Origin of the sequence: Pseudactinotalea sp. Z1732, from assembly GCF_049724975.1 — a bacterium.
Lineage (GTDB): Bacteria > Actinomycetota > Actinomycetes > Actinomycetales > Beutenbergiaceae > CALKWS01.
Genome location: NZ_JBMPQC010000002.1, coordinates 168,152 through 225,822, shown reverse-complemented (window position 1 = coordinate 225,822; position 57,671 = coordinate 168,152). Strand labels below are relative to the sequence as shown.

47 protein-coding genes (2 of these 47 running past the window's edge) are annotated in these 57,671 nt (G+C 69.4%); 19 read left to right on the top strand and 28 right to left on the bottom strand.

The features are described from left to right. The 3 genes from ACPL7H_RS04875 to xylA all read right to left on the bottom strand — a co-directional run. A protein-coding gene (locus tag ACPL7H_RS04875) for a circularly permuted type 2 ATP-grasp protein (protein ID WP_424795965.1) crosses the window boundary here: on the bottom strand, positions 1–1,283 show its 5' portion. Its footprint begins 337 nt before the window's first position; 1,283 of the gene's 1,620 nt are visible here — the first part of the coding sequence; it begins with the start codon at positions 1,281–1,283; the stop codon falls past the left edge of the window. A gap of 139 nt (positions 1,284–1,422) precedes the next feature. After that, entirely contained in the window at positions 1,423–2,847 is a 1,425-nt protein-coding gene (locus ACPL7H_RS04870) for a xylulokinase (protein ID WP_424795964.1), read from the bottom strand. 7 nt (positions 2,848–2,854) lie between these two features. Continuing rightward, positions 2,855–4,048: a xylose isomerase gene (xylA, locus tag ACPL7H_RS04865; protein WP_424795963.1), complete on the bottom strand. Its 1,194-nt coding sequence runs from the start codon at positions 4,046–4,048 to the stop codon at positions 2,855–2,857. 134 nt (positions 4,049–4,182) lie between these two features. Between xylA and ACPL7H_RS04860 the strand changes: the two genes are divergently transcribed. The 3 genes from ACPL7H_RS04860 (at position 4,183) to rpsT (ending at position 6,826) form a co-directional block, all read left to right on the top strand. Beyond that, complete coding sequence (locus ACPL7H_RS04860; protein ID WP_424795962.1) at positions 4,183–5,568, top strand: ROK family protein; 1,386 nt, start codon at positions 4,183–4,185, stop codon at positions 5,566–5,568. Positions 5,569–5,673: 105 nt separating this feature from the next. Further along, on the top strand, positions 5,674–6,300 hold the full coding sequence (locus ACPL7H_RS04855) for a PepSY domain-containing protein (protein ID WP_424795961.1): 627 nt from the start codon (positions 5,674–5,676) through the stop codon (positions 6,298–6,300). Between the two features lie 265 nt (positions 6,301–6,565). Further along, positions 6,566–6,826, top strand: coding sequence for a 30S ribosomal protein S20 (gene rpsT / locus ACPL7H_RS04850; protein WP_424786216.1), 261 nt, complete (start codon positions 6,566–6,568; stop codon positions 6,824–6,826). 71 nt (positions 6,827–6,897) lie between these two features. Here rpsT and ACPL7H_RS04845 read toward each other — a convergent pair whose 3' ends face one another. Further along, positions 6,898–7,299: a DUF952 domain-containing protein gene (locus ACPL7H_RS04845; protein ID WP_424795960.1), complete on the bottom strand. Its 402-nt coding sequence runs from the start codon at positions 7,297–7,299 to the stop codon at positions 6,898–6,900. 83 nt (positions 7,300–7,382) lie between these two features. On the opposite strand from ACPL7H_RS04845, the gene holA reads away from it, so the two are divergent. After that, complete coding sequence (gene holA, locus ACPL7H_RS04840) at positions 7,383–8,402, top strand: DNA polymerase III subunit delta (RefSeq protein WP_424786218.1); 1,020 nt, start codon at positions 7,383–7,385, stop codon at positions 8,400–8,402. Between the two features lie 55 nt (positions 8,403–8,457). Here holA and ACPL7H_RS04835 read toward each other — a convergent pair whose 3' ends face one another. Beyond that, the gene (locus tag ACPL7H_RS04835; protein WP_424795959.1) at positions 8,458–9,951 is read right to left on the bottom strand and encodes a ComEC/Rec2 family competence protein; all 1,494 of its coding nucleotides are present in this window, start codon (positions 9,949–9,951) and stop codon (positions 8,458–8,460) included. 7 nt (positions 9,952–9,958) lie between these two features. Next, the gene (locus ACPL7H_RS04830) at positions 9,959–10,918 is read right to left on the bottom strand and encodes a helix-hairpin-helix domain-containing protein (protein WP_424795958.1); all 960 of its coding nucleotides are present in this window, start codon (positions 10,916–10,918) and stop codon (positions 9,959–9,961) included. 218 nt (positions 10,919–11,136) lie between these two features. Here ACPL7H_RS04830 and ACPL7H_RS04825 point away from each other — a divergent pair, with 218 nt between their 5' ends. Both ACPL7H_RS04825 and ACPL7H_RS04820 read left to right on the top strand, forming a co-directional pair. Beyond that, on the top strand, positions 11,137–11,289 hold the full coding sequence (locus tag ACPL7H_RS04825) for a CopG family transcriptional regulator (RefSeq protein ID WP_424786221.1): 153 nt from the start codon (positions 11,137–11,139) through the stop codon (positions 11,287–11,289). Next, positions 11,286–11,621 carry a hypothetical protein gene (locus ACPL7H_RS04820; RefSeq protein ID WP_424795957.1) on the top strand — a complete coding sequence of 112 codons (336 nt, stop codon included), beginning with the start codon at positions 11,286–11,288 and terminating at the stop codon, positions 11,619–11,621. The genes ACPL7H_RS04825 and ACPL7H_RS04820 overlap by 4 nt, the downstream gene beginning before the upstream one ends. On the opposite strand, the gene leuS is transcribed toward ACPL7H_RS04820, so the two are convergent. Then, a complete protein-coding gene (leuS, locus tag ACPL7H_RS04815; protein WP_424795956.1) occupies positions 11,602–14,496 on the bottom strand; it encodes a leucine--tRNA ligase in 2,895 nt (964 codons plus the stop codon). The genes ACPL7H_RS04820 and leuS overlap by 20 nt on opposite strands. 223 nt (positions 14,497–14,719) lie before the next feature. After that, entirely contained in the window at positions 14,720–15,178 is a 459-nt protein-coding gene (locus tag ACPL7H_RS04810) for a MarR family winged helix-turn-helix transcriptional regulator (RefSeq protein WP_424795955.1), read from the bottom strand. A gap of 212 nt (positions 15,179–15,390) precedes the next feature. On the opposite strand from ACPL7H_RS04810, the gene ACPL7H_RS04805 reads away from it, so the two are divergent. Further along, complete coding sequence (locus ACPL7H_RS04805) at positions 15,391–16,428, top strand: ketopantoate reductase family protein (RefSeq protein ID WP_424795954.1); 1,038 nt, start codon at positions 15,391–15,393, stop codon at positions 16,426–16,428. A 28-nt stretch (positions 16,429–16,456) separates the two neighbouring features. Here the strand turns inward: ACPL7H_RS04805 and ACPL7H_RS04800 are convergent, their stop codons facing one another. Both ACPL7H_RS04800 and uxaC read right to left on the bottom strand, forming a co-directional pair. Continuing rightward, complete coding sequence (locus ACPL7H_RS04800; RefSeq protein WP_424795953.1) at positions 16,457–17,842, bottom strand: mannitol dehydrogenase family protein; 1,386 nt, start codon at positions 17,840–17,842, stop codon at positions 16,457–16,459. Then, a complete protein-coding gene (uxaC, locus tag ACPL7H_RS04795; protein ID WP_424795952.1) occupies positions 17,839–19,254 on the bottom strand; it encodes a glucuronate isomerase in 1,416 nt (471 codons plus the stop codon). The genes ACPL7H_RS04800 and uxaC overlap by 4 nt, the downstream gene beginning before the upstream one ends. A 309-nt stretch (positions 19,255–19,563) precedes the next feature. Between uxaC and ACPL7H_RS04790 the strand changes: the two genes are divergently transcribed. Continuing rightward, complete coding sequence (locus ACPL7H_RS04790; RefSeq protein ID WP_424795951.1) at positions 19,564–23,328, top strand: FIMAH domain-containing protein; 3,765 nt, start codon at positions 19,564–19,566, stop codon at positions 23,326–23,328. Positions 23,329–23,472: 144 nt separating this feature from the next. Here ACPL7H_RS04790 and ACPL7H_RS04785 read toward each other — a convergent pair whose 3' ends face one another. The 3 genes from ACPL7H_RS04785 to ACPL7H_RS04775 form a co-directional block, all read right to left on the bottom strand. Next, the gene (locus tag ACPL7H_RS04785; protein WP_424795950.1) at positions 23,473–24,093 is read right to left on the bottom strand and encodes a PKD domain-containing protein; all 621 of its coding nucleotides are present in this window, start codon (positions 24,091–24,093) and stop codon (positions 23,473–23,475) included. A 248-nt stretch (positions 24,094–24,341) separates the two neighbouring features. Beyond that, a complete protein-coding gene (locus ACPL7H_RS04780; RefSeq protein WP_424795949.1) occupies positions 24,342–24,947 on the bottom strand; it encodes a DUF6318 family protein in 606 nt (201 codons plus the stop codon). Between the two features lie 237 nt (positions 24,948–25,184). Further along, positions 25,185–26,237: a LacI family DNA-binding transcriptional regulator gene (locus tag ACPL7H_RS04775; protein ID WP_424795948.1), complete on the bottom strand. Its 1,053-nt coding sequence runs from the start codon at positions 26,235–26,237 to the stop codon at positions 25,185–25,187. A 100-nt stretch (positions 26,238–26,337) separates the two neighbouring features. Between ACPL7H_RS04775 and ACPL7H_RS04770 the strand changes: the two genes are divergently transcribed. From ACPL7H_RS04770 to ACPL7H_RS04755, 4 genes are all read left to right on the top strand, one after another. Beyond that, the gene (locus ACPL7H_RS04770; protein WP_424795947.1) at positions 26,338–27,165 is read left to right on the top strand and encodes a sugar phosphate isomerase/epimerase family protein; all 828 of its coding nucleotides are present in this window, start codon (positions 26,338–26,340) and stop codon (positions 27,163–27,165) included. A 36-nt stretch (positions 27,166–27,201) separates the two neighbouring features. Further along, positions 27,202–28,644, top strand: a complete 1,443-nt coding sequence (gndA, locus tag ACPL7H_RS04765; RefSeq protein ID WP_424795946.1) for an NADP-dependent phosphogluconate dehydrogenase — start codon at positions 27,202–27,204, stop codon at positions 28,642–28,644. Positions 28,645–29,099: 455 nt separating this feature from the next. Next, positions 29,100–30,509, top strand: coding sequence for a hemolysin family protein (locus ACPL7H_RS04760; RefSeq protein ID WP_424795945.1), 1,410 nt, complete (start codon positions 29,100–29,102; stop codon positions 30,507–30,509). Beyond that, positions 30,506–31,567, top strand: a complete 1,062-nt coding sequence (locus ACPL7H_RS04755; RefSeq protein ID WP_424795944.1) for a hemolysin family protein — start codon at positions 30,506–30,508, stop codon at positions 31,565–31,567. Before ACPL7H_RS04760 ends, ACPL7H_RS04755 begins: the two co-directional genes overlap by 4 nt. A gap of 3 nt (positions 31,568–31,570) precedes the next feature. Here the strand turns inward: ACPL7H_RS04755 and ACPL7H_RS04750 are convergent, their stop codons facing one another. The 7 genes from ACPL7H_RS04750 to ACPL7H_RS04720 form a co-directional block, all read right to left on the bottom strand. Further along, positions 31,571–32,224 carry a vitamin K epoxide reductase family protein gene (locus tag ACPL7H_RS04750; protein ID WP_424795943.1) on the bottom strand — a complete coding sequence of 218 codons (654 nt, stop codon included), beginning with the start codon at positions 32,222–32,224 and terminating at the stop codon, positions 31,571–31,573. Between the two features lie 59 nt (positions 32,225–32,283). Further along, positions 32,284–34,413, bottom strand: a complete 2,130-nt coding sequence (locus ACPL7H_RS04745) for a metallophosphoesterase (RefSeq protein WP_424795942.1) — start codon at positions 34,411–34,413, stop codon at positions 32,284–32,286. Positions 34,414–34,416: 3 nt separating this feature from the next. Next, entirely contained in the window at positions 34,417–36,501 is a 2,085-nt protein-coding gene (locus ACPL7H_RS04740) for a hypothetical protein (RefSeq protein WP_424795941.1), read from the bottom strand. Positions 36,502–36,639: 138 nt separating this feature from the next. Next, entirely contained in the window at positions 36,640–37,299 is a 660-nt protein-coding gene (locus ACPL7H_RS04735) for a hypothetical protein (protein ID WP_424795940.1), read from the bottom strand. Between the two features lie 35 nt (positions 37,300–37,334). Beyond that, positions 37,335–39,197 (bottom strand): ABC transporter ATP-binding protein, encoded by a 1,863-nt coding sequence (locus ACPL7H_RS04730; protein WP_424795939.1) that lies wholly within the window; start codon positions 39,195–39,197, stop codon positions 37,335–37,337. Continuing rightward, a complete protein-coding gene (locus ACPL7H_RS04725) occupies positions 39,194–41,203 on the bottom strand; it encodes an ABC transporter ATP-binding protein (RefSeq protein ID WP_424795938.1) in 2,010 nt (669 codons plus the stop codon). Before ACPL7H_RS04725 ends, ACPL7H_RS04730 begins: the two co-directional genes overlap by 4 nt. Before the next feature lie 93 nt (positions 41,204–41,296). Further along, positions 41,297–42,103, bottom strand: coding sequence for a Ku protein (locus ACPL7H_RS04720; protein WP_424786241.1), 807 nt, complete (start codon positions 42,101–42,103; stop codon positions 41,297–41,299). 252 nt (positions 42,104–42,355) lie between these two features. Between ACPL7H_RS04720 and ACPL7H_RS04715 the strand changes: the two genes are divergently transcribed. Beyond that, positions 42,356–45,028, top strand: a complete 2,673-nt coding sequence (locus ACPL7H_RS04715) for an ATP-dependent DNA ligase (protein ID WP_424795937.1) — start codon at positions 42,356–42,358, stop codon at positions 45,026–45,028. Positions 45,029–45,032: 4 nt separating this feature from the next. On the opposite strand, the gene ACPL7H_RS04710 is transcribed toward ACPL7H_RS04715, so the two are convergent. The 8 genes from ACPL7H_RS04710 to ACPL7H_RS04675 form a co-directional block, all read right to left on the bottom strand. Next, positions 45,033–46,634, bottom strand: a complete 1,602-nt coding sequence (locus ACPL7H_RS04710) for a DUF222 domain-containing protein (RefSeq protein ID WP_424795936.1) — start codon at positions 46,632–46,634, stop codon at positions 45,033–45,035. A gap of 207 nt (positions 46,635–46,841) precedes the next feature. Then, positions 46,842–47,735: a DUF4282 domain-containing protein gene (locus tag ACPL7H_RS04705; RefSeq protein WP_424795935.1), complete on the bottom strand. Its 894-nt coding sequence runs from the start codon at positions 47,733–47,735 to the stop codon at positions 46,842–46,844. Between the two features lie 131 nt (positions 47,736–47,866). Beyond that, positions 47,867–48,277 carry a ubiquinol-cytochrome c reductase iron-sulfur subunit gene (locus ACPL7H_RS04700; RefSeq protein ID WP_424795934.1) on the bottom strand — a complete coding sequence of 137 codons (411 nt, stop codon included), beginning with the start codon at positions 48,275–48,277 and terminating at the stop codon, positions 47,867–47,869. Between the two features lie 32 nt (positions 48,278–48,309). Next, positions 48,310–49,566, bottom strand: a complete 1,257-nt coding sequence (locus ACPL7H_RS04695; RefSeq protein ID WP_424795933.1) for a Gfo/Idh/MocA family protein — start codon at positions 49,564–49,566, stop codon at positions 48,310–48,312. Between the two features lie 25 nt (positions 49,567–49,591). Next, entirely contained in the window at positions 49,592–50,104 is a 513-nt protein-coding gene (locus ACPL7H_RS04690) for a hypothetical protein (protein WP_424795932.1), read from the bottom strand. Positions 50,105–50,194: 90 nt separating this feature from the next. After that, positions 50,195–51,004: a metal ABC transporter permease gene (locus tag ACPL7H_RS04685; RefSeq protein ID WP_424796330.1), complete on the bottom strand. Its 810-nt coding sequence runs from the start codon at positions 51,002–51,004 to the stop codon at positions 50,195–50,197. Positions 51,005–51,051: 47 nt separating this feature from the next. Further along, complete coding sequence (locus tag ACPL7H_RS04680; RefSeq protein ID WP_424795931.1) at positions 51,052–51,810, bottom strand: metal ABC transporter ATP-binding protein; 759 nt, start codon at positions 51,808–51,810, stop codon at positions 51,052–51,054. A gap of 10 nt (positions 51,811–51,820) precedes the next feature. Then, positions 51,821–52,789 (bottom strand): metal ABC transporter substrate-binding protein, encoded by a 969-nt coding sequence (locus ACPL7H_RS04675; RefSeq protein ID WP_424795930.1) that lies wholly within the window; start codon positions 52,787–52,789, stop codon positions 51,821–51,823. A gap of 166 nt (positions 52,790–52,955) precedes the next feature. Between ACPL7H_RS04675 and ACPL7H_RS04670 the strand changes: the two genes are divergently transcribed. The 6 genes from ACPL7H_RS04670 to trxA all read left to right on the top strand — a co-directional run. After that, entirely contained in the window at positions 52,956–53,963 is a 1,008-nt protein-coding gene (locus ACPL7H_RS04670; RefSeq protein WP_424795929.1) for a lysostaphin resistance A-like protein, read from the top strand. 85 nt (positions 53,964–54,048) lie between these two features. Beyond that, on the top strand, positions 54,049–54,756 hold the full coding sequence (locus ACPL7H_RS04665) for a TetR family transcriptional regulator (RefSeq protein ID WP_424795928.1): 708 nt from the start codon (positions 54,049–54,051) through the stop codon (positions 54,754–54,756). A gap of 20 nt (positions 54,757–54,776) precedes the next feature. Further along, positions 54,777–55,568 (top strand): GNAT family N-acetyltransferase, encoded by a 792-nt coding sequence (locus tag ACPL7H_RS04660; protein ID WP_424795927.1) that lies wholly within the window; start codon positions 54,777–54,779, stop codon positions 55,566–55,568. 100 nt (positions 55,569–55,668) lie between these two features. Next, positions 55,669–56,454: a DUF5701 family protein gene (locus ACPL7H_RS04655; RefSeq protein WP_424795926.1), complete on the top strand. Its 786-nt coding sequence runs from the start codon at positions 55,669–55,671 to the stop codon at positions 56,452–56,454. Positions 56,455–56,513: 59 nt separating this feature from the next. After that, on the top strand, positions 56,514–57,560 hold the full coding sequence (locus ACPL7H_RS04650; RefSeq protein ID WP_424795925.1) for an Rv2578c family radical SAM protein: 1,047 nt from the start codon (positions 56,514–56,516) through the stop codon (positions 57,558–57,560). 96 nt (positions 57,561–57,656) lie between these two features. Next, a protein-coding gene (trxA, locus tag ACPL7H_RS04645; protein WP_424795924.1) for a thioredoxin crosses the window boundary here: on the top strand, positions 57,657–57,671 show its 5' portion. It continues 360 nt past the right edge of the window; the window shows 15 of its 375 coding nt (coding positions 1–15); it begins with the start codon at positions 57,657–57,659; the stop codon falls past the right edge of the window.

Sequence of the window (57,671 nt, the reverse complement as noted above, 5' to 3'; positions counted from 1 at the left end):
ACGTGGCGCGGGCGCAGGGCGTCACTTGCCAGGGTGGGCACCGTGGACAACTGCACCACCGGCTGGGCGATCCAGCCGCGCGGGTCGGCCTGCAGTTGCCTGCGGGCGGCGTCCAGTTCCGCCGCGTCGGCGTCGGGTCCGATCAGGATGCCCTTGCCGCCGGAGCCGTCGACCGGTTTGACCACCAGCTCGTCCAGGCGGTCCAGCACCTCGGCCAGTGCCTCGGGTTCCTCCAGCCGCCAGGTGTCCACGTTGGGCAGCAGCACCTCTTCGCCGAGGTAGTACCGGATCAGGTCGGGAATGTAGGTGTAGACGAGTTTGTCGTCGGCCACCCCGGTGCCTACCGCGTTGGCGATGGTGACGCTGCCGGCGCGGGCCGCGCCCATCAACCCCGGCACACCCAGCATGGAGTCGGGCCGGAAGGTCACCGGATCCACGAAGTCGTCGTCGATGCGGCGGTAGATCACATCCACCCGCCGGCGGCCCCCGGTGGTGCGCATGTACACCTTGTCCCCGGCGCAGTACAGGTCCCGGCCCTCCACCAGCTCCACACCCATCAGGCGGGCCAGCAGGGAGTGCTCGAAGTAGGCGCTGTTGTACACCCCCGGGGTCAGCACCACCACCACCGGGTCCTCCGCCCCGGCCGGGGCGGCGGCGGACAGCGCGGCCAGTAGCCGGCGGGGGTAATCGGCGACCTGGTTGATCCGCATCCGCGCGAACAACTCGGGGAAGGTCTGTGCCATCGCGCGCCGGTTGGAGAGCACGTAACTGACCCCGGAGGGCACCCGGGCGTTGTCCTCCAGCACCCGCCACCCGGTCGCCGCATCACGCACCACGTCGATGCCGGCGACGTGCACACGCACTCCGTTGGCAGGCTGGATCCCGCGGGCGGCGCGGTGGAAGTGCGCCGAGGAGACGATCAGCCGGCGCGGGATGACTCCGTCGGTGACGGCACGCTGATCGTTGTAGATGTCATCCAGCAGCGCCTCCAGGGCGCGGACCCGCTGGGCGATCCCGGGAGCCAGGTGGTCCCACTCGGCGGCATCGATCACCCGGGGCACCGCGTCCAGGGGGAAGGGCCGTTCCACACCGCCGACGTCGAAGGTGACGCCCTGGTTCAGGTAGGAGCGGGCCAGGGTGTCGGCGCGCCGGCGCAACTCCTCGGCGTCCAGCGCACCCACGGTGTCGTGCACGTGCCGGTAGGGCTTGCGCACCTGCAAGCCGTCCTCGAACATCTCATCCCAGGCCGTGCCGTCGGGGTAGCCGTCGAACAGATCTGCCATGGTTTCGACGGTAGCGCGCTCGCGCCGTTCGCGCGGCCCGGTCGGCCCCACCACCGGATCGCCGCCGGTCAGGCCGGCACCCCAATCCACGCCGGCGCACTCATCCGGGTCCGCACGCGCCCGCGCCCGGAACCCACCCTCATCGAGGTTGGACCGGGGTGGCCGCGTACTGGCGACGGATCAGCGGTTCGGCCGCTACACCACTGACGTGCTCCTCCTGCACCTGCCAGGTCTGGCGGTCGCCGGTCAGGGACCAGGCCGCCTGGACAGCGGCACCGGTGGCCACGTACTCCCCAGGTTCGGGCACCGATACCGGCAGCCCGAGTACCTGGGCGGCTACGACCTGCACCGCCGGGTTCTGGGCCGCGCCCCCGATGAGTTTCACCCGCCGGGCGTCCACGCCCTGGCCGCGTACGGCGTCGATCCCGTCGGCCAACCCGCACAGCAGGCCCTCCACCGCTGCCCTGGCCATGCACTGGCGGGTGGTGGAGGCCGGCGTCATCCCGTACAGGGTGGCCGTGGCATCGGGCAGGTTCGGGGTGCGCTCACCCTCGAAGTAGGGGCGCAGCACCAAGCCGTGGGAGCCGGGCGGGGCCGCCAGGGCCAGTCGCCCGAGCCCTTCATAGCCGACGTCGAGCAAACTGGCGATCACGTCCAGCACCCGGGCGGCGTTCATCGTGGCGATCAGCGGCAGGTAGGCGCCGGCGGCGTCGGCGAACCCGGCCACGGTGCCGGTGGCATCGTCTGCGACGGTGTCCGAGACCGCGCAGACCACCCCGGAGGTGCCGATCGAGACGATCACATCACCGGTACGAGCCCCCAGCCCCAGCGCCGAGCCGGCATTGTCTCCGCACCCGGGTCCCACGGTGAGCCCCTCGGGGATCGGTTCGTGACCGGCGGTGACGCCCACCGCCTCCCCGGCCGCCGCGATCCGGGGCAGTACCACCTCGGAGGCGTCCCGGCGCAGCGCCCGGGAGAGCAGGTCGAGGTCGTAGTCCCCGGCCGGGGTGACGTACCCGGTGCCGGAGGCGTCGGAGTGGTCGGTGGTCAGCGCGCCAAGGTCCGGGTTGTCCGGCCCGAATCCGCGCAGCCGCCAGGTGAGCCAGTCGTGGGGCAGCGCCACCGCCGCCACCCGGGCGGCGTTCTCGGGCTCGGCATCGGCCAGCCAGCGCAGTTTGGTGATGGTGAAGGAGGCCACCGGCACCAATCCCGTGCGGCGCGCGAACTCGGCCGCGCCGACCTCCTCGGTCAGGTCGGCCGCGGCCCCGGCGCTGCGGGTGTCGTTCCACAGCAGCGCGTCCCGGATCACCCGGCCGCCCGCATCCAGGGCGACCATGCCGTGCTGCTGGGCACCCACCGAGATCGCGGCCACGTCGGCCAGCCCACCGGCGTCGGCCACCGCGGCCAGCAGCGCCTGCCACCAGGCCTCGGGGTCCACCTCGGTGCCGTCGGGATGGGTGGCGCGGCCCTGCCGGACCAGGGTCCCGTCGTCGGCGTCTCGGATCACCACCTTGCAGGACTGGGTGGAGGAGTCCACCCCGGCCACGAGTCGGCGCCGGCTCATCACGACCTCAGCGCGCGCCGAGCAGGTGCTCGGTGACGAGCTGCTGCAGCCGCACGAACCCGGCGCCACGGCCACCGAAGTAGGCGTCGGCGTCGAAGTTCTCCCAGGCACTGGCATCGGTCAGGAGGTCCTGGACGGACTCCCCCTGCCCCAGCGTCGGTGTGGCCAGCTCGTTGACCTTGGCCTGCGCCAGCGCCTCGGCGACCTCCGGGTCGGCGCGGAAGGCGGTGGCGCGCTCCTTCAGGATCAGGTAGTTGACCATGTTCGCCCGCACCGAGTCCCACACGCCGGTGTAGTCCTCGGTCCTGGACGGCTTGTAGTCGAAGTGGCGCGGCCCGGTGTAGGCCTGGCCCCCGTCCGGCGAACCGTTCTCCAGCAGGTCCACCAGGGAGAAGGCGTTGTACAGGTCGCCGTGGGCGAAGACCAGGTCCTGGTCGTACTTGATGCTGCGCTGGCCGTTGAGGTCGATGTGGAAGAGTTTGCCGTGGTCCAGGGCCTGAGCGACACCGGCGGTGAAGTTCAGACCGGCCATCTGCTCGTGACCCACCTCGGGGTTGATCCCGACCAGGTCGGGGTGTTCCAGGGTGGCGATGAAGGCCATCGCGTGCCCCAGGGTGGGCAGCAGGATGTCACCGCGAGGCTCGTTCGGCTTGGGCTCCAACGCGAAGCGGATGTCATAGCCCTGCTCCTGCACGTAGGAGGTCAGCAGGTTCATCCCCTCCCGGTAACGCGCCATCGCCGACTGCACGTCCTTGGCGGCGTCGTACTCGGCGCCCTCGCGCCCGCCCCACAGCACATAGGTCTGCGCGCCGAGCTCGGCGGCCAGGTCGATGTTGCGCAGCACCTTGCGCAGGGCGTAACGACGCACCTCACGGTCGTTGTTGGTGAGGCCGCCATCCTTGAACACCGGGGCGCTGAACAGGTTCGTGGTGACCATCGGGATCACCAGCCCCGTGGCAGCCAGCGCCTCCTTCAGGCGGTCGATCTGCTTCTGCCGCTCGGCGTCGGTGGAGCCGAAGGCGAACAGGTCATCGTCATGGAAGGTCATCCCGTACGCGCCGTAGGAGGCGAGTTTCTCCACCGCCTCCACCACGTCCAGGTCCGGACGGGTCGGACCACCGAAGGGGTCAGTGCCGGTCCATCCGATCGTCCACAGTCCGAAGGAGAACTTGTCTTCTTTGGTGGGGGTGGGCAGCGCCATTGCGGTTCCTTCCTGAGGCTTTTGTTGTTGACCACAACCTATCAGGTGTGCGGCGGTGCGGGTAGCCTGAGCGACAGATCTGGCCGGCCGGTTCCGAACCGGTAGGTCCTGACCGACTAGACGCGGAGGTGCGCGTGGCCCTCGAGGATCCCACGCCCCCGGGTGCCCAGGCGTCGGGAGCATCCGGCAACGGAACCGACGGGCCGCGGGGCACGGATCCGGACGAGCCGGTCTCGTCCGCGAACGGTCCGGCCCCCACCGCTACCACCGCGCGGCGTCCCGGCGCCACCGGCAGCCTGCCCGTGCGCCGGATCAACCTTTCTACCCTGATGCGCCTGGTGCACACCCGCGGGCCCCTGTCCCGGGCAGACCTGACCCGGGCGACGGGCCTGAACCGCTCCACCGTCGGGGTGCTGCTGGCCGAGTTGTCCGACCACGGCCGGGTGGTGGCCGGCAAACCCGCCCCGGGCAGAGCGGTCGGGCGGCCCAGCCCCCTCATCCACGCCGCGCCGGGCATCGCGGCGATCACGGTGTACCCCGACGCCGACGCACTCGATGTGGCCGTGGTGAGCCTGACCGGCAAGGTGACCCAGCGCATCCGGCGCGCGGTCGCGGCGCCGCCCACCCCGGAACAGACGGTGGCCCTGACCGCGCAGATCATCGATGAGTTCGCGCTGGACCCGGGCCGGGTGAGCCCGCTCGGCATCGGAATGGCGGTTCCCGGGCTGGTGCGCGCCCGGGACGGGTTCGTGCACATGGCCCCGCACCTGCCGTGGCGGGACGTGCCGATCGCGGAACTGATGCGCGCGGGCACCGGCCTGCCCACCTGGGCCGGCAACGACGCGACCCTGGGCACCGACGCCGAGGCGATATTCGGCGCCGGGCGCGGCGCTGGCACACTGGTGTACCTGCACGGCGGCTCCGGCGGCATCGGTTCGGGAGTCCGGCTGGGCAGGGCCGGTGCGCGGGGCGGTGCTGACCTCCCGGGCGAGCCGGGCGCACCCGTGGAACTGGGCGCCCCGGAATCCGCCCGGGCCGACAGCGGCGCCTACTTACCCGAACTCGGCCACCTGATGGTCAACTCCGAGGGGGTCCGGTGCCATTGCGGAGCCGTCGGGTGCCTCGAGACGGAGGTGAACCTGGCCCGCCTTCGCGGCGCTCTGCCCGACCAGGACCTCCCGGAGGGTTCGCGGGCCTCCGAGTTGGCAGAGGTGCTCAACGCGGCCGGCGGGATCGAGCTGCCCGAGGTGGCGCGGCAGATCGGCTTCCTGGCCACCGGCATCCGCAACAGTGTGAACGCCTTCGCCCCGGATCTGGTGCTCCTGGGCGGCTTCCTGGCCACCCTGTTCGACGTGGCGCCGCGCCAGTTGACCTCGATGGTGCGCGATCAACTCATGCCGCCACTGGCTGCGGTGCAGATACGCCGCGGCACCCTCGGCTCCGAGCGGATTCACATCGGTGCCGCCGAAGCCGTCTTCGAACCGTTGCTGCGCGACCCCTTGGGTGATCATCGCGGGTGAAGGCGGGGCCAGTGGCGTTTCTGGTCGATGAGACCACGATGAGACGCAGGTGAGGGACTTCTCCTTCAACGGGCAAATCGTGCGTGACTGTCGCATCCTGGCGTCATGACTCCACGACGACCGATCACCCGCGGCCTCGCCCTCGGCACGGCGGCACTCCTGCTCCTGGCCGGTTGCGGCGACGCCGAGGACGAGTCCCTGGAGCCGGTGGACACCACTGAGGCTCCACCGGCCGACGACGAGCCGACCGACGAGCCCACCGACGACGCCGAAGGCACCGACGAGGAGTCCACGGAGACCGCGACCGAGGAGCCCACCGGAGGCGCCGGCGGTGACCACGCCGGGGTGCTGGCCGCGATCGACCTGGCCGAGTCCGAGACGGGCGGCACCGCCTTCGAAGTCGACGACGCCGACGGTGGCAACTGGGAGATCTACGTCGCCTCGGAGTCGGATGAGATCGAGGTCCTGGTCAGCCCCGACGGCACCGAGGTGCTGGAGAGCGAGCGCGAGGGCAGCCTGGACGACAAGGACCGCGCAGGTCTGGACGCGGCGACCATCACGATCTCCGAGGCCATCGAGATCGCAGCCGAGCACGGCACCGGATCGATCGACGACGTGAAACTCGATGATGAGGACGGCGGCATCTTCGCGTGGGAGGTGACCTTCACCGACGACGTGGAGGTGTACATCAACGTCGCTGATGGCGAGATCCTGCGCGTGGAGGACGACTGAGCGAGGACCTGACCGGCACCGGCCCGAGCGGTGAGGCACCGCACAGGCGGGCGGATCGTGCGATCGGCTCCCGATGCGGTAACCTGGTTCCTTGAGTTCGGCGCGGTCGATCGCTGAGGTTCAGCGGTGGCGTGGTCACACCTCGCAGCGCAGCGCCACTCCAGGCAGGTACGGCACGGCATCCCTACGCCGACGTGCCGGCACATGAAAAGCCCTCACAGACCAGATTGAGATCGCGCGAGCGAACGCACAAGAGAGTCAACACGTGGCAAACATCAAGTCCCAGATCAAGCGCAACCGCACCAACGAGAAGGCGCGGCTGCGCAACAAGGCCGTCAAGTCCGAACTGAAGACGCACGTGCGTCGGGTTCGTCAGGCCATCAGCGACGGCGACAAGAACGCTGCCGGTGACGCGCTGAAGTCCGCGAGCCGGAAGTTGGACAAGGCCGCCAGCAAGGGCGTCATTCACGCCAACCAGGCCGCGAACCGCAAGTCGGCGCTGGCCAAGCAGGTCGCCGCGCTCTGACGCGGCGCCACCAAGCACCAACGAACCACGGCGCCGCCCGGCTCTTCGCCGGCGGCGCCGTTGGCATGCCCTCACCCGGCAACGGGCCCGGCTGACTCCCCCGACCCGGCCGGGGCCAGGTGCAGCCGGCCGCGATCGATGCGCGCCGGAATCATGCGGACCACCGCCGTGACCGGGATCGGGCCGTAGACGTGCGGAAACAACTCCGACGCCGGATCGTCGGGGTCCCCGGGCTCATAGCGCACCGGTGAACCGGCCCGGTCCAGCCCTGCCCGGTCCACTTCCAGCACCAGGAAGTCCCCGCTGACGTCGGCGTACCCGGCCTCGACCACGCGGGCGAGTTGGTCCGGCGACGAGCAGTGCACGAAGCCGACCTGGTCCAGCGTGGCGCCGCGGGTCGATCGGTCGTACCAGCCCGACTCCTGCGCGGCTTGCCAGTACTCGGGCTCGGCCAGGTGCCAGATCGTCGTCATCGTCCGACCGTATCGGTCGCGTCGGTCTCGGGTCGGTGACCGCCCGGTTCGGCGGTGTCAGCGCTTCATGGCAGGCTTGTGCCGTGGCCCCTCCCCGTCGTCGATCCGCATCCGAAGCACTCACCTGGAAGCAGGCGCCGTTGGCCCCGGTGGTGCTGGTGCGTGGCGCGGAGTCGGTTCTGGCCGACCGGGCCCTGGAGCGCATCGCCGGTCTGGTCCGTGAGCACGCCGCCGCCGGTGGCAGCCCGCAGGTGGAGCAGACTGTGCTGGAGGCGGACACCTACGAGTCCGGGCAACTGGACATGGTGGCCTCACCCTCCTTGTTCGCCGAACCGCGCCACATCGTCGTCACCGCTGTGGAATCGGCCAGCGACGCCTTCATCACCGATGGGCTGGCCTATCTGGACCGAGCCGGTGACCAGGTCGAAGACGTCACCCTGGTGCTGCGGCACGCCAAGGGGAACCGTGGCAAGAAACTGCTGGACGCCGTCGCCGCGCGCTACCCGGTGGTGCAGTGTGATCCGATCAAGCGCGATGCGGACAAGGCCGCCTTCGTGGCCGAGGAGTTCCGTGATGCTGGCCGCCGGGCGACCTCTGCGGCCGTACAGACGTTGGTGGAGGCGGTCGGGTCCGATCTTCGGGAGCTTGCTGCGGCGGCACGTCAACTGATCGCGGACACCGCCGGTTCGATCACGCCGGATGTCGTGGACCGTTACTACGGGGGGCGGGTGGAGGCGACCGGCTTCCGGGTGGCCGATACCGCGATCGCCGGCGATGGCACCGCTGCGGTGACCCTGTTGCGCCACGCCCTGTCCACGGGGGTGGACCCGGTGCTGCTGGTGGCCGCGTTGGCGATGAAGGTCCGCACGCTGGCCAAGGTGGCCGCCGGCCGGAGCCGGGGCGCCACCGCGGCGGAACTGGGGCTGGCGCCCTGGCAACTGGACCGGGCCCGCCGGGAGTTGCGCGGCTGGACCCCGGAGGGCCTGGCGACGGCGATCGCGGCTGTCGCCGACGCCGACGCGCAGGTCAAGGGGGCCGGCCGGGATCCCGAGTTCGCCGTCGAGCGGGCCGTCCTGACCGTGGCGCAGGCGCGCCACGGCTGAGCACCGGTCCGGCTCAGCCACGACTTGTCGCAGGCTCACGGTGCGCGACTGCTGACTACCGGCCCCGGGTACGCCACCACAGCGTCGCGGCCAGGAGTCCGGCGCTCACCAGCACCGCACCGCCGGTGCCCTCCGGCCAGGGCAGGGTGGCCAACGGAAGACCCGCCGTGGTGGTCGCCACGGTCGCGATCCATGCGGTGAACCACGCCGCCGCCTGGGCCAGGGATTGCGCCCCGGCGGGCCAGAACGGCTGACAGAGCGTAGCCAGCACCCCCAGCAAGGTGGCCGGTGGCACCGCCGGGGTGGCCAGCACGTTCGCCAGCACCCCGTGGGTGGGCAGTCCGGGTGCGAGGAACAGGATCACCGGGGCGCACACCAATTGCGCAGCGGCCGGCACCGCGGCGGCCATGGCGACCTGGGGCGGGCACACCCCGCCCAGCCTGCGGGCGATCGGGGCTGCCAGGGCGAGCAGCCCGGAGGTGGCCACCACGGACAGGGTGAATCCGAAGTCCCGGGACAGCCAGGGATCCAGGCCGAGGAGCACGATCACGGTGGCCAGCAGTGCCGGGATGCTCGCACGTGGTCGTCCGGTGGCGAGTCCGAGCAGCAGCACCGCTCCCATCGTGCCGGCGCGCAGCACACTGCCGGAGGGGTAGACCAGGGCGACGAAGCCGAGCAGGACGACCCCGCCCACGCCCACGCGCACCCAGACCGGCGCCCACCACAGGCACAACAGCACCGACCCGAGCACGATCGCCACGTGCATGCCGGAGACCGCGGTGATGTGGGTGAGGGACACCGTGCGCAGGTCCTCCCCCAGCACCGGCGGCATCGCCCTGGTATCCCCCAGAGCGATCCCCGGCACCAGGCCGCGGGCCTGCGGGGCCAGGCCGGCGCTGACCGAGACCAGACCGCTGCGCAGCCGGTTCACGGCACGGTGATGCCAGGCCGCGGGACCGTGCTGATGGGCGCCGGAGGTCACGACGAGCAGTGCCGCAGCCGAGTCGCCCGCGCCGGTCGGAACCACCCTCGCCCGTACCCACCAGGTGGTGCCCACCGGGACGTCGCGCCACCCGGCGTCGGTGAGCAGCAGCACCGGCAGGTCACGTGCACGTTCGGCATCGTGGAGCACGCCGAACAGGCGTGCGGGCACCCGGTACCGCTCGGACCGCTCCGAGGCCATGCGTTGTGGCTCGGCGGTCGGTTGCACGATCGCCGTGACCTCCGCGGGATGGCCGGTGATGACGGCGCTGCGCTCGGTGGCCCGGACCGTCGCCACCCCCAGCACCGACCCGGCCACGACGCCGGTGAGCAGGACCGTGGCGGTCACCCGGTCACGTCGTTCCCGGCGGTGTCGACCCGGTCGCGACCGCGACAGCCGCACGCCGCACAGCAGGGACATGAGCAGCAGGAGGCCGGACAGGACGGCACCAGCAAGGGGCTGTTGGCCGAGCACCCACCAGCAGCCGACCCAGGTCACCAGGGCACCGGGCAGCAGCCGCAGGTCGACCGGCGCCCGGTCCATCCACGCCGAGGACGCACTGCTCATCGCTCGCTCACACGATGACCAGGTCCCGCAGGCGCTCCATGGTGGCCGGGCCGATCCCGGACACCGCCCGCAACTCCTCCACGCTGCCGAACGGGCCGTGCTCGTCACGGTGGGCCAGGATGCGTTCGGCCATCGCCGGCCCGATGCCCGGGAGCGTCTGCAACTCGGCCGAGCCGGCCGAGTTCAGGTTCACCACCGCAGCCGCCTCGCCACCACCGTGCTCACCGCTTCCGGCTGGAGCAGGTGGCGCATCACGACCCCCGGCACCCGCCCTGACCTCCTCCCCGACCACCGGCACGTACACCTGTTGGCCATCCACCACGGCCGCGGCCAGGTTCAACGCAGCCAGGTCCGCCTCCGCTGTGGAACCACCGGCCGCGGTGAGCGCATCGTGGACACGGGCCGTGTCGGGCAGCTCGACGATGCCGGGCTCGCGCACGGCGCCGGCCACGTGCACGATGACCACAGCCAACCCCGGGTCTCCGGCATCCGGGCTCGTCGCGTCGGTCCCGCTCGGCTCGGGTTCCCCGGGAGCCGGGCCGGCGGAGTCTGCCCCGTCGGACGCGGGCCCTCCGGCGCCGACGTCATCGCCCGGCGCCCCTGCTCCCGTCCAGTCCGCCGGCGGCTCCGGCCGGGCCCACTCCGGTTGATGCGCGGGCGCGCTCGGCCGGGTGAGGACGATAGTGACGGTGGCGGCCACGGCGAGCAGCAGAACCACCACTCCGATCCGCACCGACAACAACACCGGGGTACCCCATCTGTTCCCGCGGGCGCCATCGGTGCGGGTGGACCAGGCCGTGCGGCCTGGTTGCTCGTCCGGCATTTCAGCGCCGATCTGGCCGGCACCCGCGCCGGCCGGCGCCGCCTCCGGAGGGGCCACCGCCCCGGGCTCGTGCGGCGCCATGGCACCACCGGTGGCGTGCGCGGCCTCCGTCACCAGACGCAGCCGCCGGCTGGCATCGGTCATGGACCGAGGCTAGGACGACCGGCCGGCGCACCATCCACGAGCCCAGCGACCCTGTGGACATCACCGATCAGGCCGCGTTCCTGTGGACCTGCCCATTGCTCTGGTCCTGACACCGAACTCCGCGGCCAACAGCGCTCGGCCACCCACCGACACATCACCATCCCGTGAACAGCCACCGCTTGACCGTCTTCCGCAGGCGTTGCTAGCATCCTATTGATATGACCAAGACTCAGTTCAACGTCTACCTGCCGCCGGACCTGGTCCGGGCGGTCAAGCACCGGGCTATCGACGAGGGGTTGAGCCTGTCCGCCCTGGTGGAGCAGGTACTGACCGCCTACGTGCGCACCGAGCAGAGGGAGGAGGACGGATGATCGTCACCCGACCGGTGCGATTCACCGGTTCGATGGCTGCCCACCGACGCCTGTTCGAGGCGCTCGGGGCACAGTGCCTGTCCGATCACGGAGACCGGGCGGTCTACGGTTTCGACCACGGCCGCATCGCCCTCCATACCGCCGATGAGACCTACCCCGCCGGGCTGACCGCTCCCCCGATGGCATCACGTTCACCATCGATCCGCTCACACCGCAGCCAGTCCGCGTTGACCCACCGGTGGTGGCCTCGCAACCGGGGTGAAGCCGCCATGCAACGTCAGCAGGACCGGGAGCCCTCCCAGCCGGAGCCGGTCAGCCCGGGACGACGTTGACCAGTTTGGGCGCGCGCACGATCACCTTGCGGACCCCGCGCCCGTCCAAGTGCTGCTGCACCGCCTCGGAGGCCAGCGCTGCAGCCTTCAGGTCCTCCTCGCTGATCTCGGGTGAGACCTGCAACCGATCACGCACCTTACCGGCCACCTGCACCACACAGGTCACCTGCTCCTCCACCAGCAGCGCCTCATCGGCCACCGGGAAGGGGTGGTGGGCCACCGATCCGGTGTGCCCCATGCGCCGCCACAGCTCCTCGGCCAGGTGCGGTGCCACCGGGGCCACCATCAGCACCAACGGTTCCACCGCGGCACGCGGCACCGGGTCCAGGGCGGTCAGGTGGTTGTTCAGCACGATCATCCGCGCGATCGCGGTGTTGGGGCGCATCGCGTCCATCTCGGTGCGGACATCGGCGATGGTGCGGGCCACCAGTCGGCGCGTGGCCTCATCGGGCTCGGCATCGGAGACGGTGACCTCCCCGGTGCGCTCATCCACGATGTTGCGCCACAGCCGCTGCAGGAACCGCTGGGCGCCCACCACGGCGCGGGTCTCCCAGGGGCGGGAGAGGTCCAGCGGCCCCATCGACATCTCATACACCCGGAAGGTGTCCGCGCCGTACTCGGCGTACATCTCATCGGGACTGACCATGTTCTTCAGGGACTTGCCCATCTTGCCGTACTCGCGCCGCACCGTCTCGCCCTGGTAGGTCCAGTACGTCTCCCCCTGGGCGTCGACGTGTTCGGTGACGTCCTCGGCCGGGACGTACACCCCGCGTGCATCGGTGTAGGCGTAGGCCTGGATGTAGCCCTGGTTGAACAGTTTGTGGAACGGCTCGGCCGAGGACACATGGCCCAGGTCGTACAGCACCTTGTGCCAGAACCGGGCGTACAGCAGGTGCAGGACGGCGTGCTCCACGCCCCCGACGTACAGGTCGGCCCCTCCGGTGGTGCGGCCGCCGTCGGCGCCGGTGCGCGGGCCCATCCAGTAGGCCTCGTTGGCCGGGTCCGCGAAGGCCTCGGTGTTGTCCGGATCCAGGTAGCGCAACTCGTACCAGCACGAACCCGCCCAGTTCGGCATCGTGTTCGTATCGCGCCGGTAGGTGCGCGGCCCATCGCCCAGGTCCAACTCCACCTCGACCCAGTCGGTGGCCCGGCTCAGCGGGGCCTCCGGCTCGGAGTCGGCGTCGTCGTCGGCATAGGTGCGCGGGGAGAAGTCCGGCACCTCCGGCAACTCCACCGGCAGGGCCGATTCGGGCAGATCGATCACCCGCCCGTCGGCGTCGTAGACCACCGGGAACGGCTCGCCCCAGTAGCGCTGCCGGGAGAACAGCCAGTCCCGCAGCCGGTAGGTCGTGGCCGCCGCGCCCATCCCCTGGTTCTGCAGCCAGGCGATAATGGTCTCCTTGGCGGTGGCCACGTCCATGCCGTTCAGGTCGATGCCCTCGGCAGCGGAGTTGATCACTGTCCCCTCCCCCGACCAGGCACCGCCCTCGAAGCCCTCCGGCGCGGTCACCGTGGGAATCACGGGCAGGTCGTAAGCCTCGGCGAACTCGTAGTCGCGCTGGTCCCCCCCGGGGACCGCCATGATCGCCCCGGTGCCGTACCCCATCAGCACGTAGTCGGCGATGAAGACCGGGATCTGGGCACCGTTCACCGGGTTCGTGGCGTACACACCGGTGAACACCCCGGTCTTGACCCGGCCCTCGTCCTGTCGTTCGGCGTCGGTCTTGGCCGCGGCAGCGGCGCGGTACTGCTCGACGGCGGCTGCCGGGGTGGGCGCCCGGCCCGTCCAGGAGTTCCGGGTTCCCTCCGGCCACTGCGCCGGGATCAGGTCCGTCAGCGCCGGGTGCTCCGGGGCCAGCACCATGAAGGTCGCCCCGAACAGGGTGTCGGGCCGGGTGGTGAAGACCTCCACGTGCCCCGACGGCAGCGCGAACCGCACGTTCGCCCCGGTGGAGCGCCCGATCCAGTTGCGTTGCATCGCCTTGATCTTCTCGGGCCAGTCCAGCCGGTCCAGATCATCGATCAACCGGTCGGAGTAGGCGCTGATCCGCATCATCCACTGGCGCAGGTTGCGAGTGAAGACCGGGAAGTTGCCGCGCTCGGAGCGACCCTCGGCGGTGACCTCCTCGTTCGCCAGCACGGTGCCCAGCCCCGGGCACCAGTTCACCGGAACATCATCGACGTAAGCCAGACGGAAGCCGGCCAGCACCTGCTCCTGCTCGGCCGGGCTCATCCGGTTCCAGTCCCCACCCTCCGGGGTGGCCCGGGTCCCGTCGGCGAACTGCGCGCGCAACTCCTCGATCGGGCGCGCCGCACCCTCGGTGCCGTCGGGGTTGGTGGCCTCGGCGTCGAACCAGGAGTTGAAGATCTGCAGGAAGATCCACTGGGTCCAACGCACGTAGCCCGGGTCGGTGGTGGCGAAGGTGCGGCGTGGGTCGTGCCCCAGGCCCAGGCGCCGCAACTGGCGGCGCATGGTGGCGATGTTCTCCTCGGTGGTGATCCGGGGATGCTGGCCGGTCTGGACCGCGAACTGCTCCGCAGGCAGGCCGAAGGCGTCGTAGGCCAGGGCGTGCAAGACGTTGTCACCGTTCATCCGCCGGTAGCGCGCCAGTACATCGGTGGCGATATACCCCAACGGATGACCCACGTGCAGGCCCTTGCCCGAGGGGTAGGGGAACATGTCCAGCACGTAGAACTTCTGGGCCGGGACCGGCTCGCCGGTGGCCAGGTTGCCCGTGGGATTGGCCGCCTGGAAGGTGCCCTCTCGATCCCAGTAGTCCTGCCAGCGGTTCTCGATGGCATCGGCCAGCGCGGCGGTGTACCGGTGCGGGGGCACCTCGGCGCCGGGTGCGGGTTGGGCTTGCGTCTGCGACATCGGTGATTCCTTGTCGGGGGCCGCCGTGGGCGGCATCGGGGGGCTGACATGAAACGACCTCCCGAGCAGGGGAGGTCGGCCGCGCTGATGCGGCGCCAGCAGGCGCCCGCTGAAGTCAGCGCGGCTGGGTAAGCAACTCCGTACCGAACATGGCGCTCAGTCTAGCGCAGCGCGCACCCGCACCGATATGCCGGTCAGTGCGCCGCGGCGGGCGCGTGTGCCACTACTCCTCGGCCTCCAAGTAGGAGCCGCTGGCAGCGGCCTCCTGGATCGCGCCGGCGAGACGGGCGAGTTCGGCCTGGTCCGCCTCGGTCAGGACCGAGTCGATGATCTCGGCGATATGGCGCACGTGCCGCCGGCCGATGTCGGCCTGCACCGCGGCACCGGCCTCGGTGAGCACGACGAGCACCTCACGGCCGTCCGACGGCGACTCCTCGCGCCGCACGTACCCGGCGGACTGCAGCCGGCCCACCATCCGGGACAGACTGGGTTGGGAGATCAACAGGTTCGCGTTGAGTTCCCACTGCCGGGCCCGCCCACCCAGTTTGGCCAGGTTGAACAGCACGTCGTACTCCCGGGAGCGCAGTGGCTGGAAGTCCTTGGACTCCTCGAATCGCAGCATCATGCTCACCTGGGCGCGAAAGAGCGCCTCCCACGCCGCCGCAGCAGTGCGGATGCTCATCGCCACCACCTCCCCTCAGGATGCGGCCGTCACTGCCACACCGCCCGGATGTAGGCCCGGCCCCCGCCGAACGTGAGTGCCGCGCGCTGGACAAAGTATATGCGTATGTATTGATGTACCCAACGCACGCTCGGCCCGATCGAACGTCATGCTCATCGCGCCGTCCCCTTCCGCGCGCACCCCGGCGCGGCGCCCCGGTAGGCTCGGCGGCTATGACGCGTTACGTCGTGATCGGCGCCGGAGCCGTTGGTGGGACGATCGCAGGACGGCTGGCACATCGCGGGCACCAGGTGGTGCTGGTGGCCCGGGGTGAGCATCTGGCGGCCCTGCGCCGGGACGGGTTGCGCCTGCGCACCCCGGACCTGGATACCCGCCTACCGGTCACCGCGATCGGTGGGCCCGATGACATCGAGTTGCGTCCCGATGACGTGCTGGTGCTGTCCACCAAGACGCACCAGGCGGTGGCCGCACTGTCCCAATGGGCCGATGCCCCGGTCCCTGACGGCGGGCACACCGCCCCGGCGGGTGCACGACTGCCGATCCTGACCGCCCTGAACGGGGTGAGCAGCGAGCGGATGGCGCTGCGGTACTTCGACCGGGTCTTCGGCGTGTGCGTCTGGCTGCCCGCGGTGCACCTGCATCCGGGCGAGGTCATCGCCCGCGGCACCCCGCAGTCGGGGATCCTGCACATCTCCCGATACCCGGCAAGCAGGTCCGAGCCCGCCGACCGCGTCCTGCTGGAGCAGGTCCGCACGCACTGGAGCGAATCGGGCCTGGGGGTGGAACTGCCCACGGACGTGATGCCGTGGAAGTACCACAAACTCCTGTCCAACATCGGCAACGCCTTCCAGGCCGTGCTGGGCCCGGCGGCCGATGCTGGCGACCTCATCGACGCGGCCCGGGCCGAGGCCCGGGCCGTCCTCGCGGGCGCGGGCATCGAGGTGGCGTCCGACGACGACGAGGCGGCCGTGCGGCAGGCCTCCTTCGGCGTGGGTGAGGTGCCCGGCACCGACCCCGATCAACTGGGCGGGTCCTCCTGGCAGTCACTGGCCCGTGGCACCGGCTCGATCGAGACCGACTACCTCAACGGTCAGATCGCGCTGATCGCCCGTGAGCACGGCCTCGCCGCGCCCGTGAACACCACCATCGCGGCGCTGGCTCGCCAGGCAGCACGGACGGGCACCCGGCCGGGAGCGATCAGCGCCTCCGACCTGGCAGCCGAACTGGGACTGGACCCGCTGGCGAGTTGAGCCACGCAGGCATGGGGCCACCGAGGCGCTAGGCCACCAGCCCCTGCAGATACTGCACCCGCTCGGCCACCACGTTCACCAGTTCGGCGTCCTGGCCGAGACCGGCCCGCAGGGTGTTCAGCACCCCGGTCGCGGCCTCGGTCAGGTCCTCGGCCCCGGCGGCCTCCTGGGCCGGGCCGGCGCCGGCGTCCTGCACCGGTGCGCCTTGACCTCGCAGGTGCAGCACCCACCCGGCCAACGTCGTCGCCGCTCCGGCGGGCAGCCGTCCCGCTTCACGCTCGGCCAGCGCGGTGGGCAGGGTACGCACGGGCAGTTTCTGTGAGCCGTCGTAGGCGATCTGGGCCAGGTGGTGACGCACGCCGGTGTTGCCGTAGCGATCCAGCAGATCCTGGCGGTATTGGCCCACCAGGTCATCGGAGAGCCCGAGGTTGCGCTGCGCCTCGTCCCAGAACGTGTTCACCCACTCCAGGCAACGTGCGTCGGCGATCGCCTCATCGATGGTGCGATGCCCCAGCAGCGGGGCGGTGTAGGCCAGCAGTGAGTGCGAGCCGTTCAGCAACCACAGTTTGCGGCGCTCGTGCGGTGCCACGTCCGAGGCCAACTGCACTCCGGCGGCCTCCCAGGTGGGACGCCCGGCCGGGAACGTCCCGGAGACCACCCACTCACTGAACGGCTCGGTCGGAACCGGGCTGACGTCGTCGTACCCTTGTTCCCGCGCGACCAGCGCGATGTCCTCATCGGTGGTGGCCGGGGTGATCCGGTCCACCATCGAGGTGGCGAAGTCCACGTTCCGCTCGATCCAGTCCAGCGCTTCGGGCGCGGCGATGCGGGCCAGGTCGGTGACGATGCGGCGGGTCACGTCACCGTTGTCGGGCAGGTTGTCACAGGACAGCAGCGCGATCGGGCCGGCTTCGGCCGAGCGGCGGGCCAGCAGGCCGGCGAGCAACCGCCCGGGCAGGGTCTGCACGGGCCGGCCGTTCTCAAGGGCCTCCACGTCGGCGGTGACCTCCGCGCGGCCGGTGTCCAGGCCACCGTCCCCGTTGCGCAGGTAGGCGTGCTCGGTGAGCGTCATGGTCACGATCGCCACCTCGGCCCGGCGCAGGTAGCCCAGGAACGCCTCGTGCTCATCGGAGGCGTGGACCGCCACGATGGAGCGGACCACGTCGAAGGTGTCGCCACCGGAGTCCCGGGTGATCAGGGTGTACAGCCCGTCCTGGGGGGCCAGGGCACGCGCCATGTCGGGGCGCCGGCCGGTGAAGGCCGCGATTCCCCAGTCATGCGCGTCGGGCGCCTTGTGGGTGTGCCAGGCCTGGTGGGCGCGGTGGAAGTTGCCCAGCCCCAGGTGCACAATCCGGACCGGCGCACTGGGTGCGTCCAGCAGGGCGCGGGTGAGCCGCGGGGTTGCCTCGTTCACAGTTTGAAGATCCTCGTCGGGTTGTCGACGACCATCTCGGTGATCGTCTCGTGGGCCTCGTCCAATGCCAGGCGGTGTTGGGCTACCAGTCCGGCCAGGTACCCCGCGTCCAGGCGGCGGGACATGTCGTGCCGGGCCGGGATGGAGCAGAATGCGCGCGTGTCGTCGATGAAGCCGGATACCCGGGAGAACCCGGCGGTCTCGGTGACGGCGCTGCGGAAACGCTGGATCGCCTCCGGGGCGTCGATGAACCACCAGGGCACGCCCACGTAGACCGAGGGGTAGAACCCGGCCAGCGGGGCAAGTTCGCGCGAAAAGACGGTCTCATCGATGGTGAACAGCACCAGGTTCAGGTTCGGATGGGTGCCGTAGGCGTCCAGCAGCGGACGCAGAGAGTCGGTGAACTCCATCGCGATGGGGATGTCACAGCCGACGTCGGGCCCGTAGGTCTCGAAGGTCGGGGTGTGATGGTTGCGGCGGACACCGGGGTGCAGCGTCATCACCAGGCCGTCGTCGCAGGCCATCCGCGCCATCTCCGACGTCATGTGCCACCGGAAGGCGCGCGCGTCCTCATTGCTGACCTGCCCGGAGCGGGCGCCGGCGTAGATCCGGTTCACCTCGGAATCGGGCAGGATCGCGGTGCCGGCGTCCAGGTGCCCGTGGTCGGAGGAGACCGCTCCGTGGTCCTTGAAGTGGGCTCGGCGGTTCTCCAGAGCCTCGATGTAGCCCGCATAGTCGCCGGTATCGATCCCGCTTGCCCGGGCCAGCGCGTCGATGCTCTCGTTCCAGGTCGCCAGCGAGGGGTCCAGATACTTGTCCGGGCGGAAGGTGGGGATCACCCGGCCGCTGAACCCGGGATCGTCGGCGAGCGCGCGGTGCGCACCGAGGTCATCGCAAGGATCGTCGGTAGTGGCCAGTATCGAGATGTTGAACGCATCGAAGAGTGCACGGGGACGGAAGGCGTCGGTGGCGAGTTTGGCCGCGATCTGGTCATAGATCGCATCGGCGGTCTCGGCGCTGGGGCGCTGGGTGATGCCGAAGATCCCGATCAGTTCCTCTTCGAGCCAGTACCGCACCGGGGTGCCGCGGTAGGCCGGCCAGTGTGAGCAGAAGGCGCGGAAAGCCGCCCGGGCATCCTGCTCCGACAACGGCCCGCGGCCCACACCGAGATCGGCCAGCGACACACCACGGGCGTGCAGCAGCCGGTTGATGTAGTGGTCCGGGGTGATCAGCAGCGAGGTGGGGTCGGAGAAGGGGATGTCCTCACTCAACCACTGCGGAGGCACATGACCGTGGGGGGAGATGATCGGTGCCTCCGCGACCGACTCGTACAGTTCCCGGGCGATCTGGCGGACTCCGGCGTCAGCGGGAAGGAGCCGATCTGGATGCAGTTCCATGGCAGGGGCACTCATGCGTGCCATGCTGCTGAGCCGAGCGATGGATGGCAACCCGTTGCCACCTATTGCCACCACCTGGTTCCGCCGTCGGCGATCACGCCACTGCAATGCCCGAAGCCGGCCGGAAAACGACGCATTGACAGCCCAACGTGGTGCTGGTTACTGTGTGAGCATCGTGATGTAAACGTTTCCGCACCGATGCGGACGGCTGGAACCCGCTCGGCTCGCGTCGCGTCGCAGCCACGTACCACCACGCCTTCGAGCGGACGGCGCCGTCGTCGTCCGCCCCGCCCGGCGGCCCCACCGAACTCAATGAGGAGACCGATGAAAACCCCGATCCGCTCGGCCATCGCCGCGGTGGCTGCCACCGCACTGGCGGTGACCGGCCTGACCCTCAGCGCATCGGCCACCGACGCCGACACCGGCCCTACACCCAGCCAATCCGATGACTTCGTGCTGAACGCCTCCGACATGGAACCCGGCTCCTTCGAGGAGAACCTCACCGTCGGTAACTTCACCGTGACCGCCGGCCCGGGATCCAACGTGCAGGTCACCGCGCACGCGCGCACCGGAGCCGGCGGGCACGAGTTCACCCAGCGGCTCGAACTGCGCGGCGGGGGTAGCGCACAGACCCGCTCGGTGCACTTCGAGGTGGCGGAGGAGTCCACCTTGATCGTGCACGCCCTATCCGGTTCCTCCAGCGCCGACCGCACCTTGGCCCTGCACCGCTCCGACGGCGCGGGGGACGCAGTGGTTGCCCACGTGACCGCCTACGGAGACCCGGGGGCGCAGATCCCGGCGGCCGCCGTCGTCGTCCCGGACGCGGGCTCCTACTACCTGGCCTCCACCGGATCGGGCATCAATATCTACCGGATGCAGGTGCTCGAGGGCGAACTGCCCGAACGCCTCCCCTGGGCCGAGGTGGCCGACCCGGTGATCACCGACGTCGGCCCGGATACCGACGACCCGACGCACTTGGTGATCTCCTTCGACGGCGAGGTGGGCATGGACGGCGCTGACGTTGCCACTGCGAGGCTGAGCGAGGCCGGCGGAACGGTGGTGGCGCAGGAGATGAGCGCCACCGAGGGGGCGAGCGGGCAGATCGCGCTGACCCCGCCGGCGTCGGGCACCTTCACCGCAGAGGTGGTGCTGTCCCGGGACGGAGAGGAGGACAAGGTTTCGGAGCCGGTCACGGCACCGGAGTTCGTGCTGCCGCTGGGTACCGCGCAGGTCCACTCGGCGCTGACTACCGACATCACCGATGGCCTTGCCACGGTGACCGTGGAGTGGGCTCCGGTGGCGGAGGCCGAGCATTACGACGTGGCCTACCGGGCCAGTGGTGAGACCGACTTCACCGAGACGTCCGCCGGCCTCACCGAACCGGAGGCCGAGATCCCCGGCCTGACACCCGGGGCAGCCTACGAGGTGCAGGTGAGGACCGTCCGCGGCGATGACTCCACCGTCTCCGACCCCTACGAGGTGACGGTGGCTGACGTCGTCGAGCGCTGGTTGACCGCGCACGCCGGGGTCGGCTCCGGTGGTGAGGCGATCGTGGCCGAGGACGGCTCGGTGTTCTTCGACGCCATCGGCAACAACGGCAAGATCGCCGACTCCGAGGACGGGTTCTGGTACCACTACACCGAGGTCGACCCGGCGACGGAGAACTTCACCCTGAGCGCCACCTTCACCGTCGAGGCCGCCGAGGGCAAGGACAACCAGTCCGGATTCGGCATCATCGCCATCGACGACTTCGTCCCGAACAACCCCTCGGCCCGGTATTTCAACTCCGCCGGGACCATGGCGGCGAAGTACAACGACATCGTCGGCGGCTCGGTGCAGTCCCGCTACGGCCTCTCCGGCGGGAAGTTCGTGACCGGCTACACCGACGGTCCCTCCGTGGCCTCGGCGGACCGGGACATGACCGCCTCGGAGCCCTTCGACTGGGACTTCCGGGAGGCCATGACCGAGGGCAGCAACGTCAATCCGCCGAAGTTCATCACCGGGGACACCTTCGAGTACACCCTGCGCTACTCCAACACCGGCTTCCATGCCAGCGCCACGTTCGTGGGCAACCCCGAGACCGACGAACCCGCGCAGGAGTACGAGGAGATCATCTACTACGACCGTGACCTGGTCCTGACCCAGTCCGAGGACTCCTTCTACGTGGGGGTGTTCGGCACCCGTGGGATCCAGGTGAGGGCCAGCGACATCGAACTCACCACGATCCACCCCGACGACGATGAGGACCCGCTGGAGCGGCCGATCGAGTACATCACGCCGTCGCTGAACGTCGATGGCACCCGCACCACTCCGCACCACCAGGTGGCGGTGCCCGTGACGGCGAACGTGGCTGGCGAGGTGGTCATCACCGATGCCGCGGGCGCGCCGGTGACCGAGGTGACCGAGGTGGCACCGGGGCAGCGCGAGATACTGGAACTGGACCTGGCCGCCGGTGTGAACGACTTCGTCGCACACCTCACCCCGGCCGCCGAGCAGCCACAGTTGGCCGAGTACGAGGAGTTGAGTTCCTACGACCGTCTCGATGTGGACCTGCGGTTCACCGTGGCCTCCTACGGCGAGCCCGGTCAGGCGATCCACGTGGCCCCGAACGGTTCCGCACAGGGCACCGGGAGCCCCGCTGACCCGCTGGACATCCACACCGCGGTCGGCTTCGCCCAGCCCGGTCAGCAGATCGTGCTGGCCGAGGGCACCTACACCCCGGACCGTGCAATCGTGATCGACCGGGGAAACAACGGCACGGCCGGCGCTCCGATCACCCTGATGTCCCAGCCCGGGGCCCGGGCGGTGCTGGACCTGTCCGAGTCACCCTCGGGAGGGATCAACCTGCGCGGGGACCATTGGCACCTGTACAACCTGGAGATCACCGGTTCGCAGGGGTACCAGAAGCCGCTGCTGATCTCGGGTCACCACAACGTCATCGAGCGGATCGAGTCACATCACAACGGAGATACCGGGGTCCAGATCTCGGGGAGTTCGGTGGAGTCGCCGCAACTGTGGCCCTCGCACAACCTGGTGCTCTCGAGCGTCTCGCACAACAACGTCGACCCGCTGGCCAACGATGCCGACGGGTTCGCCGCGAAACTGACCGTGGGTGAGGGCAACGTGTTCCGGTACAACATCGCCTATCACAACATCGATGACGGCTGGGATCTGTATGCCCGTTCCACCACTGGCTCGATCGGGGTGGTGACCATCGAGGACTCGGTCACTTTCAACAACGGGTGGCTGGAGAACGACGACGAGATCGCCCTGGTGGGCGAAGGGAACGGGTTCAAACTGGGCGGAGAGTCCATGCCCGGCGCGCACGTGCTGCGCAACTCGATCTCCTACAACAACCTGGCCAAGGGCATCACGTCCAACTCCGGGCCGGATCCACGGGTGGCCGATGTGACGAGTTACTACAACGGGCACGTGGTGGACTCCCTGGGCCGGATGAATGTCCAACTCACCACCAACACGGCATCGCAGACCGACTTCGAGGCCACCGGGGTGCTGTCCTACCGGGGTCAGCAGGTCGATGACATCGTGCTGGTGAACCAGGAGGACACACTGCGGCCGGATCCGAGCAACTACTTCGACGGTCGCAACGTCGACGGTACGGCGGTGGACGAAAGTTGGTTCGTGAGCCTTGACTTCGATGCTGTCCGCCCGCAGATCGCCGCGGATGGCAGTATCGACATGGGCGGGCTGCTGGAGTTGACCGACGCCGCACCGGCCGACACCGGCGCGCGTCTGGGCCCGAACCTGGACCCGACGGTGATCGAACTGCTGCCCCCGGTGGGTGAGGACGACGGCGGGATCCCGGTGGAGCAGGTGCGCGAGTTGCGGTCGCGCACCCAGTCCTACGTGGATGAGGGCCAGATCGCCGGGCCGATCGCTCACCAGTTGACGAATGCGCTCGACCAGGCGCTGCGCCACCTGGAGGCGGACCGGACCAACCCGGCCACCTCCGCCCTGGACCGGTTCGTGCGGCATCTGGAGAACCCCAAGCGGCCTGACACCCTGACCGAGCAGGCGCAGTCTGATCTGCTGGAACGGGTCGGCGCGGTGCTGGCGGAACTCGAGTAGCGAGCAGGTCGCCCCGGCCGGGTCGGTCTGGCCGGGCTCGGTCTGGCCGGGCTGGTCCGACCGGGCTGGTCCATCCGGCTTCGCCGACCCGATCATGCAGGCAACTCCGGCCGGGTTGGACCGATCCGAGGTCAACCCGCGGGGTCAGCCGACCAGGCGGGTGGTGCGGGTCTGCAGATCCAATACCGGGGAGGTCGAGGCCGTGACGCCAAGACCGTCGATGTCGATCCAGGCCCCATCACCCACCCGGAATGAGCCGGACCAGTATGTGATCAACGTGATCTGGTACTCTCCCGCGGCCTCATAGGCATGCTCGATAGTCTGATCCGGGTACCCCGCCCCGGGATCAGTCGTGTTCAACACCGCCGAGCCGTCCCCGAAGTCCCACGAATACGACACCGGCTCCGCCCGGATCTGCACCGGTAGCCCCAGCAGCACCACCGAGAACTCCTGCACCACCGGCTCGGTACGGGCAATCACCGGCAGATTCACCAGGTGCCAGTCCTGATCGGGTTCCAGGATCAACGGCGCCGGGGCGATTCGCACCCGCGCATACTCCCGCACCGCCGTGACCAACTGCGTCGCGGTCACCACGAAGTCCGGTTCACCCTCACCGTCCTCAGCCCCGTCAGCCTCGTCGACCCCGTCGACCACGGGCCACACGATCGTGACCTCCCCCGTGCTGGGGTCGTAACACGTGCGCACCTCCGTCACCCCACAATCGGGCACATCACCGAACTCCGGCCACGCCACCTGCTCCACCATCGGCCCCGAGCCGACCGGAACATCCCAACGAGAAACACCACCAGATGGGGACGTTCCAGGGAGATAGTTCTGACCGTTTCCGGCCGACCTAGGCTGAGTCGGCCGTTCGGGAATCCAGCCCCCCACGAATAATTCGTCGGACTGATCGCCGGCATAGCCGCCCCACCGCGAAGCGTCCGCGTCCCCACCGAGAGAACCGCTCGGCGTACCAGCCAGTGGCGCAAGCAGCAGGGCCGCCAAAACTCTCCTCATACCAAGTCCTCGGCGTCCGCCCCAACAACGAACCAACGCGCGCCGTCATACTTGACCACCGTGAGTACCCGCACCGTCTCCGCTGGAAAAGCATCCATCGAATCGCCACGCGCATCGTAAGTCTCGGATGCCGCTACCTCGATCACTGAATCCACAAGGTAGTCGCCGGGCGTTGACTCCCACACCCTAGAGTTGACCTCGCGAATAACTGGTGGGTTTGTGATCTCATATCCACCCGATGCATAGAGTTCAGCGACGGATAAGCGGACACCATCACAGAAATTGCAGTCCTCCGTGGTGAGTTCATCCCAGGCTTCGAAGTCACCGGTGGCGTGGATATAGGAGAACAACTCCACGAAATACACCGCCGCGGCTTCCGCACCGGCCTGACCCTCATCGTCGATGTCCGGACCGGGCTCGGGGTGGGGATAATCCTGGGGTCCCGGCTCGTCATCACCGGGCTCGGAGTCGGTCTCCTCCGGATCCGGCGTCGCCAGCTCCTCGGGTTGCGTGGTCGTCGGCTCCCGGTCCGGCTCTGGCTCGGCGTTCGCACCGTCACACCCGACCAATCCCGCGCCGGCAAGAACCGCACCTGCCACCACCGCTACGGCGCGCCACCACCGTCGTCGGCCCCTTTGCGGGCCCGACCCGCGGCCCCATCCGCGACCCCACCCGTGGCTTCGCCCATCGCCGGGCAGCCCTGATTCCACCCCGCTACTGTGCGTGTGCCCCCTGGCCATACCGGACACAGTTCCACAACCACGCCTGCTCGACCAGCCCTCGAGCGCAATCTGTGGACAACCAGCACAACCACGGTTGCGACGCCCGAAGAGCCAGTCTCACCGCCCCGGCGCCGCGCAGGAGTCGCGTTGCACCAGCCTGGTCGGTACCACCACCGGCTCGGACCGCGTCGAGGTCGCCCCCCGCGCCAGTGCGATCACATTGGTGGCCGCGGTCACGCCCACCTCATGCATCGGTGCCGCCACGGTGGTGAGTTCGGGCGTGATGAGTTCGGCGGAGGAGGTGTTGTCGAACCCCACCACGCTGACGTCGTCGGGAATCCTCCCACCGGATTTGCTCACCGCTCGGATGAACCCGATCGCCAGCAGATCGTTGTAGGCCACCACCGCGGTGCCTGCCGATCCCGCCCGCGACGCCTCCCACCAACTCATCCCCGCGCGCACTCCCCCGGCCACGGTGGGCCGGTAGGGCCCGGACCGGCGGATCCGCATCCCCAACTGCACGCCGGCCTCGCGCAGCGCGTGCCAGCGCATCCCATCCGGCCAGGACGCCTCCGGACCGGACAGATAGGTCACCTCCGTATGACCCAGGCGGTGCAGGTACTCGGCCGAGGCGTGTGCCCCGCGGGCCAGGTCCACCACCACACTCGGCACCCCGGTCACGTCACGGTTCACCATCACGATCGGGGTGACCTTCGCGATCTGGCGGATCCCGGCGTCGGACATCCGCGCCCCGGCCAGTACGATCCCGTCCGCGCTCGCGGCCATCGCCTCGAGGATCTCGCGTTCACGCTCGGGCGATTCCTGGGACTCGGCGAGCATCATCGTGTAACCCGCCTCCCGCGCCGCCGAGCCGGCCCCGCGCACCAGGTCGAAGAACCCTGGGTTGGTCACGTCCGCCAGCACCACCGCGAGCATCATCGTGCGGGTGGTGGACAGCGCCCGTGCCTGCGGGTTCGCCCGGTACCCCAACTCGGCGGCGATCGTGCGGATGCGCTCCGCGGTCTCGGCATTGACCCGGCCCGGTCGGGAGAACGCCCGCGACACCGTCGACGGCGCCACGCCCGCGGCCTCGGCCACGTCGTAGATCGTCGTCGACCGTCGTCCGCCGGTCCTGTGCACGATCACCGAGCCTACGATCCCGACGACCATGATGGCAACCGTTTGCCACGTGCACCCGTTGGCAGCCGGTAGGCTGCCAACGGCACGATAGGAATACTTGACCAACCCCATCGCGGGAGCCCATCGCCTTATGTGGACCTTGTCTGGATTCGCCGACGAGATCGATGCCGACTTCACCCGGCAATGCACGGTCGCCCGGGAACTCGGCTTGAACTTCATCGAGATCCGCAGTGCCTGGGACACCGGCGTCCTGGACCTGACCGACGATCAACTGCGCCAGGCCCGCGACATCCTCACCGACCACAGCCTCGGGGTCTCCGCGATCGGCTCGCCCATCGGCAAGATCTTCATCGACGACGACTTCCCGGCGCACCTGGACCGGATGCACCGGGCGATCGAGGTGGCCCACCACTTCCGGGCCCCCTACATCCGCATCTTCTCCTTCTTCCAGCGCCCCGAGATCGACCCAGACGAAGCCCGCGACGAGGTCATCCGCCGCCTGCGCGCCCTGGTCGAACTCGCCGAGCCCGCCGGCGTGACCCTGCTGCACGAGAACGAGATGGAGATCTACGGCGACGTCCCCGAGCGTTGCCTGGACCTGGTTACCGCCGTTGATTCCCATCGCTTCAAGCTCGCCTGGGACCCCGCCAACTTCGTCCAGGCGGGCATCCGTCCGCACACCGACGCCTACGAACAACTCCGCCCGCATCTGGAGTACGTGCAGATCAAGGACGCCAGAGCCTCCGACGGCGTCGTGGTCCCCGCCGGCGAGGGCGACGGTGAGGTCCTGGAGACCATCCGATCCCTGCGGGCCGATGACTTCGAGGGATTCTTCTCCCTCGAGCCCCACCTGGAGTCACACACCACCTCGGGGGACGTCTCCGGTGCGGATCTGTTCCGGACCGCGTGGAAGGCGTTCACCGACATCCTCGACCAAGAGTCCATCCCCTACGCCTGACCTTCGGGCCCCAGGCCACAACCAGGAGAGAGCACTATGACCAGCACTGAGGCCTCCGCCCGCATCGGCGTCATCGGGATGGCTGTGATGGGCAGCAACCTCGCGCGCAACATCGCCCGCCGCGGCCACGTCGTCGCGGTGTTCAACCGCAGCCCCGGCCGCACCCACGACCTGATCGAGAACCACGGCCACGAGGGCACCTTCGTGCCCGCCACGGAACTGGCTGACTTCGTCGCCAGCCTGGAGCGCCCGCGCCGGATCATCCTCATGGTGATGGCCGGCGGCCCGACCGATGCCACCATCGACTCCCTCATCCCGCTGCTCGAAGAGGGCGACATCGTGGTCGACGGCGGCAACGCCCACTACGAGGACACCCGGCGCCGGGAAGCGGCACTGCGCGAGCACAAGTTGCACTTCGTCGGGGCCGGGATCTCCGGCGGTGAGGAGGGAGCCCTGGAGGGCCCCTCGATCATGCCCGGCGGATCCCCGGAGGCCTACGAGGCCCTGGGTCCGATCCTGGAGGACATCGCCGCGGTCTACGAGGGCGAACCGTGCTGCACCTACATCGGCCCGGACGGGGCGGGGCACTTCGTCAAGATGGTGCACAACGGCATCGAGTACGCGGACATGCAGTTCATCTCCGAGGCCTATGACATCCTGCGCGTCGCCGGCATGAGCAACACCGAGATCGCCGACGTGTTCCGCACCTGGAACTCCGGCGACCTGGACTCCTACCTGGTGGAGATCACCGCCGAGGTGCTCGACCAGATGGATGCCCGCACCGGACAGGGCCTGGTGGACGTGATCGCCGACTCCGCCGGCCAAAAGGGAACCGGACGCTGGACGGTCCAGATCGCCCTCGAACTCGGTGTACCGGTGAATACGATCGCGGAGTCGGTCTTCGCCCGCTCCGTCTCCGGGCACTCCGACCTGCGTGCCGCCGCCGGGGAGTCCCTGGCCGGGCCCACCGGGGGGATCGAGGTGAGCGACCGCGCCGCGTTCGTGGAGTCGGTGCGGCAGGCGCTGTGGTCGGCCAAGGTGATCGCCTACGCCCAGGGCCTGGACCTGATCCGTTCGGCGTCATTGCAGTACGACTGGAACGTGGACGTGGCCGGGGTGGCCAAGATCTGGCGCGCCGGGTGCATCATCCGGGCCCGGCTGCTGGAGCGGATCCGGTCGGAGTACGCCGGCCAGAACCTGCCCACGCTGCTGTCCGCACCGAGCATCAACGCCGGTCTGGCCGAGGCCCAGGACGGCTGGCGCTCCGTGGTGGCCAAGGCCGGGAGCGCGGGGGTGCCGATCCCCGGGTTCGCCTCGGCGCTGGCCTACTACGACTCCGCCCGCGCCTCCCGCCTGCCCGCATCGCTGGTACAGGGGTTGCGCGACTACTTCGGCGCCCACACCTACGAGCGCATCGACGATGAGGGCACCTTCCACACCGACTGGTCCGGGGACCGCGCCGAGCAGCGGATGTCCTGAGCACCCCCCGGGGCCCGCGGGCCCCGCAGACAGCCGACGACGACGCAGCACGCCCGGGTTCTGGTGCGCTGCGTCGTGTAGACGCCAGGTGGGGCGACGAGGTCCGCACCGGATCCCGACCGCCCGCCCCGGCCCGCCGTCCGGGCCCGGTCCCGGCACGGGCACGGGCACGGGCACGGGCACGGGCACGGGCACGGGCACGGGCACGGGCAAATGAGTGTGCGTGCACACAATCTCCACCATGCGTGCGGTTCGCGCGGACGTTTGTGTAGCATGCTGCTCAGTCGGGCCGCACCGGTCCGCCGCCGTTTCGAGGAATGGAGATCATGGGCGCCACCGGCGACTCTGACAGTACCGACGTCACATCTGCACCGAGCGAGACCGCAGATTCCGACGCGGACCCTGACAGTACCGAGGGGCATAGCCCCTCCCTGACCTCCCCGGACGTGCCATAGATGGACGTCCTCCTCATTCTCCTGACGCTGGTCCTGATCGCCTGCGGCGCCGGGTTCGTGGCCGCGGAGTTCGCGCTCATCACCGTCCCCCGCTCGGCCGTGGAGAAGCAAGCAGCTACCGGCGATCGCCGCGCCAAGGGTGTGCTCGCTACCCTGCGGACCCTGTCCACCCAACTCTCCGGCGCTCAACTGGGCATCACCGTGACCAACCTGCTGATCGGTTGGGTTTCCGAACCGGCGATCGGCCGGTTGCTCCAGCCGGTACTGGAGAACGTGGGCATCGACCCCTCCCGCGCCCGCCCCCTCTCCCTGACCCTGGCGCTCATCATGGCCACCGGGACCACGATGATCTTCGGTGAACTGGTACCGAAGAACCTGGCCATCGCCCGCCCGCTGCAGACCGCCCGGTTCATCGCGGGCTTCCAGCGGGTGTGGACCACGATCAACGCCTGGCCGATCCGGTTCTTCAACGGCACCGCGAACAGGATCGTGCGCCTGTTGGGCATCCAGCCCCAGGAGGAACTCGCCTCCGCACGCAGCGCCGAGGAACTTTCCGCGCTGGTACGCCACTCCGCCCGCTCGGGCACGCTGGCCGAGGACACCGCGGAACTGGTGGCACGATCCCTGGAGTTCGGCGACCTTCGCGCAAGTGAGGCGATGAAGCCCCGGTCCCAGATCGTCAGCCTCAGCCCCGACGACACCCTGGCGGACCTCGTCAACGCCGCCAAGACCAGTGGCTACTCCCGCTTCCCGGTGCTGCAGACCATCCAGGACAACGGCCACACCCAGACCCGGGTGGACGGGCTGGTCCACGTACGCGGCACCCTGAAGGTGCCGTTCGAGGAGCGCGCCACCACCCCGGTCAGCGCCATCCTCACCGAGGCAACCCTGGTGCCGGAATCCCTCGAACTCGATCAACTGATGGACGATCTGCGCTCCGGTGGTCTGCAGATGGCCCTGGTGATTGATGAGTTCGGCGACCTGGATGGGCTCGTGACCCTGGAGGACCTGGTCGAGGAGATCATCGGTGAGGTCCGCGACGAGCACGACGCCGAGTCCGACCCGGTGCACAGCCCGGACGGTTCGTGGGACCTGTCCGGGTTGCTGCGGGTGGACGAGGCCAGCGAGGTGATCGGCATCGAACTACCCGAGGACGAGGCCTACGACACCCTCGGCGGCCTGATCGCCGACCTGCTCGACCGGCTCGCCGAGGCCGGGGACGAGGTCACCTTCGCCAGTGCCGAGACACCCGGTGAGCCGCGTGTGCTGATCGCGATGACCGTGCTGGAGATGGACGGCCACCGGGTGGACCGGCTGCGCCTGCGCACCCTGGGCCCCTACGAGCCGCCCGAGCCCGAAGGCGACGGGGAGCCGAGCCACGCAGACGAGGACGAGGGGGCACGGTCATGAGTGGAGGCTGGGCCATCGCCATCACGGGGTTCCTGTTGTTGTTCAACGCGTTCTTCGTCGGCGCCGAGTTTGCGCTGGTGGCCGCCCGGCGCACCAAGGTCGAACCCATGGTGGAGGCCGGTAACCGGCGCGCCAAGATCACCCTGCGGGCGATGGAGCGGGTCTCGCTGATGATGGCCGGCGCGCAGATGGGCATCACGGTGTGCTCACTGCTGCTGCTGGTGATCTCCGAGCCGGCCATCGAGCGTGCGATCGCCGGACCACTGGAGCAGATCGGGGTACCAGCCGGGCTGACGCACCCGATCGCCTTCGTGATCGCCCTGGTCCTCATCACGTTCCTGCACGTGGTGCTCGGGGAGATGGTGCCCAAGAACATCGCGCTGGCCGGCCCGGAGAAGTCAGCGCTGATCCTGGCGCCGATCCTGGCCGGGATCGTCTGGCTCGCCTACCCGGTGCTGTGGACCCTGAACGAACTGGCCAACCTGGTGCTGCGCGCGCTCCGGGTCCAGCCGAAGGAGGAGGTCACCTCCGCCTTCACCCGGAACGAGGTCTCGGAACTGGTGGCCGAATCACGCAGCGGCGGGATGATCGAACTCAGCGACGAACGCCTGCTCCAGGGCGCGCTGCGGTTCGGGGAACGCTCCACCCGCTCGGTGCTGCTACCCATCGACACGGTCCGCACGCTCCCACCGGACGTCACCCCGGCCCAGGCGGAGGAGGTCAGCGCCGAGAGTTTCTCCCGCTTCCCGATCCGGATGCCCGATGGCACCATGCGCGGATACGTACACCTGAAGGACCTGCTGCAGAACGATGCCGAGAAGCGCAAGCAGCCGATCGACCCGGCCATCGTGCGGGAGCTGCCCTCAGTCACCGTCACCGACTCCCTGCAGCACGTGCTGGGGGTGATGCAGGCCTCCTCCGCACACCTGGCGCTGGTGCACGACAGCGAGGGGCCTGCCCACCGCGCCCCGGTGCTCGGCCTGGTCACCCTGGAGGACGTGATCGAGGAACTGGTCGGGGTGATCCGGGACGATTCCCGTCGTCAGCACCACGGCTGATCGTCAGAAGATCAGTAGCAGCCGGTCCCCCAGTCCGAACATGGCCCCGGCGACGACGAGCAGGTACCACAGGCCCGTCAGGGCCCAGCGGTAGCGCACCAGGAACATCGCTGTCGCGGTACTGGCCGGGATGGCACCGTTCTGGGCGGCCCTGGCCACCGTGTGCACGAACAGTGGGATCATCACCACCCAGACCACCATGCAGTACGGGCACAGGGCCCCGATCACGTTGAACGACACATACTGCAGCCAACTGACGAAGGCCACGCCGAAGGCAGTGCCCACCACCATGGCGCGCCAGAACCAGCGCGGTGCCCGTCCACCGGCGAGCAGCATCACCCCGATCGTGACCACCACCGGGAAGGTAAGCATCCCGATCACCACGTTGGGGAACCCGAACGCAGAGGCCTGCGGGCTGCCGAGGAAGTCCCCGCAACCCACCAGCGGATTGAGGTCACAGGTGGGGACGTAGGTGGGGTCGCGCAGCACGTTGATGTAATCGAGGGTCAGCGCGACGGCGGCGAGGGCACCGACGACCCCGGTGATCACCAGGAGCAGGCCGAAGCCTGGGGTCGCCCCGCCGGCACGCTGGTGCGCCGTGGCGACGTGCGCCCCGGCAACGTCCACCTGCTCTTCGTCGATTCCGCTCGCGCTCACCTGGGATCCTCTCGGTGCGACCTGCAGCCAAGTATGAATGATCAGCGCGGCTGTTGACCTCAGCTCTCCTCGCGGATCGCCTCATCGTCCTCGGGCAGGTTCTGGTCGGGTGCGCTGGGGTCGCCCTCCTCAACATCCTCCGGCTCCTCGACGCCGTCGGGAATCTCCGGCTCCGGTTCCGGCTCCGGGGCGGTGGGGTCGACGTGCTCGGTCGGCAGGGCCGGGAAGTTCAACCAGGGGCCCAGGCTCACCGAAGCATCGGGCTCGGCGTGGATCAGTCGGTAGTGGTCGGGGATCCCCTCGGTGAGGTTCCAGCGGATCATGGTCATCGCCGCGGTGCCCTGCAGTGGCCCGACAGTGGGCCGGCCCAGTGTGGCGCCCGCGGTGGACCCGGAGACGTACTGCACGCCCCAGCCCAACTGCAGTGGCCCGCGCTGGGTGTGCATGTGGCCCGACAGGTTCATCGGCACACAGCCGGCGTCGAGGGCTTGCCGGCCCGCGTGCGGGGAGTGCACCAGGAGGATGTCCGCACCGGACTCCTCCTCCTGCAACTCACACGCCTGCGCGCGCAACCGCTCGCCCATCTCCACCACTGTCTCGTCGCGCTCCGGTCGGGTGCCCGTGCCGATCTCGGTCAGGGTGGGGTCGGTGTCACCCAGGATTCGCACCGCGGCCACCTCGACCACGTCGCCGTCCAGGACCGTCCATCCCCGAGCGCGCTCCTGCTCGGCGGTGAGCACCGAGTCATGGTTGCCGTCCGCGACGATCACCGGAAGTCCGGACGGGATCTCGTCGGCGAAGGCATTCACGCAGAACGACTCCACCGACGTGCCGCTCATCACCGTGTCGCCGGCGTTCAGGATGGCATCGACCTCGCCGAGGGTGGCGGCGGTGCCGATCACCGGGGCCATCCCGACGTTGCAGTGCAGGTCCGCGACCATCAGGAAGGTGGCGTACTCGGCGTCGGGGTCGGTGAAGGCCAGGGACTGGGCGCGATCGGGCTGGGCCGACTCCGCATCGCCATCTCCGGGAGCCCCTACCTCGTCCTCGTCCAGCCTGACGGCATCGCCCAGGTCGCCCGGATCGGTGGTGTCAGCGCCCCCGGTCCCCCCGTCGTCGGTCCCGTCCGCGCCCTGGATGCCCTCAGCCTCCGGGGCGTCGCCATCGTCAGTGGCCCCACCGTCCGTGGCTTCGCCATCGTCAGTGGCCTCCCCACCGTCGGTGCCTTCGGCGCCGTTCGTGTCTCCAGCACCACCGGCATCCTGACCACTGTCGGTGTCTTCGACATCGCCATCCTCATCCTCCACCAGCGGGGCCGGCCGGACCGGTGGAGCCAGCGCCGCGGGGTTGGCCTCGTAGGCCGCGATGAGGTTTGACTCCACATCGGCGTAGAAGCTCGTGTTGTCCTCCACCGCACGTACCACCATGCCGCCGTAGTAGTCGACGATCGTGGCCAACCGTCCGGTGATCCGGGCGTCCTCCAGCGCTGTCCCGGCCAGCACCGGGGAACTGCGCCCCTCCAGACCGAAACTGCGGGTCAGGTCGGTCAGCGGCAGGATCACCAGGACCACCGCCAGGGTCGGCGCCACGAACGGCACTCCTGGTTGGCGCCACGCACTCTTGAGTGCCTCCCGTAGCACGCCGTGGGCCACGAGTCTGCTCAGGGCGATCGCCATCAGGAGCACCGACAGCGTGACCACGGCCCGGCCCACGACGTCACCGATGAGGCCACGAGCCGCGTCGTCGATCGTTGCCTGGGGATTGGCCAGGAACTGGTTGTAGGAGTTCAGGTCCGCCATCAACCCGGCGATCGGGTCGGCGTCGTCACTGGTGAGTTGGTCGGGGATCTCCCGCACCAGCACGTTCACGCCCAGGTTGGCCGGCAGGGGCGAGGCGATCACCAGCGATCCGAGCGGGCCCATGTCTACGCGGATCTCCCCGTTCAGGCGGGTGCTGTACTCGGCGACGTGCGGTCCGAGCGACCCCGTGTAGGAGGCGGTGGAGACCGCGAATCCGATCGAGACGAGCAGCGCCATCAGGACCGCTGTGCCCACCCGGATCGCGCGTCGGGTCAGTGGCCGCAGCCCGTGCCACCACGCGAACCGGCGCTCCCCCGCCTGCGCCTCGGTGCCGGGGCGATCCGCAGTGCGATCGCCGTCGTGTCGCGGCTCGTTGGTCTGATCGGTCATCGGCTACTGGTAACTCACGAACTCCGGGACGGGCTCGACGTCGTAGGTCTCCTCCGGGGTCATCATCGGAGAGTCCTCATCGATGAAATTCTTCCATCCCCAGGCGATTCCTTCCGGCGCGTCCCGGTGCAGCGCGTTCCACGTATCGAACTTACTGGGCACCGGGCCCTGACCATCGGCGTGGATGAGCACCGCCACCTGGGGGCGCGAAGTGTCCACCTGGTCCCGGTCCCGGATCATCTGGATCTGGAACTGGTGCAGGATGAGCATCTTCGGCGGTAGGTCGTGTTCGATGACGAACTCGGCGAGGTAGTCGACCACCTCGTTGACCTCCTCGGCCTCTACGTGCCCGATCTGCGATAGATGCACCTGGTCCGGGAGCAGGCGCCACTCCGGGTCCAGCGCCACGCCCACGTGCGGGTAGGCCAGCAGGTCCTCATACCTCTCGATCTGGTCCACGAAGTGGTTGCGCCCGGGCTGGAAGTCCAGCACCACGTACTGGTCGGCTTCCTCAGCAGCCTCGATCAAGGGGATGAACGTCTCCGATGGCCAGGCGTTGGAGTACATGCCGTCCTCACCGGCGCCCGTGCTGGCCACGGTCACGATGATCTCCAGCGCCGGGATCACCTGATCCTCGGTCAGTCCGGTGTAGCGCTCGGCGTACTCGGCGGCCAGGTCGATCGTCTCCTCGGTGCCCTGCTCCCCCAGGATGCCCAGGAGCGGCGTCACGGGGTGGCCGTACAACGCGATGTACCGCTTGCCGCCGAAGACCTCCTGACCTCCGCCAGGCAGTTCGGTCCCGGTGGCGGCCGTCAGGACCCGCCAGTTGAACTCGGCATCGTCCCCGAAACTGGTGCCCAGGCCCAGGATGGAGTCAGCGCCGGAGATCTGCCCCATCACCTCGGGCTCGGAGTTGATCTGCTCGGTGAGGATGACCGTGGCACCGGCGGCGCGGGCGATCCCGATCGCGGCAGCCTGTCCGGGTTCACCATCGGCCAGCACCATCGGCCCGTCCAGGCGCTCGGTCGGTTCGGTGGGGCTGAGTTCGCCGACCGGCTCCGGCGTGGTGTCATCGGCCAGTTCGACGTCGAGCACCTCACCCACATCCATGTTGGTCAGCGCCTCGACGTAACTGTCCGCACCGGCGGCACCACCGTTCGCATCGGCACCCTCCGCACCGTCGCCGTCCTGACCGTCCTCGCCGTCGGCGTCCTCGTCCTCGCCGTCCTGCCCCTCACGTGCTTCGTCCCCGGAGGTCTGATCCCCGGACGCCTCGTCAGCACCGGTGGCCGAATCCTCGTCCGTGGCCGAGGAGTCGCCCGTGCCGGAACCTTCGCCACCGGCGTCGCTGTCGTCGTCGGCAGTGCCGTCGGTGCCGTCGGTGCCGTCGGTGCCGTCGGTGCCGTCGGTGCCGTCGGTGCCGTCGGTGCCGTCGGTGCCGTCGGTGCTGGCAGAGCCCGCGGCGTCGTCTCCGGATACGGAGCCCTCTGTTTCCGCCCCGTCCTCGCCCGCGCCGTCGCCGTCGGTGTCCTCCGGGTCCTGAGCAGGCCCCTCCGGCGCCTCGGCGCGCTCGGGCCCCAGGTGCGACCCGTCCACGGCGGTCAGGTCCAGGCCGAGGATTTCACCCAGGTCACCGGCATCGGCCGGCGCGGGCACGATGTCCAGGGCAGTCACATCGATATCCGCCACGTCCACAGCCCCGACGGTGATGACTGAGTGGGTGCTCAACCGAACCAGTTCGGACTCCACCGCCAAGCCGTTACCAGGGCCTCCGGTGAGCAGCAACGGAGTTCCCGCCGCCATCGAGATCGACGCGGCCCGCGCGATTGCGGCCTCGTCGTCCGCAGGGGCCATCACCACCACGTGCGCGGAGGCGAAGTAGCGCTCGCTCACGGCCAGGGCCATCTCCTCGGGTTCGTGCGAGGCGAGCAACGCCGGAACCTCGTCCGGAGCGTGAGTCGCGGCGATCGGGGGTGGCGGCGGTACCGGACCGGTGGGCTCGGGTTCGAGTTCCCGCCCACCGGTACAGCCGGCCAGCACCAGGGCGGCGGCCATCGCTACCGAGAGACTCCGGACAGCCCTATGCACGCACCTACTCCTTGGATCGCCGATCTGCTCACCGAGTCGTACCGGGGTCCACTGTACGCACCCTCGGGCAGCGGCACCGTCGGCACGGACGGGATTGTCCTCACCTGCACGGGATCGGCGCAGGATGCGTACGCGAGGTCAGTTCTGGCCGGCCTGCCCGCGCAGGTCGCGCAACTCCCGCCGGGAGGCTCCCATGCGGTAGATCAGCAGTGCCGCCCCACCGCCCAGCAGCAGCGTCGTCAGCACCCCGATCAGTGTGGCGACACCGAAGTTGGGGGCCTGTACGGTCAGCACGGTCCGTGCCTCCCGGGTGCTCTCGGAGAGTGCGAGCGCAACGGCCAGGGTGAGCAGGTTCGGCAGCAGGAGCAGCAGCGCGCCCGCACCCACCCCGAGGCGAACCTTCCAGTGCCAGTGCACCCGGATCGCCACCAGGATCAGCACCATCGGCACCAAGGTGAACACCACGCCGTAGAACAGGCCCCACAGGATGCCGGCTGCGGAGACACCATCGACCTGGCGACCTACCGTCGAGGCCCACCAGGACGGCAGGGTGGCAGCAGCCACCAGCACCAGCAGGATGATGAGCACGGCACTGCCGGTCACCAGCGCCGACGTGCGCAACCAGGCCGGCGGAACATCGGAACGGTCCTTGCGCGCGGCAGGGTCTCTGTGGCGTTCGGAACCCGCTCGACCGGCACCCCCCGGGCCCCGATCGTGCGCTCCCGGGGCCTGCGCGTCCGGGCTTGCCGGCCCGCCAGCGTCCCGGTCGCCGTTGTCAGGGCCGGTGTGCGATGTCATGTGCCCATCCTGGCAGCACCCGCCTCGCGCGTCACTCACACCAGCGAATCACGCCACGCCGTGTGCAGCGCCGCGAACTGCCCGGTCCCGGACGTCAGGTCCGCCGGGGACCCGTCCTCGATCACGCGCCCGCCCTCCATGACCAGGACCCGGTCGGCGATCTCCACGGTGGAGAGACGGTGGGCGATGATCAGCGAGGTGCGGTCGGCCAGCAGCGTCTGCAGTCCGCGCTGCACCTGCCGCTCCCCCGGGATATCGAGGGAACTGGTGGCCTCATCGAGGATGAGCACCGCCGGGTCGGCCAGGAAGGCCCGGGCGAAGGAGATCAGTTGGCGCTGCCCGGCGCTGACCCGCCCACCGCGCTTGTTCACGTCGGTGTCGTAGCCGTCGGGCATCGCGGTGATGAACTCGTGTGCCCCCACAGCCCGGGCCGCGGCCTCCACCTCCTCGTCGGTGGCGTCCGGGCGGGCCAGGGCGATGTTGTCACGGACCGACCCGGAGAAGAGGTAGGCCTCCTGCGTCACCATCACCACCGCGCGGCGCAGGTCCCGGGTGGAGATCTCGCGGAGGTCGACGCCGTCAAGGGTGAGCGAACCGGAGGTCACGTCGTAGAAGCGAGCGATGAGTTTGGCCACGGTGGACTTGCCCGCACCGGTGGCCCCGACCAGGGCCACCGTCTGCCCCGGTGGGAAGTGCAGATCGAACTCCGGCAACACCATCGGTCCGTCGCCGTAGCCGAAGGTGACCTTGTTGAACCGCAGTTCACCACGGGCTCGCGGAAGCGGCACGGGGTGTGCCGCCTGACGCACGGTGGGGACCTCCTCCAACAGCCCGGAGATCTTCTCCAGGGCCGCTGCCGCGGACTGGAAGGAGTTGTAGAACATCGCCATCCGGGTGATCGGCTGGAAGAAGCGGTTGGTGTACAGCAGCGTGGCCACCAGCACTCCCACCTCCATCGAGCCGTCCAGCACGCGGAAGCCACCGACGGCCAGGGCGGTGGCGACGGTGAGGTTCCCGATGAGTTTCAGCGCCGGGTCGTAGATCCCGTTCAAGCCCATCGTGCGGGCGGTGTTGTCCCGGTAGACCTCGGTCAGGTCGCCGTAGGCGTCGTTGTTCGTGCGTTCCCGGCGAAAGGCCTGGACCGCCCGGATACCGGTCATGTTCTCCACGAAGCTGATGATGAGGCGCGCCGAGGCCACCCGTTGATGGCGGTAGAGCACCTGGGAGCGCAACTGGAACCAACGGGTCACCGCCCACACCGGCAGGATCGCCACAGCCAGCACCAGCCCCGAGCGCCAGTCCAGCAGGAACAGCGACAGGGCGGTGAAGGTCATGAACAGGATGGACTGGGCCAGGGAGACGATCCCGGAGTCCAGCAGTTGTTTCAACGCATCCAGGTCCGAGGTCTGCCGGGCGATGATCCGGCCGGAGGTGTAGTTCTCGTGGAACTCCAGGCTGAGCCGCTGTGTGTGGCGGAAGACCCGCTGACGCAGGTCCAGCAGCACCGCCTGGGAGACCTTCGCCGCCAACCTGATGAAGGCTGCCGTACACACTCCTGCCACGATCGCGGTGAGGATGTAGGTCGCTCCGATCACCGAGGGGATCAGCCAGTCCCCCTCGGCCGCAGCCGGGAGCCCGTAGTCGATCGCCATCGCCACCAGCGCCGGGCCGGCCACCCGTGCGGCCTGAGAGATCACGACCACGACGACGGTGAGCGCAAACAGTCCCCACATCGGGCGGAGGAGGTCGGCGAGGAGGCGTAGGGACCGGGACCGAACCGCCTTGGACCGGCGTCTGTCGAGGTTGTAGTCCTCTTCCCCCGCGGTGCCCTGGGGCGGTTCCTCGGGGCCACGGGGGGCGTTGTTCTCACGGGCGGGCGCCGGCGTCGCGCGGCTCATCGGTTGTGCTCCTGGGTGGCGCGGTAGGCGCCCTCGTCCTCGAAACCGTCGTCGACCTCGTCATCGGCTCTGCGGTCGAACCTCAACTGCTGGCTGTCGTACTCCTCCTGCTCGCGCTGGTACTGCTCGTCGGCGACCAGGGAGGAGATGACGAACCGGTAGTGATCGTTGCCGGCCAGCAACTCGGAGTGGGTTCCGATGCCGACGATCCTGCCTTCCTGCAGCACCGCGACCCGGTCGGCGAGCGCCACCGTGGAGGGGCGGTGCGCCACGATCAAGGTGGTGGTCTGCGCCAGTTCCTTGCGCAGGTGGTCGGTGACCGCTTCCTCCGTTGTCACGTCCAGTGCGGAGAGCGGATCGTCAAGCACCAGCACGGTGGGCCGTGCGGCCACCGCCCGGGCGAGCGCGAGGCGCTGGCGCTGCCCACCGGACAGACTCAACCCCTCCTCCCCGATCACGGTGTCCACACCCTCGGGCAGCTCGTGCACGAAGTGGGCCTGGGCGATGGTCAGCGCACGCTGCAGGTCCTCCTCGCCGTCCTGTCCGGCCGGGGCGCCGAGCAGCACGTTCTCGCGCACCGAGGCCGAGAACAGCGTCGCGTCCTCGAAGGCGATCGAAACCATGGTGCGCAGGTGGCGCCGCGCCATCTCCCGCACGTCCAACCCGTCGATGCGTACCGAGCCCCCGGTCACGTCGTACAAGCGCGGGACCAGGGAGGCCATCGTGGTCTTGCCCGAGCCGGTCAGGCCCACCAGGGCCATCGTCTCGCCCGGGCGGACCGCCAGGTCCACCCCGGCGAGCACCTCGGCCCGGGCCGGCTCCACCGGCTGGTCCGGCCGGCCCTGCGGTACCGGTTCCACCAAGGGGGCGTCGGCGAAGTGGAAGCGGACGCCGTCGAAGGTGATCTCCCCCCGCGGGTCGGTGACCTCCTTGGGGTCAGCCGGATCGGTCACCAGGTTCGGGCTGTCCAGCACCTCGAAGTAGCGATCCACGGCGGTCTTGGCGGTCAGGCTCATCGCCATCAGCTCACCAATCTGCTCCACCGGCCCGGCCATCACCGCGGCGGTGGCGAAGAAGGCCACCAGCGCACCCACGGTGACATCCCCCTGGGTGTACAGGTAGATCCCGGCCAGCACAGTAATGCCCAGCACCACCTCCGGAATCGTCGTGATCGCGAAGGAGAACGCCGACATCGCCCGCGCCTTGCGGATCTCGGTGCCACGCAGTTCATCGGCCTGGGCGGAGAAGGAGTAGTAAGCCTCCCGGCCCCGACCGAACGCCTTGAGCACCCGGATGCCGTGTACCGACTCCTCCACCGTGGTGGCCAGGTCCCCGGCCTGGTCCTGGGAGAGCCGGGCGATGTGGCGGAACCGGGAGGAGAACCGGAAGGACAGGTAGATCACCGGGAGCGCACCCACCAGGAACACCACACCGAGCACGCCACCGAGCTGGATCATCAGGTAGGTGCCCACCGCGATCGTGGAGGCGTTGACCACCAGCATCACGATCCCGAAACTCAGGAACCGGCGCAGCGTGCTCAGGTCGGACATGGACCGGGACAGCAACTGCCCCCCGGGCCACTGGTCGTGGAAGGCGACCTGGAGGTCTTGCAGGTGGGTGAACATCGACATCCGCAGATTCGCCTCGACCCGGGTGCCGGGCACCAGGATGAACCAGCGTCGCAACGCGATCAGCACCGCCTCCAGCAGACCCAGGCCGGCCACCATCGCGACCGCGATCCACAGGCCGGAGGTCTCCCCGCTGGAGACCGAACCGAGCAGCGGCTCGTTCACCGCCCACTCCAGCACCTGCGGCACCGCGAGGGCGGCGAGACTGGCACCGAGGGCACAGACCATCCCGGCGATCAGGCGCGGGAGGGCAGGCTTGAGGTAGGGGAACAGGCGCGCAAGCGTGGCCAACACCGGGGAATCGGTGTTCGCGGGATTACTGCGTGATCCGGGATCGCGAGTGGTGGAAGCTGGGCTCAGGGCGGGTTTACCACTCATTTGTTAACGCGCACATGCGTTGGCACGGACAGCATGGGAAAGGAGTCGACCTCCAGGGCGGACTGGTTGGGCTGCCGCAGCAGTCTAGCCGTTTCAAGCGGACTTGCCGCGTTCAGCCTTGCCCTTGCGCTCCTTGGACTGGGCCACGCTCCGGCGCAAGGCCTCCATCAGGTCGACCACCTCAGCACCCTCTTCCTGTGCAATTTCAGTGGTTTCGAAGCCCTCGCCGCGTTCAAGTTTCGCCTCGATCAGGGTGCGCAATTCCTTCTGATAATCGTCGGTGAAGGACTCCGGATCGAAGTCGGACTCATAGGACCCCACCAAATTGGCGGCCATGTCGAGTTCCTTCTTCGTGATCTTGACCTCCTCGGTGGTGGCGGCGAAGTCGGCCTGGCGGATCTCGTCGGCCCACAGCAGGGTCTGCAGCATCAGCACGTTGTCGCGCACCCGCAGGGCGGCGAGCCGGGTCTTCTGCCTCAACGTGAAGGACACGATTGCGGTGCGGTCGGTCTCGGCGAGCGTGCGCCGCAGCAGCGCGTACGCCTTACTCATCTCCCCCGGCGGGGCCAGGTAGTAGGCACTGGAGAACATGATCGGGTCGACCTGATCACTGGGCACGAACTCCAGGATGGTGATCTCCTTCGAGCGTTCCGCCGGGAGCGAGGCGAAGTCCTCGTCGGTGAGGACCACCATGCTCTCACCGTCGGTGTAGGCCTTATCGATGTTCTCGAACGGGACCACCTGCTCGCATACCTCGCACTTGCGCTGATACCGGATGCGCCCGCCGTCGGCGTCATGCACCTGGCGCAGACGAACATCGTGGGACTCCGTAGCGCTGTAGACCGAGACCGGTACGTTCACCAGCCCGAACGTCAGGGACCCTTTCCAGATGGACCGCATGATGCTGCTCCCTTCTCCCGCCAGCCAGTCAACACCACTCGGTGCCCGCAGGCGAGGGTTCACCACGCGCCAAGGGCAGCGCGGGCCCGGGATGGACGACGCCGGGAGGCACCCGAGCGCGTGGCGTCCGCCGGCGGAGGGTCACCAGCGCACGCCTGCGGACCGGGGGCCCGGGTCGGCGCCGTGGTCCGGGGGCGCGCCGCAGGTCGGCACGGCTAGCGACGAGGGCGCGCAGCCAGCACGATAGGCAGCATGGCTCGCGCGGAGACGATCGTGAACGTCGATGGACGCCGGCTGCGCATGACCAACCTGGACAAGGTGCTCTATCCCCAGACCGGCACCACCAAGGCCGAGGTGGCGCACTACTACGCCCAGGTCGCCGACGTCATGGTGCCGCACTGCCTGGGCCGCCCGGCCACTCGCAAACGCTGGGTGGAGGGGGTCGGCACGGCACGCCGCCCACTGGACTCCTTCTTCAGCAAGGACCTGGACGCCGGGACCCCCTCGTGGGTGGTCCGAGCCGATGTGCAGCACTCTGATCACGTCTCGACCTATCCAGTGGTGGACTCCCGCGCCACGCTGACCTGGTTCGCCCAGATCGCGGCCCTGGAGGTGCATGTGCCGCAGTGGCGACTCGATGCCGATGGCGCCGCCGCCAACCCGGACCGGCTGGTCCTGGACCTGGATCCCGGTCCGGGGGTGGAGTTGACCACCGTGGCCCACGTGGCCGGACTGGTGCGGGAGATCCTGGCCGGGATGGGCATGGAGTCGTACCCGGTCACGAGCGGCTCCAAGGGCATCCACCTGTACGCCCCGCTACCGGGCACGGTGACCTCGGAACAGGCCAGTGCGCTCGCGCGGGAACTGGCCCGGAGCCTGGAGGCCGATCATCCGGATCTGGTGCTGTCCCGGATGGCCCGGGCGGCCCGAGCGGGCAAGGTGTTCCTGGACTGGTCGCAGAACAACGCCAAGAAGACCACTGTGGCGCCCTACTCCCTGCGCGGCACCGCTCTGCCCCGCGTCGCCGCGCCGCGCACGTGGGAGGAACTGGCCGATCCGGACCTGCGTCAGCTCTCACCCGAGGAGGTGCTGGACCTGCTGGCCGCGCGCGGGGATCCGATGGCGCCGCTGGGGGCCTCCCCCGGCACGACGCCGGTGCCGGACCGGCTCGCGCGCTATCGCGCCAAGCGCGATGGGGCACGCACACCCGAGCCTGTTCCGGCGCCGGTGCCGTCATCACCACCGTTCTCGCCCCCCGCCCCGGCGGTGCCCGGAGACGACCCGGGTGATGGAGGTGCCGACGGCGAAGGCCTTGCGCTGCCCCGCTTCGTGATCCAGGAGCATCATGCCTCCCGGTTGCACTGGGACTTCCGGCTGGAGCGCGACGGCGTGCTGGTCAGTTGGGCGCTGCCGCGCGGCGTTCCCACCTCACCGGACCGCAATCACCTGGCTGTCCCGACCGAGGACCACCCACTGGAGTACGCCACGTTCGCCGGTACCATCCCCAAGGGCGAGTACGGCGCCGGTGAGGTCACGATCTGGGATCACGGTACGTACGAGATCCAGAAGTGGCGCGAGGGTGCCGAGGTCATTGCCACGCTCACCGGCGCCGAAGGCGGCGGCCTGGAGCAGTCCGGGCCCGGACGGATCAGTAGTTTCGCATTGATCCGCACCGGCGGGGAGCGCGAGCAGTGGCTGATCCACCTGATGAAGAAGCAGCCCGAGGTCCACGACTCGTCCAGCGCCGGTGAGCCATCGGATTCCCGTAGCGCACCTGACCGATCAACCGAGGCAGGAGGGCAGGAACTCGCGGCTCGGGAACCCGCAGACGTCCCGAACCCGCCGGCCGCGCCGAGCCCACCGGACGCCCCGCTCACCGCAGTCGCGCAAGCAGCGCCGGACGCACCAGCGAACGCCGGCGCACCAGCCACCGATCCTGCGCCAGTGACCCCGATCCCGCCGATGTTGGCCACCGCGGGCACCCTCGCGGACATCGGCGCCGAGGGCTGGGCCGCGGAGATGAAGTGGGACGGCGTCCGTGCGCTGGTGCATGTGGGCCCCGGAGGGGTCCGGGTGTTCGGTCGTTCGGGTCTGGAGACCACCGCGCAGTATCCCGAGGTCGCTGAGGTACTGGACGCGGTGCATGCGAGCTCGGTGGTACTCGATGGGGAGGTGGTGGCCCTGGATGGGCAAGGACGGCCGAACTTCGGGTTGTTGCAGCCGCGGATGCAGGCCACGGGTCATCAGGTGGCAGCGGCGGCACGGCGCCAGGGTGTGCACCTGATGCTCTTCGATCTGCTGGCCATGGACGGGCACGAACTCACCGGCTTCACCTACCACCAGCGCCGCAGCCTGCTGGAGGAGGTCATCTCCCCTTCCCGCACCGTGCAGGTCCCTCCCGCGTTCGAGGGCGACATCCCCGGGGCCCTGTCCACCAGTGCCGATCAGGGCTTGGAGGGGATCGTGGCCAAACGGGTGGACAGCATCTACCGGGCCGGCCAACGGAGCTCGGCGTGGATCAAGATCCGGCACAGCCGCACCCAGGAGGTTGTGGTCGGCGGATGGCGGCCCGGTCGGGGCGGGCGCTCGGGGGCGGTGGGATCACTGCTGCTGGGGCTCCCGACGCGAGAGGGTCGCTGGCGTTACGTCGGCCGGGTCGGCACCGGCTTCACGGAGCGGGAGGCGCGCGCATGGGTTGCGCACCTGCGCGAGGATGCCAGGCCGACGCCGGCACTCATCGGCATTCCTGCCATCGATGCCCGGGATGCACACTGGGTCGAACCGGTACGCGTGGCTGAGGTGTCCTTTTCGAACTGGACCACGGAGGGCAGGCTGCGTCATCCGGTCTGGCGCGGCTGGCGGGTCGACAAGGATCCGAGCGACATCGATCCTGCGCAGAGCGATTTCGAGGAACCCTCCAGTTGACGACCTATTCGCGCTTTTTCCACGGCGTGAGTCGTCCGCCAGCGCGGTCATTCAGCCCGGTGCCATCGGGTCGGTAGAACCGCCAGGCACCATCGGGTCGGGCCATGGTGAGTCGTCGGGCCTCGACCAGGTCGTGGTGGTGGAAGCAGAGCAGCGCCCCGTTCGCCACATCGGTGGTCCCGCCCCGGGACCATTTCACGAGGGCATGGTGGGTCTCGCACAGGACCGGCGGCGCCGTACAGCCCGGATAGACACAGTGCCGGTCTCGAGCGACGATCGCCCGGCGCTGGGCTGCGGTGAAGGTCCGATGCGCCCGCCCCTGGTTGAGCACCTCGTTCTTGGCGGAGAACAGCACCCGGTACACGTCCCCGCACCTGGCCATCCGACGTAACACCGGCGTTGGGACCGGACCGGTGGCGTCGGTCCACATGCCCGGCTCGCTGCGCAGGATCGCATTCCAGTCCCAGCGGGGCTGTTCATCCGGGGCCGGTTTGTCGGTGGCGATCCGTGATGAGGCCAGACCGGCCGATGGCTTATCCACTGGTGGGTCAGCGCCCGGTGGGGGTGCTTTCGGTGATTCCTGCTCGCTGACTGCCTCACGGAACAACCGAGCGAACTCTGCTGCGCCGATGTGGACACCCACGTGCGGGCGCACCGATGCCGAGGTGCCGCCCAACCCTTGATCGAGCACCACCCTCGCCATGTCGGCCAAACCCTGTGCGCGGCGCTGACCGGAATTGCGGGCGTCGCCCCGCACGGGTTTGCCCATCACCGCATCGAGTGCCAGCCGCACCTGCTGCCCGTGCTCCTCGGTCAGGAAGCCCGCGAGATGGAAGCCACCGAGCGTGCGCGCGATGTCGACGTATTCGCGTTCCTGGGACTTTCGATAGCCACGCTCGTCCGCCTCCGGGTCCGCTACCCGCGCGAAGTGATGGACCAGGTGCCGTAGTTGCGCGGGCCGCAGCACCATCGCCTCAGCCAGCAGGAACTCCTCGACCGTGGCGGTTCCGGCATCGTCCTGCACGTTGCGCTGATCATCCTGCCCGGGGTCACCGCCGTCGTCGGAGCCATCAGGATCGTGAGCACCATCCTTGGCTGGCTCGTGCTCACGGCTGTCGCTGGCCTCGGGATCCGACCCGAGGGAGACGCGCTCGCCCAGCGCAGCGATCCTCTCCTGCGACGTCAGGGCACCAGCGGCCACGATGCGAGCCTGCTCCAAGCCGACCTCACCCGCACGCAGCGCGCGATCGAAGTGCTGGATCTCATCTCGAAACTGCCTGGCCAGACGCACGTCCGCTTTCGCCGCCGACTGCGTGATCCGGTGCGTCTGGGCCACGTGGGTGGCGTAGGTTCGTGCCCCGGTCAGGGCCCATCGACCGTCAGCCTCCTCAGCCATCAACCATTGCAGCCGCTTTCCCGCCAGGCGCTGGACGGCGCCGTGAACGCGCAGCGCCGCCGAGCCCAGCACCGGTCCGGCATGGGCAAGTCGTTCAGCGGCGATGTCGGCGGTGGCGATCCGGTCCACGATCGCCTCCAGTTCGGCGAGGTCCCGTATCAGGGATTCGCCGGACCCACGGCGCGGCGTGTGGGACCCGTCCGTCGCCATCGGGCACCTCCATGGGAATCCGCAGTTCGTACATCTGTTCCCATAGTAGGGCCGACCACTGACAGGGCAGACGGTTCGCTTCGGCGCTGTGGATACGGGCCCGTTCGATGGGTACCTGTGGAGCCCGGACTCGGTCGAGACCATCACTCAGACAGGTACGCGCAACGAGACCCGTCGGGTCAGTGGGTCAGGCGCGGCCGAGTACGGCTAGGACGGGGACGGACCGCCCTGCGACCCCTTGTCCCGTTCACGGCCTGCGACCACCGCGAGGACCAGTTCGATACCCATCCGGCCGAGCACGACCAGCGCCAGCGCGATGGCGATCGTGACCAGCAGGTTCACGAAGTAGACGGCCACGGTCCAGCCGCCTCCGTACATGCTCGTGGCCACCGCTACCTGGATGAACTCGACCAGACCCGACAGGGCGATCAGGCCGCCGAGGATGCACAACGAGATGAATCCGAGTCGGGCGATGCGCGGTGCGAGCGGGGTTGCGAAAGTGAGATCGAACAGGCCCGGACCGGATGCTGAACCCGTCAGCGGGGTGCCGGGCTGCGGGTAGCCCGGGGCCCCGTGGGGGGCGCCTGATCCGGGTTGCGGCGGACCACCCTGGGGTGCGCCGTATCCACGCTGAGGTGTTCCGTCGCCACCCTGCGGTGCACCGTAGCCACCGTGCTCGTGACCACCCTGCTGTCCGGCATAGCCACCCTGGGGCGCGCCATAACCGCCCTGTGGCTGGCCGTACCCGCCCTGGCCACCGTGAAGCGTGGCGTCACCACCCTGGGCGTAGCCACCCGGCGGGGCGGCATAACCCCCCTGGCTGCTTTGGGCCCGGGCGTCCTGAACGTCGGCGCGACCTGGAACGTCCGGCGCTGCGGCGCTCCCGGACTGGGAGGGCGGCTCGGTCGGCGGCCCTGCCTGGGGCACCGGGCCGGAGGGGCCTTGTGCGTACGCAACCCCCTCCCCGCCGGCCTCTGCCCCCTGCGGGGCAGTCCCACCTTCAGTGTACTGAGGGGTGTCGCCGGGGTGCGCCGGGGCCTGGCTGCGGCCGTCGTCGTCGCTACCGGCGCCGGATGGTTCCTGCGGTTCGGGTGGATTCATGGTCTGCCCCCTCCTGGTGCAGTCACGCTGATGTCGGTGACCGGTGTGTCAATCACGTCAGCACCACCTTAGAACCCTGGAGGAACGGCGCATCATGGAGGGACATGGGCAACCCGGGACGCCCGGTCAGGTCAGGCCGTGACGATCCGCCCGTCGATGACCTCGACGGCGATTCGTTCCAGCGGCTCCTTCGCCGGGCCCGCAGTGACCTCTCCCGAACGCAGGTCGAACCGGGAGCCGTGGCAGGGGCAGCGCCCCTCCTCCTCCTCGACGTCGACGGTGCAGCCCTGGTGAGTACAGACCGCGGAGAGGGCGACGACGTCGGCCTCATCCGTGCGAGTCAGGAGCACCGTGGCGCCGGCGGGAGTCTGCACCGAGACCGAATCGCCGACCCCGATCTCCTCCAGTCCGATCAGGGTCTCCCCCACCGACACCGTGCTTTCGTCCTGCTCCTCGGCACCGCACGCGCTCAACAACATCGCGCCACCGGCACCCAGGCCAACTGTTGCGAGTACCTGGCGTCGGCTCGGACACAGGCTCATCTCTCCACCCCCGCCGGACGCACCGAGCGGCCTCATGCGCCGGGATCGGGCCGTTCCGGGAACAGCCCCTCCTCGCGGATCCGGGCGTTGAGTTCGCGCAGGTAGGCGGCTTCGTCGAAGTCCAGGGCTACCTCCTGGCCGAGCCAGGCCGACAGGTGCACGGCGTTGGCCAGCCGCACACCGTTGATACCATCGGCGCCCGGGGCGAGCAGTTCGGTGCCGTGCAGGACGGCGGAGGCGAAGTTGGCCAGGACGCCGGCGTGCTGGGATCCCCAGGCCGACTCGGTCTCGATCTGCTCGGTGGTGTAGAAGCCCTCGGTATCGCCCCCGCCGGCGAGTTTGAACCCTTCGGCGACGCTGAGACGGGCCGACAACTCCCGCTCGTCGGCCGCGAACCGGGTCAGGGTCGCCGTCTTGGACCCCTCCACCACGATCTTGCCCCGATCCCCCAGGAGCTCCAGCCGGTCGGTGCCGGCCGGGTCATGGGTCGCGGTCACGAACACCCCGGTGACGCCGTCGCCGTAATCGGCCAGCACCGTCACCTCGTCCTCCACCACGATGTCACGCCGGAACCCGAACGCAGCCTTGGCTACCAGGGAGGTGGGCATCCCGCAGATCCACTGCCATAGGTCGAGTTGGTGCGGGGCCTGGTTCACCAGGACTCCCCCGCCCTCACCGCCCCAGGTCGCCCGCCACTCGCTGGCGCCGTAGTAGGCGTCGGGACGCCACCAGGTGGTGATGATCCAGTTGGACCGCCGGATCGCGCCGATCTCGCCCCCGTCGACGATCTCCTTGATCCGCTGGTACAGCGGGTTGTTGCGCTGGTTGAACATGATCGCGAAGGTCACGTCCGGGTGGGCCGCGGCCACCTCGTTGAGTTCGCGAACCTGGGCGGTGTAGACCCCGGCGGGTTTGTCCACCAGCACGTGCACCCCTGCCTTGATCGCGTCGATACCCATCTGCGGGTGCAGGTAGTGCGGCACCGTGGTGACCACCGCGTCCACGTCTCCGCCGGCGATCATCTCGCGGTAGTCGGTGTAGAAGGGGGCCCCCGGGCACACCTCCTGCGCGTGAGTCCGCACGGCCTCGTCGATGTCGGCGACCGCGCCGACAACCAGATCCCCGGCCATCCCCTCGGCGATCATCCGCGCGTAGGCGGTGCCCTGCACCCCCAGCCCGATGATGCCCAACCGCACCTTGCCCGGCACGGCCCCGAAGCGCCCCTGCGCCATCGAATCCACGGTCGTCCTCGCCTCGTCGCCCACCATCGCTCCTGTCCTGGTCGTCACCGTCCCCACGACCCTACTCGTGGAGCTACCGGGTGGGACGCACCGATGCCACGAACTCCTCGAACTGAGGCACCAGTTGCCCGGAGTCCTCCGCGAGGCAGGTCAGGACGATCTCGACCATCATCTGCCTCCCCGGCTCCTGTGGATCGGTGAGATGCAGGTAGGCCTGGCCCTGGGTCAGGTCGATCGGTCCGTCCTCGATCGACGTCGAGACCTGCACCACCTGCGCCAGGCCCGGCGCACCGTGGGAACTGATCGCCCGGCGCTGGACCATGGTGACGCCGGCTCCCTGGGCGAGGCGGGCGAAGACCGCCTCGCCCAACTCCTCCAACTCGGCCGGTCCCGCCGGCCTTGCCGGTCTCGTCTGGCTATCAGCCCGGAGGGCCCCGGCGATGGTGATGTTTGCCCGGAACCGGCCGTGCGTGCGGTCGTGCAGGGCGACGTACGCCAGCGGTGTGGCACCGACATCCTCCGGCGATACCGCGGACCAGCCCGTGGGCAACTCGAACTCGATCGGGATGGGCAGTGCCGTCGTCATCAGCGTCGCTACTCCTGGCTCACTCGTCACGTTCTGGCCACGTCTCGGTCGTAACCTACCGGCGACCATTGGCGCGGGCGCACGGCCCGCCTACGCAGCCACGCGTCGCCGGGCCCGGGCGAGAAGCAGACCCTGCCGCGGCCCGAACAGGTAGGCCAGCACGAACATCCCACCCTGGGCGAGCACGATCGCCCCACCGGTGGCTACGTCCGCGTGGAAACTCGCGTAGACCCCACCCACCGCGCACGCCACCGCCAGGGCCGGGGCGATCAGCAGCATCACGCCCATCCTGTCGGTGAGCAGGTAGGCGGTGGCGCCGGGAATGATCAGCATCGCCACCACCAGGATGACCCCCACCGCCTGCAGCGCCACCACGGTGGTGACCGCCATCATCCCCAATAGCAGCGCGCCCAGGAGGCGCGGGTTCAAACCGATGGCGAAGGCGTGGGTGGCATCGAAGGCGTACAGGGTCAGGTCCCGGCGCTTGAACAGCAGCACCGCGAACACCATCAGCCCCAGACCCGCGATCTGAACCAGGTCCACCCACGAGACTCCCAGTAGATTGCCGAAGACGATGTGGTGCAGATCCACCTGGCTCGGTGTGACCGAGATGAGCACCAGACCGAAGGCGAACAGGGTGGTGAAGACGATCCCGATCGCGGCGTCCTCCTTGATCTGGGAGGTATCGCGGATGAACCCGATCAGGGCCACGGCGGTGAAGCCGAAGATCAGGGCACCCAGGGCGAAGGGTGCGCCGGCGATGTAGGCCAGCACCACGCCCGGCAGCACCGCGTGGGAGACGGCATCGCCCATCAGCGACCATCCCACCAGCACCAACCAGCAGGACAACATGGCGCACACCACCCCAGCGATCAGGGCGGTCAGCATCGCCCTGACCATGAACGGGTACCGCAGCGGTTCGATGAGCAACTCCGTGAGCGCCTCGGTCACGACTCCCCCAGCCCGAAGGCCCGGGCCAGGTTCTCCGGGCGGATCACCTGGTGCACCGAGTCGTGCATCACCACGGTGCCGGCCAGCAGTGCGGCCTCATCGGCCAGACTGGGCAGGGCCGGCAGGTCATGGGTGGCGATGACGATCGTGGCGCCGTCATCGGCGAGGCTGCGCAGCAGCCCGCTCACCGTGCGCTGGGAGAGGTCGTCCACCCCGGCGAAGGGCTCATCGAGCAGCAGCACCTCGGCCTGCTGCGCGATCGCCCGGGCCACGAACGCCCGTTTCCGTTGTCCCCCGGACAGGCGCCCGATCTGCCGGCCGGCCAGTTCGGTCAGGTCCACTCGGCCCAGGGCCTCATCGACGATCCGGTGATCGCGTGCTCGCGCCCTGCGGGTGGGGCCCAGGTGGGCGTACCGGCCGGTCATCACCACCTCACGCACCGTGGTGGGGAAGGACCAGTCGACGTCCTCGCGCTGGGGCACGTAGGCGATCAGTCCGCGACGACGGGCCGACGACGGCGGAGCGCCGTTGATCAGCACCCGACCCGGGTGGGTGCGCACCAGGCCGAGCATCACCTTCATCAACGTGGACTTGCCCGACCCGTTCATCCCCACCAGGGCGCAGATCCTCCCCTGCCCCACGCTGAGCGTAGCCGCCGTCAGCGCGCGTACCTGTCCGTAACGTACCGAGGCGTCGCGCACCTCGATGACCGGGTCTCCGGTGCCGCCGGCTTCGTCGCGATCGGTGCCCGCCATCAGGAGCCGCCTACCCTTCCGCACCGGTGAGGCCGGCGCGGATGAGATTCACGTCGTGCCGGATCAGGTCCAGGTAGGTCGGTACCGGTCCGTCCGGCTCGGACAAGGAGTCCACGTACAGCACCCCGCCGAAAGTGGCGTCGGTGGCCTCGACCACCTGCTGCATCGCGGCGTCGGACACCGTGGACTCACAAAACACCGCCGGCACCTGCTGAGCGTTCACGAACGCGATCGTCTCGGCGATGCGGCGGGGCGTTGCCTCGCCCTCGGCGTTCACCGGCCACAGGTAGTGCTCGCTCAGGCCCGCATCGCGCGCCAGGTAGGAGAAGGCGCCCTCGCAGGTCACCAGCGCCTTCTGGTCCTGTGGCAGCGCCGCGAGATCATCCACGAGTTCGGTGTGCACCGCCTCGAGCTCCTCGGCATACGCCCGGCCGTTCGCGAGGTAATCCTGCGCGCGGTCCGGGTCCAGTTCGCCGAAGGCCGCCACCATGTTGTCGACGTACACCTGGGTCTGCCGGGGGGACATCCAGGCGTGCGGGTTGGGGCGGGAGCCGGCTACGCTGCTCCCGGCCTCAGTGGCGCCGGCCTGGGCGCCGATCTCCAAGGGCTCCACCCCCTCGCTGACCACGACGTGCGGGGCCTGCACGTCGGCGATGAACTGGTCGAACCACGCTTCCAGGCCCAACCCGTTGTCCAGGATCAGGTCGGCATCAGCGGCCTGACGCAGGTCACCGGGCGTGGGCTCATAGGAGTGCACCTCGGCGCCGACCGGTATCAGGGAGCGCACCTGTAGATGCTCCCCGGCCACGTTCTGGGCGATGTCCGCGATGATCGTGAAGGTGGTGAGGACCACCGGGCGGTCGTCGTCCTCCTGCCCGCTACCGGCGTTCGGCCCGCCCAGGCACCCCGCCGTCAGCAGTGCCACAGCACTGCCGGCGCCGATGCGGGCACGGAGTCGCCGTCGAGGAAGAGGTGTCATGAGAGGGCTCACATAAAAGTTCGGGATGCCGAACTTTACTACCATGGGAGCCGGCCGTGCAGCCGACGCCGGTAGCCGGTATCGCCACGTCGGCGCCGGGCCATCGCACTACGATGCTGGGCGTACGGGGCACAGCCGTGGCCCGGAGATGGCCCGGAGGAGATCCATGCGTCGACCCAGCGCTCAGATCGCCCTGTTCGTGGTGGTGTCCATCGCGCTCGCCTGGGCGGTGGCTCTGCCGCTGTGGCTCGGTGACGGTCTGGCAGATCGCCGGTTCGGGCTGCTCGCGACGGCCATGATGTTCACCCCCACCGTGGCCGCACTGGTGGTCGTGCTGCTGATCAGCCGACCCACCCGGATCCTGTACGCCCTGGGCCTCTGGCCGTTGGGCAGACCGGGCCGGTTCATCGGCTACCTCACCCTCGCCATCGTGGTGCCGACGGCGCTGTGCCTGGTGGCACTGCCGGTCGGCGCTTGGCTCGGCGTGTACCCGGCCGACTTCGCGAACCTGTCCGCCTTCGCGCAACTTCTCGAGCAGCAGGGCGTGCCGGATATGGGGGTACCGATCCAGGTGCTGGCGGCCCTGCAACTGATCAATGTCTTCGTCGCCGCCTTCCTCAACCTGATCCCCGCCCTGGGCGAGGAGATCGGCTGGCGGGGTTGGCTGCTTCCCAAGTTGATGCCGCTCGGCCCGCTCGGAGCGATCGCGGTCTCCGGTGTGATCTGGGGAGTGTGGCACGCTCCGATCATTCTGCTCGGCTACAACTACCCGCTCGCACCGGGGTGGCTCGGTCTGCTGATGATGACCGGCATGTGCATCCTCATCGGTGGGGTGTTCGGCTGGCTCCGATTGCGCAGCGACTCGGTCTGGCCGGCCGCGCTGGCCCACGGCGCTTTCAATGCCGCCGCGGGTTCCTTCGTCATCTTCGCCATGGCCGGCGAGACCGTGGACACCGTTCACGCGAGCGTCCTGGGCTGGTCGGGGTGGATCGTGCCGGCGCTGTTGCTGGCACTGATCGTGGCCACCGGCAAGTTCCGGCTGCGGGCCAACCCGGCCGTGGTGGCAGCCGACGCCATCGGGACGGGTGGGCTCCTCCGACGAGGCACGGACCGTCGTGCCGGCGCGGCCCGGACAGCCGGGCAGCCCACCCGGACACGCTCCGACGGCGCATGACCGTGACGGCGACCCGCAGGCTCCGCGCACCTGACGGTCCCGGTTCGCCTTGTCCCTGGCTAAACGCTCACATAGCCTGGTAAACATGCGTTCAGTTCCGCCCTCGTCCCTGCACTCGGCGTCCACTGGTTCCCGATCCGAGCGCGCCGCCGCCGACCTGACCGCCCGGGCACGGCTGCGCGACGCGGCGGTCGAAGTGTTCGGCGACGTCGGCTTCGACGCCTCGGTGCGTGCGATCGCCGCCCGCGCCGGGGTCTCGGCGGCGCTGGTGATCCACCACTTCGGGTCCAAGGAGAAGTTGCGCACCGTGTGCGATGAGCACGTCGCCGCCCTGGTGGCAGAGGCCAAGCAGGACTCGGTCGGCACGGACCCGAGCGGCACCCTGCTCAACCAGCTCGCGACGATGGACTCCTACGCGTGGCTGGTGGGCTACATCATGCAGTCCTTCGCCGGCGGCGGCGCACTCGCCAGCCACCTGTTCGACCTCATGGTCGCCGATGCCCAGGCGTACATCGCCGAGGCGGTGCGCCTGGGGACCGTGCGGGAGAGCGTGGATCCGGCTGCTCGCGCCAAGTTCCTGGTCAGCACCGGAGTAGGTTCGCTGCTGCTGATGATGCGGCTGGATCAGCCCGGCCCGGACGCCGATTACGCGGCACTGCTACAGCGCTGGAGCGCCGAGTTCATGGTCCCCGCGCTGGAGTTGTACAGCCACGGCTTCTTCACCGACGACTCGGTGCTCCAGACGTATCTGGACCACCTGGCCCAGACCCGGGCGGCCCAGTCCCACTCGTGATCCCGGGGCAGAATGGTGGCGTGCTCGATAGCGCTGTGCTTGAACCGGTCGGCTCCCACGCCCACGCACTGGCGGTCTCCGGTGGCGACCCGTGGGTTCGCTGGTCGCTACCCTCCGATCCGGCGCCACGGATGTGGCGTAGTGAGTTCGCCCTCGCGGTGGAGCGCGAGGGCGGGCGCCGTCACAGTCTGACCGTGATCCCGCTCCCGGGCGCTCCGGACCCGGAAGCCGCGGTCGAGGCGGCCATCGCCCAGGCGGTGCGCTCCGGCCTCGTCGGCGAACTCGGAGTGCTGGGCATCTCCGTGCCCCAGGCCTACATCGGGGCGCTCGAGCGACAGGTTCGGGTGGATGGCGGCGGGGACTGGGAGTGGATGTGGACCCTGACCGCACCCGCACCGCTGGCCGCCGAGGCAGACCTGCTGCACCTGGACGACACGGACGACGCGGCCGAGATCCTCCAACTCTCCACCGATCACTCCCCGACTGCCGAGGGCGAGCCGGGTACCGGCCTCAGCGAGGTGTGGATCGGCGCCCGGGCCCCGGAAGGTGCCCTGATCGCCGCCGGCGCGATGCAGCGCCTGCCCTCCGGCGTGCCCTACCTGGCCGGGATCGTGGTGCACACCGCGTATCGCGGTCGAGGACTGGGGGCCGCGGTGACGGCCGCGTTGACCCGGGTTGGTCTGACTGATGCCGGCGTGTGCACACTGAGCATGTACTCCGACAACCCGGTTGCACGGCGCGCCTACCACCGCCTGGGCTACCGCACTGCGTGGGCATGGGCCTCCCGTTCGCTGGCTGCCGGCGCGGTCTGACCGGAACATTCCCACGATCGGGGGCGTTACCCCGATGCCATCCGCCTCTGCCTCCGGCGGCCGCCCAGCGGCTGTCCGGCCCGATGCCCCGTGAGGTTCGATGACGCCTTCCCGCGCCTCCACTGAGTCCGTTCCCCACAGCACCGCCGGGACCGCCCCCGGCCACGCCGACACCGAGACCGTCCCCGACCTCCACGATGACGTCCCCGCCCGCCACGATGGCGGCGCCGCCCGGGCTGTGAACGACCGCGCCCTGCCGCCGCTGCCGAGCACGATTCAGCAGGCCGAGAACCTGATCGCGCTGGGGGTCCCCGAACTCCTCCACCTCGAGGCCGAGCAGGTGCGCGGATTTGCTGCCGATGCCCTTCCCGGGGCGGCGGCCGGCCCGCCGCTGCTGGTTCTGCCCGGCGCGCCGGTCGCGGATCTGGCAGCCCTGATGCGTCGCGGCACCAAACCCGGTTTCGTGGTACAGGATATGACCGACGTGGATGACTTCACCCCCACCGGTATCGAGGTGCCCGAGACCCCGTACCTGCTCACCGACCCCGACCGCGGCGACCACCTGCGCAACGCCAGCCCGGCGGAGGCTCTGGAGCGACTGACCGCCGAGGCGCGCACTCCCCTGACCCTGACCGAGGGCATCTTCTGGGTGCTCGCCCAGCCCGAGGCGCTGGAGCCGAACTACTGCTTCATGACGATCGCCTCCCGGTTGCGCAAACCCCATGGTCGCCTCGACGCCCGCACCCCCGCCCTGTGGATTTCCGGTGGCACCGGGCGCGACGGGACGGAACGCAAGAACGCGCCGAAGGTCGGCTGGTGCTGGTGGCGCAATCGGCACACCTGGCTCGGCATCGCCTCAGTTGCGAGCCGGGTGGCGCTGCATTGAGCCGCACCACCGGAGTGTCATGACGTGACATCGCCTCGAACTTCTGTTCGACTGGAGTCATGCGATGGTCAGCACAGCAACTCGACGACCCCCAGGCACTCCTCCCGCTGCGTGGCCTGATCCGCAGCGTCCGCACGCCCGAGTTCGACGGTGTCACGTTCCACGAGGTCGCCTGCAAGTCGGCGCTGAACAAGGTGCCGGGCAACTCCCAGATGCCGTTCGGGTGGACAATCAACCCCACGCGGGGCTGCTTGCACCGCTGCACCTACTGCTTCGCTCGCAAGACCCACGAGTACCTGGACCTGGATGCCGGCCGGGACTTCGACACCCAGATCGTGGTGAAGACCAACATCGTGCAGGTGCTGCGGGCCGAACTGGCGCGGCCGTCCTGGCAGCGCGAACACGTGGCCCTGGGCACGAACTCCGACCCGTACATGCGCGCCGAGGGTCGTTATGAACTGATGCCCGGCATCATCGAAGCGCTGGCGCAGTCAGGCACCCCGATGTCGATCCTGACCAAGGGCCCGCTCCTGCGCCGCGATCTACCACTGCTGGCGACGACGGCTCCCGAGACCCAGATCGGGGTCTCGCTGGCGTTCATCGATCCACACCTGCAGCAACTCGTCGAACCGGGCACTCCCCCGCCGAAAGCACGCCTGGGCCTGATCCGGGCGGTGCGCGAAGCCGGACTGGATTGCCACGTGCTGGCCATGCCGATCCTGCCGTGGCTGACCGACGGCGATGAGCACCTGGAGGAACTGTTCACCGCGGTGCGCTCCTCGGGGGCGCAATGGATCAGCGCCGGTCCGTTGCACCTCAGACCGGGTGCTCGGGAGTGGTTCATGCGCTGGCTCGCCACCGAGCGACCGGGCCTGGTGGGCCGCTACCGGCGCCTGTACTCCGGATCTTCCTACGTACCCAACGACTACGCGCGCTGGCTCTCCACCCGGGTGGACCGGTTACGCCGTCGGCTCGGCTTCATCAGACCACAGCGATCAGGCGACGACGACGGCGCACCGGACCGGTGGCAGCGCTCACCCGAGCGGGTGGGACAAGTCCCGGGCACCCCGCCCGGGACAGAGCCGGCCCAGCCGGCTCTGTTCTGATCCGGCGATCACCCCTGCCCGGCGCCGCCCGGGGAATACACGGGATGTCCGACTGTTGTAGAACGTGCGACCGTTATCCCGATCGAGGAGCACTTCTTGTCCACCATCGAC

Coding starts and splice junctions, on each gene's coding strand:
- ACPL7H_RS04670 (WP_424795929.1), top strand. CDS start 52,956: ATGCGTCGACCCAGCGCTCAGATCGCCCTGTTCGTGGTGGTGTCCATC.
- ACPL7H_RS04775 (WP_424795948.1), bottom strand. CDS start 26,237: ATGGTCGTCGGGATCGTAGGCTCGGTGATCGTGCACAGGACCGGCGGA.
- ACPL7H_RS04720 (WP_424786241.1), bottom strand. CDS start 42,103: ATGCGGTCCATCTGGAAAGGGTCCCTGACGTTCGGGCTGGTGAACGTA.
- ACPL7H_RS04665 (WP_424795928.1), top strand. CDS start 54,049: ATGCGTTCAGTTCCGCCCTCGTCCCTGCACTCGGCGTCCACTGGTTCC.
- ACPL7H_RS04825 (WP_424786221.1), top strand. CDS start 11,137: ATGACCAAGACTCAGTTCAACGTCTACCTGCCGCCGGACCTGGTCCGG.
- uxaC (WP_424795952.1), bottom strand. CDS start 19,254: ATGAGTGCCCCTGCCATGGAACTGCATCCAGATCGGCTCCTTCCCGCT.
- gndA (WP_424795946.1), top strand. CDS start 27,202: ATGACCAGCACTGAGGCCTCCGCCCGCATCGGCGTCATCGGGATGGCT.
- ACPL7H_RS04760 (WP_424795945.1), top strand. CDS start 29,100: ATGGACGTCCTCCTCATTCTCCTGACGCTGGTCCTGATCGCCTGCGGC.
- ACPL7H_RS04770 (WP_424795947.1), top strand. CDS start 26,338: ATGTGGACCTTGTCTGGATTCGCCGACGAGATCGATGCCGACTTCACC.
- ACPL7H_RS04835 (WP_424795959.1), bottom strand. CDS start 9,951: ATGAGCAGTGCGTCCTCGGCGTGGATGGACCGGGCGCCGGTCGACCTG.
- ACPL7H_RS04650 (WP_424795925.1), top strand. CDS start 56,514: ATGCGATGGTCAGCACAGCAACTCGACGACCCCCAGGCACTCCTCCCG.
- ACPL7H_RS04810 (WP_424795955.1), bottom strand. CDS start 15,178: ATGAGCATCCGCACTGCTGCGGCGGCGTGGGAGGCGCTCTTTCGCGCC.
- ACPL7H_RS04715 (WP_424795937.1), top strand. CDS start 42,356: ATGGCTCGCGCGGAGACGATCGTGAACGTCGATGGACGCCGGCTGCGC.
- ACPL7H_RS04755 (WP_424795944.1), top strand. CDS start 30,506: ATGAGTGGAGGCTGGGCCATCGCCATCACGGGGTTCCTGTTGTTGTTC.
- ACPL7H_RS04685 (WP_424796330.1), bottom strand. CDS start 51,004: ATGGTCAGGGCGATGCTGACCGCCCTGATCGCTGGGGTGGTGTGCGCC.
- ACPL7H_RS04735 (WP_424795940.1), bottom strand. CDS start 37,299: ATGACATCGCACACCGGCCCTGACAACGGCGACCGGGACGCTGGCGGG.
- ACPL7H_RS04745 (WP_424795942.1), bottom strand. CDS start 34,413: ATGACCGATCAGACCAACGAGCCGCGACACGACGGCGATCGCACTGCG.
- ACPL7H_RS04675 (WP_424795930.1), bottom strand. CDS start 52,789: ATGACACCTCTTCCTCGACGGCGACTCCGTGCCCGCATCGGCGCCGGC.
- ACPL7H_RS04855 (WP_424795961.1), top strand. CDS start 5,674: ATGACTCCACGACGACCGATCACCCGCGGCCTCGCCCTCGGCACGGCG.
- ACPL7H_RS04830 (WP_424795958.1), bottom strand. CDS start 10,918: ATGACCGATGCCAGCCGGCGGCTGCGTCTGGTGACGGAGGCCGCGCAC.
- ACPL7H_RS04680 (WP_424795931.1), bottom strand. CDS start 51,810: ATGGCGGGCACCGATCGCGACGAAGCCGGCGGCACCGGAGACCCGGTC.
- ACPL7H_RS04730 (WP_424795939.1), bottom strand. CDS start 39,197: ATGAGCCGCGCGACGCCGGCGCCCGCCCGTGAGAACAACGCCCCCCGT.
- ACPL7H_RS04870 (WP_424795964.1), bottom strand. CDS start 2,847: ATGAGCCGGCGCCGACTCGTGGCCGGGGTGGACTCCTCCACCCAGTCC.
- ACPL7H_RS04655 (WP_424795926.1), top strand. CDS start 55,669: ATGACGCCTTCCCGCGCCTCCACTGAGTCCGTTCCCCACAGCACCGCC.
- ACPL7H_RS04790 (WP_424795951.1), top strand. CDS start 19,564: ATGAAAACCCCGATCCGCTCGGCCATCGCCGCGGTGGCTGCCACCGCA.
- ACPL7H_RS04805 (WP_424795954.1), top strand. CDS start 15,391: ATGACGCGTTACGTCGTGATCGGCGCCGGAGCCGTTGGTGGGACGATC.
- leuS (WP_424795956.1), bottom strand. CDS start 14,496: ATGTCGCAGACGCAAGCCCAACCCGCACCCGGCGCCGAGGTGCCCCCG.
- ACPL7H_RS04690 (WP_424795932.1), bottom strand. CDS start 50,104: ATGACGACGGCACTGCCCATCCCGATCGAGTTCGAGTTGCCCACGGGC.
- ACPL7H_RS04845 (WP_424795960.1), bottom strand. CDS start 7,299: ATGACGACGATCTGGCACCTGGCCGAGCCCGAGTACTGGCAAGCCGCG.
- ACPL7H_RS04820 (WP_424795957.1), top strand. CDS start 11,286: ATGATCGTCACCCGACCGGTGCGATTCACCGGTTCGATGGCTGCCCAC.
- ACPL7H_RS04705 (WP_424795935.1), bottom strand. CDS start 47,735: ATGAATCCACCCGAACCGCAGGAACCATCCGGCGCCGGTAGCGACGAC.
- ACPL7H_RS04710 (WP_424795936.1), bottom strand. CDS start 46,634: ATGGCGACGGACGGGTCCCACACGCCGCGCCGTGGGTCCGGCGAATCC.
- ACPL7H_RS04785 (WP_424795950.1), bottom strand. CDS start 24,093: ATGGTGGAGCAGGTGGCGTGGCCGGAGTTCGGTGATGTGCCCGATTGT.
- ACPL7H_RS04700 (WP_424795934.1), bottom strand. CDS start 48,277: ATGAGCCTGTGTCCGAGCCGACGCCAGGTACTCGCAACAGTTGGCCTG.
- ACPL7H_RS04725 (WP_424795938.1), bottom strand. CDS start 41,203: ATGAGTGGTAAACCCGCCCTGAGCCCAGCTTCCACCACTCGCGATCCC.
- xylA (WP_424795963.1), bottom strand. CDS start 4,048: ATGGCGCTGCCCACCCCCACCAAAGAAGACAAGTTCTCCTTCGGACTG.